45 protein-coding genes and 4 tRNA genes are annotated in these 57,671 nt (G+C 42.4%); 26 read left to right on the top strand and 23 right to left on the bottom strand.

Features of this window, described 5'->3' with window-relative positions:
* Positions 1 to 22 precede the first annotated feature (22 nt).
* Positions 23 to 412: a hypothetical protein gene (locus KPY62_RS07465; RefSeq protein WP_216581444.1), complete on the bottom strand. Its 390-nt coding sequence runs from the start codon at positions 410 to 412 to the stop codon at positions 23 to 25.
* Positions 413 to 774: 362 nt separating this feature from the next.
* On the opposite strand from KPY62_RS07465, the gene hemL reads away from it, so the two are divergent.
* The 6 genes from hemL to KPY62_RS07435 all read left to right on the top strand — a co-directional run bounded on the left by hemL (position 775) and on the right by KPY62_RS07435 (position 8,866).
* On the top strand, positions 775 to 2,076 hold the full coding sequence (gene hemL, locus KPY62_RS07460; RefSeq protein ID WP_216581443.1) for a glutamate-1-semialdehyde 2,1-aminomutase: 1,302 nt from the start codon (positions 775 to 777) through the stop codon (positions 2,074 to 2,076).
* 407 nt (positions 2,077 to 2,483) lie between these two features.
* Positions 2,484 to 4,025, top strand: a complete 1,542-nt coding sequence (gene ppx / locus KPY62_RS07455) for an exopolyphosphatase (RefSeq protein WP_216581442.1) — start codon at positions 2,484 to 2,486, stop codon at positions 4,023 to 4,025.
* Between the two features lie 218 nt (positions 4,026 to 4,243).
* Positions 4,244 to 5,047 (top strand): acetyl-CoA carboxylase carboxyltransferase subunit alpha, encoded by an 804-nt coding sequence (locus tag KPY62_RS07450; RefSeq protein WP_216581441.1) that lies wholly within the window; start codon positions 4,244 to 4,246, stop codon positions 5,045 to 5,047.
* A gap of 136 nt (positions 5,048 to 5,183) precedes the next feature.
* Positions 5,184 to 6,767: a tRNA lysidine(34) synthetase TilS gene (gene tilS / locus KPY62_RS07445; protein ID WP_216581440.1), complete on the top strand. Its 1,584-nt coding sequence runs from the start codon at positions 5,184 to 5,186 to the stop codon at positions 6,765 to 6,767.
* 428 nt (positions 6,768 to 7,195) lie between these two features.
* Entirely contained in the window at positions 7,196 to 8,053 is an 858-nt protein-coding gene (proC, locus tag KPY62_RS07440; RefSeq protein WP_216581439.1) for a pyrroline-5-carboxylate reductase, read from the top strand.
* Positions 8,054 to 8,305: 252 nt separating this feature from the next.
* Positions 8,306 to 8,866, top strand: a complete 561-nt coding sequence (locus KPY62_RS07435; RefSeq protein ID WP_228730612.1) for a YggT family protein — start codon at positions 8,306 to 8,308, stop codon at positions 8,864 to 8,866.
* A 371-nt stretch (positions 8,867 to 9,237) separates the two neighbouring features.
* Here the strand turns inward: KPY62_RS07435 and KPY62_RS07430 are convergent, their stop codons facing one another.
* Positions 9,238 to 10,047, bottom strand: a complete 810-nt coding sequence (locus KPY62_RS07430; protein ID WP_216581437.1) for a hydroxymethylpyrimidine/phosphomethylpyrimidine kinase — start codon at positions 10,045 to 10,047, stop codon at positions 9,238 to 9,240.
* Between the two features lie 462 nt (positions 10,048 to 10,509).
* Here KPY62_RS07430 and KPY62_RS07425 point away from each other — a divergent pair.
* The 3 genes from KPY62_RS07425 to KPY62_RS07415 all read left to right on the top strand — a co-directional run bounded on the left by KPY62_RS07425 (position 10,510) and on the right by KPY62_RS07415 (position 11,772).
* Positions 10,510 to 10,599, top strand: a tRNA-Ser gene (locus tag KPY62_RS07425).
* Positions 10,600 to 10,782: 183 nt separating this feature from the next.
* Positions 10,783 to 10,859: transfer RNA gene (locus tag KPY62_RS07420), tRNA-Arg, on the top strand.
* Positions 10,860 to 11,130: 271 nt separating this feature from the next.
* Positions 11,131 to 11,772, top strand: coding sequence for an RDD family protein (locus tag KPY62_RS07415; RefSeq protein ID WP_216581436.1), 642 nt, complete (start codon positions 11,131 to 11,133; stop codon positions 11,770 to 11,772).
* A 322-nt stretch (positions 11,773 to 12,094) separates the two neighbouring features.
* On the opposite strand, the gene panD is transcribed toward KPY62_RS07415, so the two are convergent.
* The 10 genes from panD to KPY62_RS07365 all read right to left on the bottom strand — a co-directional run bounded on the left by panD (position 12,095) and on the right by KPY62_RS07365 (position 20,527).
* Positions 12,095 to 12,475, bottom strand: a complete 381-nt coding sequence (gene panD, locus KPY62_RS07410; RefSeq protein ID WP_216581435.1) for an aspartate 1-decarboxylase — start codon at positions 12,473 to 12,475, stop codon at positions 12,095 to 12,097.
* Between the two features lie 298 nt (positions 12,476 to 12,773).
* A complete protein-coding gene (pth, locus tag KPY62_RS07405; RefSeq protein ID WP_201621657.1) occupies positions 12,774 to 13,355 on the bottom strand; it encodes an aminoacyl-tRNA hydrolase in 582 nt (193 codons plus the stop codon).
* Between the two features lie 205 nt (positions 13,356 to 13,560).
* On the bottom strand, positions 13,561 to 14,250 hold the full coding sequence (locus KPY62_RS07400; RefSeq protein WP_216581434.1) for a 50S ribosomal protein L25/general stress protein Ctc: 690 nt from the start codon (positions 14,248 to 14,250) through the stop codon (positions 13,561 to 13,563).
* A gap of 285 nt (positions 14,251 to 14,535) precedes the next feature.
* Positions 14,536 to 15,483, bottom strand: coding sequence for a ribose-phosphate pyrophosphokinase (locus tag KPY62_RS07395; protein ID WP_201621659.1), 948 nt, complete (start codon positions 15,481 to 15,483; stop codon positions 14,536 to 14,538).
* Between the two features lie 108 nt (positions 15,484 to 15,591).
* Positions 15,592 to 15,666, bottom strand: a tRNA-Gln gene (locus KPY62_RS07390).
* 225 nt (positions 15,667 to 15,891) lie between these two features.
* Positions 15,892 to 15,966 (bottom strand) — tRNA-Gln (locus KPY62_RS07385).
* 292 nt (positions 15,967 to 16,258) lie between these two features.
* Entirely contained in the window at positions 16,259 to 16,714 is a 456-nt protein-coding gene (locus KPY62_RS07380) for a hypothetical protein (RefSeq protein WP_216581433.1), read from the bottom strand.
* 50 nt (positions 16,715 to 16,764) lie between these two features.
* Positions 16,765 to 17,718, bottom strand: a complete 954-nt coding sequence (ispE, locus tag KPY62_RS07375; RefSeq protein WP_228730611.1) for a 4-(cytidine 5'-diphospho)-2-C-methyl-D-erythritol kinase — start codon at positions 17,716 to 17,718, stop codon at positions 16,765 to 16,767.
* A gap of 24 nt (positions 17,719 to 17,742) precedes the next feature.
* Entirely contained in the window at positions 17,743 to 18,390 is a 648-nt protein-coding gene (gene lolB / locus KPY62_RS07370; RefSeq protein ID WP_416384031.1) for a lipoprotein insertase outer membrane protein LolB, read from the bottom strand.
* Between the two features lie 178 nt (positions 18,391 to 18,568).
* Entirely contained in the window at positions 18,569 to 20,527 is a 1,959-nt protein-coding gene (locus KPY62_RS07365; RefSeq protein WP_216581432.1) for a tetratricopeptide repeat protein, read from the bottom strand.
* Positions 20,528 to 21,141: 614 nt separating this feature from the next.
* Here KPY62_RS07365 and hemA point away from each other — a divergent pair.
* The 4 genes from hemA (at position 21,142) to KPY62_RS07345 (ending at position 25,522) form a co-directional block, all read left to right on the top strand.
* Positions 21,142 to 22,491: a glutamyl-tRNA reductase gene (gene hemA, locus KPY62_RS07360; RefSeq protein WP_216583220.1), complete on the top strand. Its 1,350-nt coding sequence runs from the start codon at positions 21,142 to 21,144 to the stop codon at positions 22,489 to 22,491.
* Between the two features lie 645 nt (positions 22,492 to 23,136).
* A complete protein-coding gene (locus KPY62_RS07355; RefSeq protein WP_216581431.1) occupies positions 23,137 to 24,276 on the top strand; it encodes an aminotransferase class V-fold PLP-dependent enzyme in 1,140 nt (379 codons plus the stop codon).
* A gap of 255 nt (positions 24,277 to 24,531) precedes the next feature.
* Positions 24,532 to 24,969 (top strand): YeeE/YedE family protein, encoded by a 438-nt coding sequence (locus KPY62_RS07350; RefSeq protein ID WP_216581430.1) that lies wholly within the window; start codon positions 24,532 to 24,534, stop codon positions 24,967 to 24,969.
* Between the two features lie 133 nt (positions 24,970 to 25,102).
* Positions 25,103 to 25,522 (top strand): DUF6691 family protein, encoded by a 420-nt coding sequence (locus KPY62_RS07345; RefSeq protein WP_216581429.1) that lies wholly within the window; start codon positions 25,103 to 25,105, stop codon positions 25,520 to 25,522.
* A gap of 120 nt (positions 25,523 to 25,642) precedes the next feature.
* Here KPY62_RS07345 and KPY62_RS07340 read toward each other — a convergent pair whose 3' ends face one another.
* A complete protein-coding gene (locus KPY62_RS07340) occupies positions 25,643 to 27,307 on the bottom strand; it encodes an AMP-binding protein (protein WP_216581428.1) in 1,665 nt (554 codons plus the stop codon).
* Between the two features lie 276 nt (positions 27,308 to 27,583).
* On the opposite strand from KPY62_RS07340, the gene KPY62_RS07335 reads away from it, so the two are divergent.
* The 4 genes from KPY62_RS07335 to KPY62_RS13765 all read left to right on the top strand — a co-directional run bounded on the left by KPY62_RS07335 (position 27,584) and on the right by KPY62_RS13765 (position 30,455).
* Positions 27,584 to 29,770, top strand: a complete 2,187-nt coding sequence (locus KPY62_RS07335; RefSeq protein WP_228730610.1) for an NADPH-dependent 2,4-dienoyl-CoA reductase — start codon at positions 27,584 to 27,586, stop codon at positions 29,768 to 29,770.
* Positions 29,771 to 29,858: 88 nt separating this feature from the next.
* A complete protein-coding gene (locus tag KPY62_RS13895) occupies positions 29,859 to 29,990 on the top strand; it encodes a hypothetical protein (RefSeq protein ID WP_267459608.1) in 132 nt (43 codons plus the stop codon).
* A gap of 24 nt (positions 29,991 to 30,014) precedes the next feature.
* Positions 30,015 to 30,230: a hypothetical protein gene (locus KPY62_RS13770; RefSeq protein WP_228730609.1), complete on the top strand. Its 216-nt coding sequence runs from the start codon at positions 30,015 to 30,017 to the stop codon at positions 30,228 to 30,230.
* A gap of 21 nt (positions 30,231 to 30,251) precedes the next feature.
* A complete protein-coding gene (locus tag KPY62_RS13765) occupies positions 30,252 to 30,455 on the top strand; it encodes a hypothetical protein (RefSeq protein ID WP_228730608.1) in 204 nt (67 codons plus the stop codon).
* Between the two features lie 54 nt (positions 30,456 to 30,509).
* On the opposite strand, the gene KPY62_RS07325 is transcribed toward KPY62_RS13765, so the two are convergent.
* Together KPY62_RS07325 and KPY62_RS07320 are read right to left on the bottom strand one after the other, a co-directional pair.
* The gene (locus tag KPY62_RS07325; protein ID WP_216581427.1) at positions 30,510 to 30,926 is read right to left on the bottom strand and encodes a VOC family protein; all 417 of its coding nucleotides are present in this window, start codon (positions 30,924 to 30,926) and stop codon (positions 30,510 to 30,512) included.
* A gap of 197 nt (positions 30,927 to 31,123) precedes the next feature.
* Positions 31,124 to 32,128, bottom strand: a complete 1,005-nt coding sequence (locus KPY62_RS07320) for a lipoate--protein ligase (protein ID WP_216581426.1) — start codon at positions 32,126 to 32,128, stop codon at positions 31,124 to 31,126.
* Between the two features lie 530 nt (positions 32,129 to 32,658).
* Between KPY62_RS07320 and KPY62_RS07315 the strand changes: the two genes are divergently transcribed.
* A complete protein-coding gene (locus KPY62_RS07315) occupies positions 32,659 to 33,504 on the top strand; it encodes a hypothetical protein (RefSeq protein ID WP_216581425.1) in 846 nt (281 codons plus the stop codon).
* Between the two features lie 105 nt (positions 33,505 to 33,609).
* On the opposite strand, the gene KPY62_RS07310 is transcribed toward KPY62_RS07315, so the two are convergent.
* Together KPY62_RS07310 and KPY62_RS07305 are read right to left on the bottom strand one after the other, a co-directional pair.
* Positions 33,610 to 35,211, bottom strand: coding sequence for a GMC oxidoreductase (locus KPY62_RS07310; RefSeq protein ID WP_216581424.1), 1,602 nt, complete (start codon positions 35,209 to 35,211; stop codon positions 33,610 to 33,612).
* 117 nt (positions 35,212 to 35,328) lie between these two features.
* Entirely contained in the window at positions 35,329 to 35,622 is a 294-nt protein-coding gene (locus KPY62_RS07305; RefSeq protein ID WP_216581423.1) for a Trp family transcriptional regulator, read from the bottom strand.
* Positions 35,623 to 35,902: 280 nt separating this feature from the next.
* Here KPY62_RS07305 and trpB point away from each other — a divergent pair, with 280 nt between their 5' ends.
* Positions 35,903 to 37,138, top strand: coding sequence for a tryptophan synthase subunit beta (gene trpB / locus KPY62_RS07300; protein WP_216581422.1), 1,236 nt, complete (start codon positions 35,903 to 35,905; stop codon positions 37,136 to 37,138).
* A 55-nt stretch (positions 37,139 to 37,193) separates the two neighbouring features.
* On the opposite strand, the gene KPY62_RS07295 is transcribed toward trpB, so the two are convergent.
* The 3 genes from KPY62_RS07295 to KPY62_RS07285 all read right to left on the bottom strand — a co-directional run bounded on the left by KPY62_RS07295 (position 37,194) and on the right by KPY62_RS07285 (position 41,344).
* Positions 37,194 to 38,318, bottom strand: a complete 1,125-nt coding sequence (locus KPY62_RS07295; RefSeq protein WP_216581421.1) for a hypothetical protein — start codon at positions 38,316 to 38,318, stop codon at positions 37,194 to 37,196.
* A 73-nt stretch (positions 38,319 to 38,391) separates the two neighbouring features.
* A complete protein-coding gene (locus KPY62_RS07290; protein ID WP_216581420.1) occupies positions 38,392 to 39,927 on the bottom strand; it encodes an alpha/beta hydrolase in 1,536 nt (511 codons plus the stop codon).
* A gap of 229 nt (positions 39,928 to 40,156) precedes the next feature.
* The gene (locus tag KPY62_RS07285) at positions 40,157 to 41,344 is read right to left on the bottom strand and encodes a hypothetical protein (protein ID WP_216581419.1); all 1,188 of its coding nucleotides are present in this window, start codon (positions 41,342 to 41,344) and stop codon (positions 40,157 to 40,159) included.
* 340 nt (positions 41,345 to 41,684) lie between these two features.
* On the opposite strand from KPY62_RS07285, the gene KPY62_RS07280 reads away from it, so the two are divergent.
* A complete protein-coding gene (locus KPY62_RS07280; protein ID WP_216581418.1) occupies positions 41,685 to 42,791 on the top strand; it encodes an alkene reductase in 1,107 nt (368 codons plus the stop codon).
* A gap of 318 nt (positions 42,792 to 43,109) precedes the next feature.
* On the opposite strand, the gene KPY62_RS07275 is transcribed toward KPY62_RS07280, so the two are convergent.
* Positions 43,110 to 44,420: an NAD(P)/FAD-dependent oxidoreductase gene (locus tag KPY62_RS07275; RefSeq protein WP_216581417.1), complete on the bottom strand. Its 1,311-nt coding sequence runs from the start codon at positions 44,418 to 44,420 to the stop codon at positions 43,110 to 43,112.
* Between the two features lie 405 nt (positions 44,421 to 44,825).
* Between KPY62_RS07275 and acs the strand changes: the two genes are divergently transcribed.
* The 5 genes from acs to KPY62_RS07250 all read left to right on the top strand — a co-directional run bounded on the left by acs (position 44,826) and on the right by KPY62_RS07250 (position 51,710).
* Entirely contained in the window at positions 44,826 to 46,796 is a 1,971-nt protein-coding gene (acs, locus tag KPY62_RS07270; RefSeq protein ID WP_216581416.1) for an acetate--CoA ligase, read from the top strand.
* A 172-nt stretch (positions 46,797 to 46,968) separates the two neighbouring features.
* On the top strand, positions 46,969 to 48,216 hold the full coding sequence (locus tag KPY62_RS07265) for an NAD(P)/FAD-dependent oxidoreductase (protein WP_216581415.1): 1,248 nt from the start codon (positions 46,969 to 46,971) through the stop codon (positions 48,214 to 48,216).
* A 782-nt stretch (positions 48,217 to 48,998) separates the two neighbouring features.
* Positions 48,999 to 49,679 (top strand): CDP-diacylglycerol--glycerol-3-phosphate 3-phosphatidyltransferase, encoded by a 681-nt coding sequence (pgsA, locus tag KPY62_RS07260; protein ID WP_201621682.1) that lies wholly within the window; start codon positions 48,999 to 49,001, stop codon positions 49,677 to 49,679.
* 359 nt (positions 49,680 to 50,038) lie between these two features.
* A complete protein-coding gene (locus tag KPY62_RS07255; protein WP_216581414.1) occupies positions 50,039 to 50,755 on the top strand; it encodes a hypothetical protein in 717 nt (238 codons plus the stop codon).
* A 136-nt stretch (positions 50,756 to 50,891) separates the two neighbouring features.
* A complete protein-coding gene (locus KPY62_RS07250) occupies positions 50,892 to 51,710 on the top strand; it encodes a hypothetical protein (RefSeq protein ID WP_216581413.1) in 819 nt (272 codons plus the stop codon).
* 211 nt (positions 51,711 to 51,921) lie between these two features.
* Here KPY62_RS07250 and KPY62_RS07245 read toward each other — a convergent pair whose 3' ends face one another.
* Both KPY62_RS07245 and KPY62_RS07240 read right to left on the bottom strand, forming a co-directional pair.
* Positions 51,922 to 52,416, bottom strand: coding sequence for a pyridoxamine 5'-phosphate oxidase family protein (locus KPY62_RS07245; protein WP_216581412.1), 495 nt, complete (start codon positions 52,414 to 52,416; stop codon positions 51,922 to 51,924).
* A 262-nt stretch (positions 52,417 to 52,678) separates the two neighbouring features.
* The gene (locus KPY62_RS07240) at positions 52,679 to 53,173 is read right to left on the bottom strand and encodes a pyridoxamine 5'-phosphate oxidase family protein (RefSeq protein ID WP_216581411.1); all 495 of its coding nucleotides are present in this window, start codon (positions 53,171 to 53,173) and stop codon (positions 52,679 to 52,681) included.
* Between the two features lie 475 nt (positions 53,174 to 53,648).
* Here KPY62_RS07240 and purL point away from each other — a divergent pair, with 475 nt between their 5' ends.
* Positions 53,649 to 57,650 (top strand): phosphoribosylformylglycinamidine synthase, encoded by a 4,002-nt coding sequence (gene purL, locus KPY62_RS07235; RefSeq protein ID WP_216583216.1) that lies wholly within the window; start codon positions 53,649 to 53,651, stop codon positions 57,648 to 57,650.
* The last annotated feature ends 21 nt before the right edge of the window (positions 57,651 to 57,671 follow it).

Here is a 57,671-nt window from a genome sequence, read left to right as displayed (position 1 = left end):
TTAGATAATTTTTGCTAAGCGCTTAAGGGGTGATTTTGCCTAGCTTGATAAGCCTTGAGTTGATCGAACCTCTAGTACGTTGATGTTGTGCTTCTAAGGTAGTAATAGCATCACCGTTGTCAAAAGCGTCTGCCAGCTGCTGATCTTGTTCTTCAGTCCAAGGCTGACCGGCGTTAACAGGCAGATTGGCTCTACGTATATCGGCTTTGATCATATTCTCAAGCGCCGGAATAGCAGCGTGTAAAGCGCGTTGTATATCGCTATTTAAGCATAAGCTATTAGTAGCTAAAGGCTCATCAGACAGGGGGTTGATGCCGTCGATAAGCGCTTTAATCATCTTGATAGCTTCTTGATTATTCATCGGTGCAGGGCTTGCTGTGTCTGTAGCTTGGTTAGTGGTAGTGTCTATCATCTCTTGACTCCATTATAAACAAAAGTTTATTACGTCAATTCACTATAGACTACCTTGCTATCTATTAGCAAAAAAACTTAGCAAAAACAACCGAGAAGAAATAAAGTCAATGTCAAATAAACATCAACAACTCACTGCGATATTGATAAAAAATGGCCCATTGATAGGACGTTTTTTAAAGCTTATCGATGACGAGATTTTAGAGTTGATAGTTTACAATGGTAAACATATAGCACAATCTCTAGATTTTATATGACCAACGTAAGTCGTATTGAATAACTGGAGATGAGCTTTTAAAATGCACAGTAATTTACCGCTATAAACCGTTAAAACCATAATTAAAGGCAATAAGGATAATAGTCATGAGTACTAAAAACGAACAGCTTTTCGCCCAAGCCCGCAAACATATTCCTGGTGGTGTAAACTCGCCAGTGCGAGCCTTTGCTGGTGTCGGTGGCACTCCAGTATTTATGCATCGCGCTAGTGGTAGCAAGATATATGACACTGAAGATAATGCTTACATTGATTATATCGGCTCTTGGGGACCAATGATCTTAGGCCATGCGCATCCAAAAGTTATCGATGCGGTAAAAAAAGCCGCCGAAGATGGTCTAAGTTTCGGTACGCCAACGCCATTTGAGACTACCGTTGCCGATAAGATTTGTGAGATCGTGCCTAGTGTCGAGATGATAAGAATGACTAGCTCTGGCACTGAAGCGACTATGAGTGCGATTCGCCTAGCACGTGGCTTTACTGGTCGTGACAATATCGTCAAGTTTGAGGGCTGTTATCATGGTCATTCGGACAGTTTGTTAGTTAAAGCTGGTTCAGGCATGCTTGATATTGGTGAGCCAACCTCAAAAGGGGTACCAGCAGACTTTGCCAAGCATACTATTACCTTGCCATACAATAATCCACAAGCGATCAAAGATTGTTTTGAGAAGTGGGGTGATACTATTGCTTGTGTGATCGTTGAGCCTATCGCTGGCAATATGAACATGATCATCCCTGATCAACAGTTTCATGACACTTTGCGTGAGCAGTGTACTGAACATGGTGCGGTACTAGTATTCGATGAAGTAATGACCGGCTTCCGAGTAGGTCTTGGTGGTGCGCAAGCCCACTATAATATCCAGCCTGACCTAACTTGTTTCGGTAAAATCATTGGCGCAGGCTTGCCAGTTGGCGCTTTTGGCGGTAAGCGTGAAATTATGGAATGCATCGCGCCAATGGGCGGCGTCTATCAAGCCGGTACCTTATCAGGTAATCCACTAGCGATGCGTGCTGGTATTGCGATGTTTGAAGACTTAACAGTAGCTGGCTTCTACGATGAGCTGTCAGCGAAAGTGGCACACTTAGTAGACGGTATGCAAGCTGCTGCTGATAAACATGGTATCCATCTGCGTACTAACAAGCTCGGCGGTATGTTTGGCATGTTCTTTGTCAAAGACAGCGCTACCGCAACGCCGCTTAATTTTGATGAAGTGACTGAGTGTAATATGGAGCATTTTAATACGTTCTTCCACGGTATGCTGGAGCGTGGTATCTACTTAGCGCCTTCTGCCTATGAAGCAGGCTTTATGTCGATCAAACATAGCACTGAAGACTTAGAGGCTTCTATCAGAGCGGCCGATGAGATATTTGCAGAAATGGCTAAAAGCTAGTTTTTGACTTGAGCGTTAATCATTAAAAAAGGCCAACATAGCGACTGATTATTAGTGCTACGTTGGTTTTTTTACTCAGATCAGGCTAATGCTAAAATCACTCTATTCGTTGTAAATATCTCTATAAGATCAGCTAGCTAAGTCATTGTTATTTATGTCATATTAATCTATTAAAAGGGACTAAAGGTTTTAGGGCAATAGCAGTAAATAGTAGCGACTGCCTAGGCCATTTTTATTAGTCTGTCGGTAAGCAAATAATAACTAGCGCCTGTTACTTGTCAGGGTTTAGCATAAATGCTTTAATGGCAAAATCTATCCGTATTTGTAGCTATGTAAAATATGTAAAAGCTACTATGCTCAAACCTCAGCGATTACCTCACCCATAATACAGGGCCACAACCTCTCCTATGCTCAATATATCTGTTGCAAACCAACCACTTGCCGACAATGAACTGATGGCCGCTATTGATATTGGCTCGAATAGTTTTCATTTGGCGATAGCTCGCTTAGATCATGGCGAAGTACGCAAAGTAACTTCTATGTCTGAAAAGGTGCAGTTGGCTGCCGGTTTGGATGAGAACAATATCTTAAACGCAGCAGCTGAACGCCGTGGTCTTGAGTGTCTGAGCCGTTTTGTCGCGCGCTTGGACTCAGTACCGCCAGAGCGTATTCGTATTGTCGCTACTAACGCCTTGCGCCAAGCCAAAAATGCTGAGGACTTTATCAAGCGTGCTAATGCGATCTTGCCAAAACCTATCGAGATTATCGCTGGACGTGAAGAGGCACGACTCATTCATTTAGGGGTCTCACACACTAATGCTAGTAGCGACAAGCGCTTAGTAATGGATATCGGTGGTGGCTCTACAGAGTTTATTATCGGTAAAGGCTTTGAGCCGCTATTGACTGAAAGTTTACAAATGGGTTGTGTGGCTTTTACCAAAAAGTTCTTCGCTGATGGTCAAATCACTGAAAAAGCTTTTGCTAATGCCATTGCCGCCGCGCGTAAAGAGATGCTGGCTATCAACGGTCAATATCAGAAGACCGGTTGGAATAGTGTTATTGGTTCTAGTGGTACCATAAAAGCAGTGCGTAATGTGTTGGTATCTAAAGGCTGGTCTGATGAACAAGAGCGTATCACTTATAAAGGCGTCAGAAAGCTGGAAAAGCTACTAATCACTATCGGTGATGTCAATGACATTGAACTAGAAGGGGTTAAAGAGCATCGAAAAGCAGTCTTTCCAGCAGGCGTAGCAGTATTGCGTGCGGCTATGAAAGTACTAGGTATCGATACTATCGCTTACTCTGATGGGGCGTTACGTGAAGGGGTGATGTATGACATGCTCGGGCGTTTTGCTAGCGAGGATGTACGTGATCGCAGTGTGCTGGCTCTCAATAAACGCTATTCAGTAGATAAAAAGCAAGCTCGGCAAGTGGTCAGAACCAGCCGTCATCTATTTAAACAAGTCAAAGATGAGTTGCAGTTGACGAGTGATGATGCTGATTTGTTAAGACGAGCGGCCTATCTGCATGAAATTGGTTTGGCGATCAGTCATAACAACTATCATCGGCACAGCGCTTATCTACTCGAAAACTCAGACATTCCTGGATTCTCACAAGTCGATCAAAAACGTATGGCGCAGTTAATGCTCAGCCATAGACGCAAGCTAAAAAGTGATATGCTTGAGCAAATTTGTCTTATTGGCGGCAATCAACTGATCTATTTGTGTTTATTGCTCAGGCTTGCAGTATTGGCTCATCATAGTCGTAGTGAATATGAGCTCCCTAACATGCGTTTAGTAATTACTGATACTAATTGCTGGCAAATCACCGTTAGCACTGATAAAAAACACTATGCGTTTTTATTCTCTGATCTCGAAGCTGAGATTGAGCAATTTGCTAAGTGGGGCATCAAACTTACGGTGATCGAAGCGCAAGCGCAAGCTGAATAAATACTGAGTACTAAAGATTCACTAGCCAATGTTAAGCTAGTGGTTGTTAGTCGCAATAAGATAATTATTATTTAATTATTTGTAAATTTTATACTTAGTGCAACTGTGCTAATATAGTTTTGTTGAGTTTACAGATGTACTTTGGATATACTCAAATACACAATAACTGAGAACTTGTATAAAACAATACACTATAAAATGACTAAAAGGATAAGTCTATGAGTACCGTCTGGGATAGCGTTCAGATAGCACGACATGCCAAGCGTCCATTATTTATGGACTATGTTAATCAGCTATTTACTGAGTTTGACACATTGCACGGTGATCGTGCCTTTGCTGATGATAAAGCTATTATTGGTGGCTTAGCACGCTTGGATGGCAAGCCAGTAATGGTCATCGGTCAGCATCGTGGTCGTAGTACTCGTGAGCGTATCGCCCACAATTTTGGTATGGCTAATCCTGAAGGCTATCGCAAAGTTATTCGCTTAGTCAAAATGGCCGAGCGCTTTAACTTGCCGGTTATGACCTTTGTTGATACACAAGGAGCTTATCCTGGCATTGGTGCTGAAGAGCGTGGACAAGCCCAAGCAATTGCTGAAAGCATCGCTGTATTCTCCAGTTTAAAAGTACCAATTATCGTTACTATCATTGGTGAAGGGGGTTCAGGTGGTGCGCTAGCTATAGGTGTTGGTGATAAAGTGAATATGCTGCAAAACAGCATCTATTCAGTTATCTCTCCTGAAGGCTGTGCAGCTATTCTGTGGAAAACCGCTGAAAAAGCGCAAGATGCTAGTGAGGCACTAAAATTAAACGCCATTAACTTGTATCAAATGGGCTTGATTGATGCCGTCATCGATGAGGGGGAAGGCGCACATTTACAACCACAGCCCGTGATGAAAGCCCTTAAATCATTGCTACTTGAGCAGTTAGAAGAACTGCAAGCAATGGATGCTGATACTCGTACTGAACTGCGTTATGAAAAGCTAAAAACCTTTAACTCAGAAGTTATGCTACCAGCTTAAAGTGCTTTAGAGGTTAACTATCGAACAATCATTAACGTGCTCATTAGTAGCACGTTTTTTTGTAGCTGATTTTTAGCTTATAATTAGACTCGTTGAACATTCATCAATAGACACTTTTAACTAGACATGACTAACTATGACCAATAGCGCCATTAAGCCTTATCCTATCAAGCCAATAGTAGCAGAGTCGCCAGTAGGTTCAGCGCTGGCACATGCTTTATTGGCGAGTGTTGATGAACACCGTGAACAGTTACGTGGTCGGCGTATTTGGCTGGCTTGTAGTGGTGGTCGTGATTCTTTGGTTTTAGCCGCGCTATGTTTGCAGCTCTATCAGAAAGGTAAGTTAGCATTTTTGCCGCAGCTGCTGCATGTCGACCACAATCTACAGTCAGCTAGTAGTCATTGGGCTAAGCATGTTGCTAAATGGGCGCATGTCCAACAGCTGCCTTGTACTATTTTATTAGCGCAAGTAACTGGTAGCGATGAGCAAGCAGCACGGCAAGCCCGTTATCAAGTGATGCTTGAGCATATCAATCAAGGCGACGTTTTATTGTTAGGTCATCATGCTGATGATCAAGCTGAGACCGTATTGATGCGCTTGATGCAGGGCGCTGGGGTAAAAGGTCTAGCTGCTATGCAAGCTTGGCGTGAGCAGTCACAAGGCGCGCGACATAATGTCTTATGGCGGCCTTGGTTGTCGGTGCGTCGTGCCAACATCAGTAGCTATGCTGAGCGCTTGCAGCTGCCTTATATTGATGATCCAACTAATGATAATGGTGATAATGTGCGTAGTAGTTTGCGCCGAGATATCATGCCACTTCTGGCAACTTATAACCCTAATGTCATTGAAAACATGGTTCGTAGTGCGCAATTGCTTAGCGATGCGCAGGCAACAGTCAACACGCAAGCGGTGCAAGATTGGCAACAGACTACTATCGACGAGCTTGATTATCCTTTAGCTCAGAGGGTAGTTGATATTGATCAATTACAAGCATTACCACTCTACCGGCAACGGCAATTACTGCATTACTGGCTGGCGCAAGATGAGCCGTTACCGCCGAGTAAGCAACTAATAGATGAAGTGTCTAGGCTAGTGCAACGTGATGATAATGACCACCAAACTCAGCTGGATTGGTACGCACACCGCCAACATTACAGGGTACGTCGTTACCGTCAGCAGTTATATCGACTCAGTCACTCATGGCTTGATTGGCTAGCGTTACCAGTGCTGGTACAACAGCAAGTTATTATTAAAGATAGGCTACAGCCATTCACGGTAGCCTTGCGGGAAAATGCTGCTTACCGTTGGCAATTAAAGATTATAGCTAGTGAGTTGGCACCTTTAATGAGCAACGATACTGATCAGTTAACCTTAAAAGTAACACCGTTAGGTCGACAACAAAAGTTAAAAACGTCAAGGGCTACGCGAGCACAGTCTGGCAAAAAACTTTATCAAACGCTAGCTATTCCAGTTTGGTTGCGAGACAGTTTACTAGTAGTGAGCACTATAGGTCTAAATTCAGAAGTCACAGATTTAAAAGCTGTTAACTCTGAGCCTAAAACTGATGACAACGAGCTGCCGCTATTACTAATCTCCCCCTTTGAGCAGTGGCCGTTGACCGCAGATAATGCAAAACTTAATTTAAGCAATAATGACCCTCAATGGATTGCCAAGATAGTCAATGGCGCATTTAGCAGTGCTCTATTTGCTATAAAATAATGCGTCTTGCTCTAGGTTGCCGTTACTGACGCTATAAATGCTGCCGTCAATGAGCTTGTCTATGCCTCAATTACTAGTGTGCTTGCCTGTACTGTTAACTATATGGCTACTACTAGTCTGTTATTAGCCCGTATCTAGGGTTAATGGTGAGACTTTTGAGCCACAATTTGTTCTCTAGTCACCCTATCGATGTTCCGCCTTTAGGATGAACTGATAGTCACTGCGCTAACCACCAATTTTTCAAACGCCAATAATGGCAGTATGGTAGACTAGACCTCATTTTAGACCGCCTGCTTGCTAAAAACGCTCTATCAAACCGTGCTGTTTAAACGATACTATTTAGCGCTTATTATAAAAAGTAGTCTATGAAAAAAGCAATGCTAACAGGCAGTTAGGGTTTTAATAGAGCAGAATTATTAGGAGGTTTTATGTCATCAATTAATAATAAGTTAATTAATAAGAAAATAAGCTTTATCGGTGGCGGCAATATGGCGCAGGCCCTAATCAGTGGTCTTATTGGCTGCGGTATGAATCCTGAACTTATTACGGTATCGGCACCGAGTGCTGAGACTCGTGAGCAATACGCTAAGCAGCAAATGAATACTGTTGATGCTAGCCTAGATGCAAAAGCAGCAGTTATCGATGCTGACGTAGTGGTACTAGCAGTCAAACCACAAATGATGCAGCATGTGGTTAGCGAGTTTTCTGACGCTTTAGAGCATCAATTAGTTATTTCAGTAGCAGCAGGCTTATCGACTGAGCTTTTATCTGAGATGTTAGGTGGCTATAGTAATATCGTCCGCGCTATGCCCAACACCCCATCGAAGATACAAATGGGCGCAACTGGTCTCTATGCTACAAGCGATATTACTGACCAACAAAAGCAGCTAGCAACGGCAGTGATGGAAGCTTCAGGGTTAGTAATGTGGGTTGATTCTGAGGAACAGATGCATGCCGTTACTGCAGTAGCAGGGTCAGCACCAGCTTATGTGTTTTACTTTATTGAATCGATGATCGATGGCGCAGTGGCTTTAGGTCTAGATAGAGAGCAAGCCTCAGCGTTAGCCATGCAAACCGTGTTAGGGGCAGCAACTATGGCTATCGGTAGTGACGACAGTCCTGCTGCGTTACGTCGTAAAGTAATGTCACCGAAGGGCACTACACAAGCGGCGATTGAGTCAATGCAACACAATGACATTAGTCGCCAAATAGGCGAGGCTATGCAAGCGTGCTACGATCGCAGCAAAGCACTTAGCGAAGAGATGAAGAGCGACGATAAAAAGTAAAAGTAGTTTATAACTGCTAGAGGTTTTCGCAATTTATGCCTTAGCATAACTGCTCAGCAAGTTAGAAAGCTTTTTAAGTCAGTGATATAAATTAGCAGTCATAGCAGCACATAATCTCTGCTATATTTAAAACTGACTACATTAGTACGGACTATAGTAGCCTTTACTATTGGTAAATGTTTAACATACCCTAACTCTTATTAGTCCAAATTCTATTACTATAGGCAAATCGAGTAGCACTTAATGAACGATATGTTATTACAAATTTTTGATTTGATTACCACCTTTGCGATGCTATTGGTGTTTATTCGCTTTATGCTGCAGTTTGCTGGAATGGATGCTAGCGAGCCGATGATTAGCCCCGCCTATAAAGCTACGCATATCGTCGATGTGTTTGGACGGATTTTTCCAACTGTAGGTCAAGGGCGTATTAGTATTGCCGCTATAGTGTTGATGTTTCTTATTCGCTTAATTGACATCGCTGGCAAGGCGGCGCTCGCTAATAAAGGCATTGCACCTATACCGCTATTTTTCCAAGGCTCGTTAAGTCTAATTTTAGACTTTTTGCGCATGTGTCGCTACGTAGTTATAGGCTCTATTATCGTCAGCTGGATTGTAGTGTTTACTCAGTCAGCCCACCCGATTATCGGTATTATCATGCGCTTAGCAGAGCCAATCTTGGCGCCGTTTCGTCGTATTACTCCCAACTTAGGGATGCTCGACTTATCACCAATCATGGCATTTTTTGCCTTCTATTTGATTGAGATTATGGTTGGCGCTATAGCTAACAGCTTGCTACCGATGCTAGGTTAAGCTGGCGAAGAGCAACTCATAAAATCAGCTAGTATCAGTCAATAAAAAGACGCTCTATTCATTAGTAGGGCGTCTTTTTTTAATGCTAAATACTAATACTAGCTAAATCCCAACTAAACACGAGTTAAATAATAAACAAACAGCCGCATTATCTTTGATCTGCATTTTTAGAGTGACGCTTTGATCCACTAGCCGCAATGTCTACTATTGTAGGTTCAACAAGCTGTAATACTAGCGCTAGCTGTTATAGTGAGTTTATTATAAAAACCATACAGCGAGATTGAGATCAGTTTTTGCAGCCTTTGGCGGCATACGCACAATAAACTAGAAAAACTTATCACAGTCTCACCTCATAAAGTGAGGCAGTTCTTTTATTTGGTATCGAATATATTAGTTACAAAGCGATTAGGTATCAGCTGAGCACTAGCATCATCAGGGTGTGGAGCGTCTGCCTGACTCAAGGTTTGACTGATCCATTGGTCAGCCGCCTTAACCGCATCAATCAGCTCGTCACCCTTAGCTAGGCGTCCAGCGATAAAGCTGGCTAGTGAGCAACCAGAGCCATGAAACTCACCTGGTAGGCGTGCTAAGGTGCTTTTATATACCATTTCACCTTGCAGATACAGATACTGCTCAATATCACCGCTATCGAAGTCGTGCGAGGTTTTTACTAGTACCGCCTGAGTACCTTGAGCGCACAGCTTTTGCGCACCAGTATGCAAGTCTTGTTCTCCGCTCAAAGCACGCAGTTCATGAGTGTTTGGGGTCAGCAAAGTAGCATAAGGTAGCAGTTTTCTGAATGCAGCTACCAAAGTGCGCTCATCGCCTAAGCTACCGCCACTATTAGCAACTAATACTGGATCTAAGACAAAAGGCGTGCCTTGATCAATAAGCCCTTGAGCAAACATATCAGTTAACATAGCGATATTGTCTGTAGTACCAAGCATACCTGACTTGATAACGCTAACAGGCAGGTCATCGAGCACGGCTATAGCTTGGGCTTTTACTAAATCTGCGGCACAAGCCTGAAAGCTAAATACTCGTTGCGAGCTTTGCACAGTGATTGCCGTACAAGCAATGGAAGCATGAGCACCTGCTTGACCAATGGCTTCGATGTCTGCTTGTAATCCTGCCCCACCTGAAGGATCTAATCCTGAAAAGCACAATACTACCGGACGCATAGCTTATCCTTATAAGTTATTATTAGTAATGATAGTTTATTTTTCGCTAAAAGCTTCTATTTCCATTAAAAGCTTCTGTTTTTGATTAAAGACCTGTGTTTTCGCTAAAGGTCTCTATGGCCACTAAAGACTTCTGTTTTTCTTCAATGATTTTTAATTTCTGCTAGTGACTATAGCTAGCTTGCTGCTAAAAAGCCATAGTAGGCAATTGCTGTTATTTCACTAAGGGTTCAAAGTTAGGATTATTAACTGGCTAATATGACATTTCGATGGTATTAACACCATTTTAGCGGCGCTAAAAGCCTTAAATTCGGTAATAAACCGTTATTATGCAAAAAGGTTGATTAAAGTGGCATCCAAGGCTTGCATTTCGTTTCGGCTTTGTTATAATACTCGCCCACGACTAGGACGTATCATTAGCATCGATACTGTATTCTATCTCATAGAAGTCTTATCTCGTTCGGTGAAGTGGGTGAGTGGCTGAAACCAGTTCCCTGCTAAGGAACCATACGTGTAAGCGTATCGAGGGTTCGAATCCCTCCTTCACCGCCATTTATTCGGTTATAATTAGATTTAAAATATAGTTTATCGATGTTAGCTTTTATGATAACCGCTAGATTAAAATAATTTAGCATATATCTTATAATTAGATTGACATCCGCTGTATTATCTATATAATGACCAACCTAATTTACTGCAAAAGTTAATCACTGCGCAGTAGATGATGTGCAATACGCGCCTGTAGCTCAGTTGGATAGAGCACTTGGCTACGAACTAAGGGGTCGGGAGTTCGAATCTCTCCAGGCGCACCATTTGCATTATCACTGCTTTAAAAGCAATACCTAAATCAATCGCCTGTCTTCTGACATTTTGGCGGTTTTTTTATGTCTGTCGATTTCATAGGTTATTGAACAGCGACTTGTCTTATATCAGTTTTATGCTCGCAGTAAGATAATGACTGAGATACTTAGCGGTTTGCTAAGCTCTGTTAAAGTACGCTAAACCGTGCAATTGCGGTACAATAGTCAATAGATAATCAAGCGTTAAGTCATCATCTACTCAGACCTTATAGAGTGCCAAAAAATGTCAAAAGCGACTGCAAAACCTAAGCTGAAGCGCAAAATGCAAGCTAACCGTCCTGCGGAAATTGAAGAGCCGAGCATCGCCAAACCTTCTGAGCGGGTCATAGCTATTGTCTATGATGGTATGTTGATATTGGCGCTGCTGTTCTTGGTTGGCACGGTGTTAACAGTTATTGGTACTTTACTGACTATGCAAACAGGTACCGACTCAGCGCAAGCGCAGTCATTGCCAACTTGGTATCAGAACTTTATTATGACTCCCTCATTTATTCTAACGCTAGTAGGGTTCTACGGCCTGTTTTGGCGTCGTGGTGGTCAAACCCTAGGGATGCAGACTTGGCGCCTTAAAACGGTTAATAACACCGGTCATCTATTGACTTGGGGACAGTCCTTTAAGCGTATTTTGGCAGCTTGTTTAATGCCTTTATTGTGCGGCATAATTGGTAGCTTAATAGGCGGATCGCGCCTGTTATTGTTACTCGGTGCGTTCTTTGGCTTAATGTTTAACTACATTTTTTGTCTATTCAACAGTCGTGGCTTAGCAGTACAAGATATGATATCTAATACTATTACCTTAAAAATGCCAAAAGTAGCACAAGAAGGCCTATGGAGCGGCTTTAGAAACCGTAAGAAAAATAAATAAAGGGTATAACAACTTTATTATAGGCTTAGCAACGGCTTAACTATCGCTAACCAGATCAAAATGTCCCATGGTTAACATTAAAAGTGCTAGAAAACATGATCAATAAAAAGGCATAAAAAAAGCTGAATCAAATGTAGATTCAGCTTTTTTATGCGCGCTCGTTAGGCACTCGCAAGTCATCATCTCTAATAAAAACTTAAGCAATTAATAAACTAAAAATATCATTTGGCTTATTAAATAAGTATTAAATTTAAACCTGCTTAACGCTCTCAAATAACTACTTAAATAATGATTCGAGAATTACCTAAAATAATAACCGCTGTTAAGCGACTTGTACCGGAATAATGTTAGCAGTATCTCTTACGGTATTATCTTCATTACAATAAACCAGTTTTGGCTGATAAATAGCTGCTTCAACTTCATCGAAATGAGCATAAGCGCAAATAATAACGATATCGCCTAAATCGGCCATATGGGCAGCAGCACCATTCAATGAGATGATACCTGAACCGGCTTCAGCACGAATAACATAAGTGCGAAAGCGTTTGCCATTAGTGACATTATAGATATCGATAGATTCGTTTTCGCGCAAACCGGCGAGATCTAATAAATCGCTATCAATACCACACGAGCCTTCATAATGTAACTCGGCATGGGTGACACGAGCGCGATGCAATTTGCATTTAAGCATGTTAAGTAGCATAAGTTGCTTCCTTAGTGTAACTGATATTAACTAACTGATATTAAATGGATTAACGACAGCTAATAAACGGATTAACTACAGCGTTAATGGGGACATGACTGATAAATTAAAGCTAAAGCTGCTATTAAAGCTTAAGCTGGCACTGTTAGCGGTGCAATAACCACTCACACTTAGCACTTAATAGTTGGCTATACTGACTGACCATAAATACTAGAGTAGATGGCAACATTGCATAACTTAGACAGTCAATGAAAGTCTAAAAAATAGCGGTTATTAAAACAGGGCATATCATACCGTGTCAAGCAGGTAGTTTAAAGCCATTAATTTGCTCGCGTGCGCGCTCAATTTTACCTTCTAATAATAATGGTAATGCTTCAAAGGCGGCTGTCAAAGCACTATCGATAGCGATCTGCTCATTAGGCGAAGCCTTTGAGAGTACATGACCACTGACTTTAGACTTATGTCCTGGATGACCTATACCTACACGTAGACGATGGAAATCACTGCCAATATGTGGGGTAATATCACGTAAACCATTATGACCACCATGACCACCATCCGTTTTTAACTTGATACTACCTGCAGGAATATCCAGCTCATCATGAGCGATTAGCAGCTGATCGTTATCAATATTATAAAAATTCACCATCGGTACTACTGACTGGCCAGACTTATTCATAAAGGTTAATGGTAACAACAGGCGCACATCAGAGCCGTGAATCTGACCACGACCAGTAACGCCATGGAATTTTTTGTCAGCAGATAAAGTGATATTGAACTGTTGTGCCAAATGTTGCACAAACCAGAAACCAGCATTATGACGAGTGAACATATACTCTTGACCGGGATTACCAAGACCAACGATAAGCTTTATAGACATAACAATACTCAGTGTAGCTATTAGTAGGAAAGGTGAGAATTACCTTATGCTTAGGACATACGTTTTGAAAAAGTAACGTTAAAATTAGTTTTTCAAAACGTAATTACAAAAACAGCAGGAGATAATTATCTCCTGCTGTTTTCTAACGCAACTAACTTCTGTCATAGGGTATTTAACAAAATACTATATGAGAAGATAAGTTCTATTATTCGCCGTCTTTATCTTCGCTAGCCGCTTTATCGCTTTGCTCAGTAGCTGGAACTTCAGCTGCATCAACGTCATCTGCGTCTTCATCAACTTCTTCAACTGTTGGTGGCTGCATGTTGACGATAGTACGGTCGTGTGCATCTTCCATGTCGAGATCAAAGATGATAACGCCTTCAGGCAATTTGATGTCTGATAAACGGAAAAGATCACCAATTTCCATAGCAGATACATCTATTTCTAGATATTCAGGTAGCTGTGATGGTAAGCAAACGATTTCGATATCAGTAACTAGCGTTGATAGAATACCACCAGCTTTAGTACCAGGCGCTTCTTCACGACCTGCAAAATGAACAGGGATGTTCATGTTGATTTTTTGACCTTTTACAATGCGCTGAAAGTCAGCATGCATTGGAAAGCCTTTAGCTGGATGACGCTGTAATGCTTTGATAACAACTTGATGCTCACTACCTGTATCAAGAGTAATAGTCAAAATCTGTGAAAAGAAGGCTTCATATTCAAGCGACTTTACTAGTTCATTGATTTTGATTGAAATGGTAGTTGGCTCTTCGCCACCGCCATAAATGATTGCAGGAACTAAATTCTGCTTACGTAGGCGGCGGCTCGCACCTTTACCTTGTTGTTCTGCAGAACGATCAACTGCGTTTATTGCAAAATGGTCAATGCTCATGGTTATAATCCTATAAAGAATAAGTGAAGTATCTGCTAGTAACTCTATGGATTTGCGACCAATCCACTATTGTACTAACAGCACTTTTTTGTGTTACCGGACTCATAAAGCCCAAATGGTTAACACAGGCGCGCATTATACGTGGTTTTGTAGTAATAATAAAGGCTTACAAAAAAATCCAGCGCTAAAGAATAACTTTTAGCGCTGGATTTATAACTAATTTGTCGTCTTTAACCGTAGATACTATCAATAGAGGCGCTAATGATCATAGGCAACTAGTCACTACTAAACATCAAACATAGCACTGATAGACTCTTCGTTATTGATACGACGTAAGCTCTCAGCTAGCATAGGAGCGATAGATATTTGACGTATTTTACTACAAGCAGCAGCAGCTGCAGAAAGTGGAATAGTATCGGTAACTACGATTTCATCCAATGCCGACTCGCTGATGTTCTTCAGCGCATCACCTGATAATACTGGGTGAGTGATATAAGCCATTACACGACGAGCGCCGCTATCTTTTAGGGCTTGAGCCGCTTTACAGAGCGTTCCCGCTGTATCGACCATATCATCAACAATCACACAATCACGGTCACGGACATCACCAATGATGTTCATTACTTGTGATTCGTTAGCACGCGCACGACGCTTATCGATGATAGCCAAATCACTATCGCCTAATTGCTTGGCCATAGCGCGAGCACGTACTACGCCACCAACATCAGGAGAAACTACCATGATGTTGTCATAATCTTGTTTTAATAGGTCATTGAGTAGTACAGGAGTAGCGTAGATGTTGTCTACTGGAATATCGAAAAAACCCTGAATTTGATCAGAATGTAGATCAACAGTCATCACTCGATCAATACTAACAATGTTGAGCATATCAGCAACAACTTTGGCAGAAATAGGCACTCGAGCAGAACGGGGACGACGGTCTTGACGAGCATAACCAAAGTAGGGCATCACTGCAGTGATACGACCAGCACTTGAGCGACGCAAAGCGTCAGCCATCATCATGATTTCCATGAGATTGTCATTAGTAGGGGAGCAAGTAGGTTGCATGATAAACACATCTTTTCCGCGCACGTGTTCTTTGATTTCTACCGCAATTTCGCCGTCAGAAAAACGTGTGATATCAGCTTTACCAAGAGGGATATGAAGGTGGTCGGCTACTGTTTTCGCTAATTCAGGGTGGGCATTACCCGTAAAAATCGCCAAATAAGGCATGACTGAAGTCCTATTGAGTGACTCAAGCAGCGACCGCTAAGCAGTGTCAAACTGCTCAAATTCAGAAAAGAGTGGAGAACGTAGTTAGTGATGTTGTGCACTAAAAAATGGTAGGGGTAGCTGGACTCGAACCAACGGTGTCAGGATCAAAACCTGATGCCTTACCAACTTGGCTATACCCCTGTATTGTACATACAGACACTTTAAATAATAGTTATTTAAAATGCTATTACTTAACAAGTCGTCTTATCGCTATTATATAGTAGCTGATAGTCAACTTTCATTAACGGTGTTCGTTGCGAACTATACCGAAAACAGGTGGGTGTTGTCAATTGCTATCATTCAGTTAATCGCTTAACGGATGTCAAAAACTTAGCAAGATAACCCATATAACATGAACTAATAATATGGTAGGGGTAGCTGGACTCGAACCAACGGTGTCAGGATCAAAACCTGATGCCTTACCAACTTGGCTATACCCCTATTGAGGCGACCTATTATAAGTAAATTTTCAGATTTTGCAAGCGCTTTGCGCCTTTTTCTGGCTTTTATTCGTAATAGGGTAAAAATAAAACGGATGTTGAGTTAATGAGAATTTATACACTGTCTTTATGATAATTTTATTTACACGCTATAGGCAGTGTTTGGTCGAAGTTTTAGCTTGTATAAGCTAAAGATTTGGCAAATCTCTGACATCCATGAACTGTGAACCCAAAAATTGGATATATCTATTTTCCAAACATTTAGGATCTGCTTGTTGCTCAAAATCGTAATCTTAGTTAGGATTGTATTTTCCGCCGTCTAAGGGTCCATTAGTAAATAGCTCAGTGTTCAAAGGTATATCAACGCCATTGGCTGTCAGAGTCTGTGTCTCTTCATTCCAAGTGGTTATACCATGAGGAAAAACAGGAACGTTAAGTCTATCAGCGTTTTGGATAAGCAAACATCCATCTTTCATAACTAAAGTACCGCCCATAGCGGGTTCTATTTCCGCACCATGCTCATATGGATAAGTAAAAAACTTAGCATATGGCTTATTTTCAGAGTCGCTAATGCTGACATCACTAGCCATGTTATCGATAGATACTTTTGGCTCAGGTAACGTGACGTTTTGAGTATCGGGATTGACTACCGAAGAGGGTGAAGGCGAATCGGTATTACTGGTACAGCCAGTCATTGATATTAAGAGAGTCAAGATAATTATAGAGCGTGTAGAACAACCTGTTTTCATTATAAATGACCTTTATATTAAGAACATTGCTTTATCACTACCGTCCAAACTCATAAACTCCCAACTATATATCCAGTACAAGGTGCCTCTTCAAGCCACTTTGCCAAAAGCTTTTCATCACTGCCAACACTCGCATCCAATGGTAAAAACACCGCGCTGCCAGAGCCAGTCATGCGTGCTGTGCCTAATGCTACTTTCTGTAATCTTTGCAAATACTTTAGTGCCTCATCAACCTCAGGAGCGAGGTTCGTCACCACTGGGGTAAATACATTTTGATAAGGCGCTATCAGATTTTGTGTATAGGCAGTAAATTGATGTTTAATAGTGGCAACCGATATTGACGCCATATCACGCTGCAATTTTGCATGAGCAAATAGTTTAGCGGTATCGATATGAGCGTCAGGTGTCAGTAGTAAATAGTGTTGATCTGGCAAATCAATGGCAGTCAGCTGCTCGCCAATACCCGTAGCGATAGCATCTTGACCAAAGATAAATATTGGCACATCTGCGCCAATCGTAGCACCGATTTTTATCCGTTCATTTTTATCAAAGTTAAGCTGCCAAATCTCATTTAATGCTAATAAGGTAGTCGCGGCATTAGATGAGCCACCGCCTAAACCTGCGCCCATTGGGAGACGCTTGTCTAAAGTGACTTGTACTTGGGGTAGCTGCTTAGGTAGTTTGTTTGACTGTATGGCAGACGCTACTAGTGCGCGTGCCGCCTTAAAGATTAGATTGTCTTCTATGCTAGTAGTTATCGCATCTGCACCTGTTAACACCAACAACTGACTACATAGCTTATTAATGTCTAAAGAGCCATCAATATTTACTACTTTGTCTGTTAATAAAAAGTGCAGATAATCACCCCAATCAAGCAGCCGGAAAACCGTTTGCAAGTTGTGATAGCCATCAGCACGTTTGCCCGTAATGTGCAAAAACAAATTAATCTTGGCCGGTGACAAACGAGTAATCGAGCTGTTTGAAATGTTATGGTCTGAAATCATAAATAAATATACTAGTAAAAAAGCTTATTGATTTTGATGATTGATAGTCATCACTACTTTATGACCGGCTGGTTGCATGGCACTGATCTTATTAGGCAGCTTGTCATTACCTTTATAGCTGAAGCTAGCCGTCCAATCACCATTGATTGAGCTGATTAATCGGCCTTGACTATCCAGCTGCGGAGCACTATCTGAGGGTGCAGAACGACCAGAGATCCAATACGGCATTTGCGAGATAGGGGCTTGCCAGCCCGTAGCTTTTTGTAGCAAGGTTTCAGGGTTATCAGCGCTCAAAGTGCCCGTCTTTTCACTGACTAAGGTTGCGGTCTTACCATCATACTGTATGTTGGTCTTGCCGATACCTAGCGCACCAATCAGTTCAATAGCGAAACGATCATTTTGCTGACCCCAAGCATAAAAGGCGCTGCCACCTTGTGCGGTAGTATTATTAGCACTGTCGGCCGGGGTAGTCACGCCGATTTTACCATTGATATTAAAGTCACTTAGCTTTTGCACTGGCATAGTAGTAGGAGTAGTGGCTACTTGGTTCTTGGGTAGCGACTGACAACCGGAAATCATTAATAATGTGGCACTTGCTACAGCAATAGCCATTAATTTTACTGGTTTATGTTGAGTTATATTTGGCTGAGCTAGCTTTAATAGTAATGACATCATTATTCCTCAAAAGTGATAGTTCAAGTTCTGCAAAATTAAAAACACAGCGAATTAGTAGAGTCTGCACAACAGAAAGCTAGCTTAAGCTACCTATGTTACTTATTTATGGATGGTTGTTAGCTTGTTATTACCGACTTGTGCTATCCCTATTGAAAACCACGGTTATAACAACCTCTTAATAAAGTTGTACTCGGTCATTAACGTTGTGCTGACCGAACGAAAAACGTTGTTGTAAATCAGCTAATAAGGCTTCGACTTTATCATTAGCCCCTAAGCCTTGATAAGCACGTAACAGTAGCTCACCTGAGCGCAAGGTAGGTAGTACATCGTAAGGGGTTTGCAAATAATCGATAACTTGCGCGTAGTTTTCAGTGGCAAGAGCGTTGCTAGCAAGTAGATTAAGTGCTTGTAGTTGCAGCTCATTGTCATAACGTGAATCATCATAGCGTATTTGAATAATGTTCTTTGCCAGCTCTAAGCCTTGCTCTGAGCTACGATTATTGGCTAATAGTAGCTGGGCATAACTGAGCTGGTAAGACAAGTTGCTAGGGTCTAACGCTTGCAAATGATTGAGCAAAGTACGTTTTATTAAGTAATCTTTACTGTCATCGAGTAGTTGCGCACGGGCGAATAGAATTAGCTCATTGTCTGGATACTTACGACTGACACGAGTTAATAACTGCAGGGCTTTTTCGGCTTCGTTATGCTGCCATAAAATATCAGCTTGCATCACATAACTATCAGGCGCGAACACAGGATACTGTTGGCGCAACAGCTGTAGAGTATTGATCGCTCCTTCGATATTATCGTTAAGCAGCTCAAAGGAGACTACTTTTTCGCGTGCTGCTAATACTAGATCCTCACGCATCACCGCATTTAAGTAGTATTTAGCTTGCTCAAAGCGCTGTTGACGCTCAGCGCTTATCCCCAAATAATAATAGGCCTGATCAAGATATGCTGGACTCTTGACTAAAATATTTAACAGTTGATCGGCAGTACGATACTGCTCGACATCCAAACTTACTAAGGCCGCTAATAAAGTAATCTCATTGTCATCATCAAAACGATTTTGCGCTTTTAACAATAGCTCCCACGCTTGCTGACTTTGTTTCAGATCGAGTAGATATCTAATTTCGTACAAGTATAAGTTTTTGCTATCAGGGTTACGTAAGCGGGCTTGGTTGACGTAGCTGAGTACGGTTTCAGTAGGCTCTATCTTGCGCAAGATATCTGCTTTTAGAGTAATGAAGGGGACGTAATCAGGCTGCGTAAGCAAAGCGCGATTTATATGAATAAGCGCATTCTGCGGATCATTAAACTGATTAAGCAAACCAGCTTTCAGTACTGACAATGAAGCATTCTGCTGACTATCAATAGGCTGTAGAGCGGCAAGTAACTCGCGCTGATCGTCATTATTTTCAGGATAAATCCCTATTAAAATCTCGCTTAGATCTGCTCGTGGATCATAACGCAGGATACGATTAAGGGTTTCACCTGCTAAAGTGTAGTCATGCGCTTTTAGCGCTAAGTGTGCCACATAAAACCAAGCAGGAACATGATCAGGGTTTTGGTCTTGCCAGCTCTTAGCAAAATCTAATGAGTCATGCACATCTTCATTATTTAATGAAAAGCCAAGGGCACGTTCGAAGACAGCAGTAGCATCTTCTTTAAAGGATTGCTGCTTGTATAAAACCAAAGCGCGACGAGTGTTACCACGATTAGCTGCAAACTCAGCGTCCAGCAACGCATATAAGCTCGGCTCACTGAGTGGCGGCCGAGATTGCTTAGTTAAATCTAACCCTACAGGAACAGCTGTAGTAGCGGAAGAATTACTAAGGTCGGTATGCAGCGTAATTTTAGTATCGCTAGTTACCGTATTAGTAGTAGCGGTGCTGGCTTGTGGTTTTTCAGAACTACTACGCGGTAGTATAGCTTCGAGCAAAGGGCTAAATATATGAGCATGAGCGTAACAGGGCGTAGCTAAACACAGACAAGCTGCCAACAACAAGGTCAGCTTGCGGCGCTGCTGTAAACGCTTAATAATAGCGTTTAATAGAGTACTAATGCCAAACGGATTGTCGTCGGCATAGTCAAACGCTAATCTTGATCGATAAAGAAACTTAAAAAAGTCCATAGACAGTCATACTTATCCATAAAAACAGTCAATAATCAAATCTAAGTATAAAAGCAGATGACTTTGCTAAACAAGAGTACTCCTGTTACTTATAGTCTGTCTTTAGCAAGTTTATAAGGTTAAGATTACTAGTATCTTAGTTAACGCCCTAAGGCGATAGCCTTTGCCCTGATTGCCTTACTGCTGCTATGTGCATCTGTTAAGTAGAGCTTAGATTCAGTCCATGCGCTATTAAAGTCAATAGTAATAAAGTCTAATTTAGCATTAGCGGTAATGGGTACGGATAGTAAGAATTAAAAGTGTTGTGGCAGTTGATTTGTGCCCTGCTTGCCCAGATAAACACAATCAGTGCTGGCGCAGTAGGCTAAGTATTAAATAAAGCAGGTAACAATGATATAATAATCAGCTTTGTATTTGCTATAACACCTTTTCGAGCAGCGGCTATTTTAGTTAACGCTGCTGTCAACCTATTCAAATTAATAACGTCATAGCTGCTATTGCCGACTAATTGTCGTATCGTCAGTGGCTAGTTAGCGGATTACTGTTGTTAGCCAATAACTTGCTATAACTGGGCTAACAGGTAAAATGAGCGTTATATTTATGGTCTATAAATGATGAGATTAGTGGTCATCGGGGTCAATCACAAAACTGCACCAGTCGCTTTACGTGAGCGCTTGGCGTTTGTGGGTAACGATTTGAACACTGCTTTGACTGAGTTAAAGGTTTTTACCGATGGCAGCGTCATTGTGTCAACCTGCAACCGTACCGAAATCTATGTCCTAGTCCCACAATCAGTACCGCAATTGGCTAGTACAGAATCTAGCCCTAATAATAGCTCAGCTACTATGACTGCAGCAACGGATGAGCATATTATTACCATCAAAAAATGGCTAGCTAAATTCAAAAACATAGCTGTTTCTGAGATCGAGCCCTTTTTGTATGTGCACCGAGATACGCACGCCTTGACGCACTGGCTACGAGTTGCCGCTGGTCTAGACTCTATGATCTTAGGCGAGCCGCAGATATTGGGTCAGATCAAACAAGCGGTACACTTATCACAGACAGAGCACGCCGTCAGCTCTCAGTTAGGTTGGCTGATAGACCAAGTATTTGCGGCCGCCAAACGAGTACGTAATGAGACTAATGTCGGCGCACAAGCCGTATCGCTTGGCTTTGCTGCCGCCAAACTAGTTACTCAAATCTTCGATAACCTGCCCAGTCGGACGCTATTAGTCGTCGCTGCTGGCGAGATGAATCGTTTGGTGACTATGCACATTGCTGGGCTTGGGGTGGGGCGGATCATCATCTGTAACCGCAGTCCTGAGCGAGCAGAAGCACTAGCAGCTGAGCTACGTCAAGCCAACCGTAGCGTCGAAGTTCGCAGACTAGACGAGTTACCGCAACTGCTAGCAGAAGCAGATATTGTCAGTAGCTGTAGTGGTAGCATGGCGGTACTCATTGACAAAAATATGACCGCACAAGCACTAAAAAGTCGCCGTTATCAGCCAATGTTGATGATAGATTTGGCAGTGCCTCGCGACATTGACTCTACTATTAGTCGGATGGATGACGTTTATCTTTACTCTATAGATGATTTACAGCATGTGATTGCTGGTAATTTAGAACAGCGTAGACAGGCGGCAGTCGATGCTGAGCTACTAGTCAGTCAATTGGTAGTTGAAATGGAACGCCAGTTTCAAGTACGAAAAGTTGGAGCCCATATACAGCAGTATCGCACTAATACTCACGTACAAGTACAGCAGCTACTCACGGCTACTCTTAAGCAAGTTGAGAATGGAGAAGTCGACACCGAAGCGGCGATTATCGAATTGTCACGACAACTCACTCAGACTTTGACTCATGCTCCTTCGAAGCTAATGCGTAAAGCCGCTCGTGAAGGGGACAGTCAATTGCTTGATTTTGTGGTTTCCGGTCTACATGATTCTTATCGTAAGCGGCGATAACAACGGACCCTTGTTAACCCTAATTATCAATGCTAGGATAATAAGCTCAATATTGTTTTCAAAACGCTAATAGTTAATGACAACAGTCTGAAATTCTGTTAATTTAAAGCTTATTATTAAGCCAATATAGTTCTAATTATTTAAAAGACTTAGTTAATAGGTTAAGCGGATAGTGTTGACTTAGCCCGTCCTACTAAGAGCACCATATAAGAATTGATAGCATCAGTCAGCAGTATTGATAGCGGTTGTTACTGATGAGTAATTGCTAACTTTAACTATAAACAACCAGTATTCATTATCCTCTGTTTGCCACTGCGCAACAACTATAATGATGCTGATGCTAAACGCAGCCTTGTGTACAGCATAAATTGCCAACGGCAATAGCGCTAGGATAAAGTGCTATATCGTCAACTTCCTGTTGCACCCTCTTTTAATACTCCAGTAGTAACGTCATAAGTATTATCGATAAATAATCAGCATTACTCATTTTATGTATTTTATTTAATACATCTATGTCTGAAATTTATTGATAATTTAGTTTGAGTTACCACCAAATAGTAGCTAAACAACCACTATCTACAAAAATAGTATCAACACATTAATTGACTATCGGTAAATAACTTAACCACAAACAAGGAACGTCCTATGTCTGCATTACTTAAAGATATTGATCCAGAAGGTTTATTAGAATATTCAGTAGTTTATACTGACCGTGCCCTAAATCATATGTCAGGCTCATTCCAGCAAGTGATGAATGACTTGTCTCGTGATCTAAAAGCAGTTTATAAAGCTGAAGCCGTTGCTATCATTCCAGGTGCTGGTACTTTCGGTATGGAAGCCGTTGCTGCTCAGCTAGCTCGTGATCAAGATTGTTTAATCATTCGCAATGGTTGGTTCAGCTATCGTTGGACGCAAATTTTAGAAAAAAACAACCTTGGCAAAACGACTACTGTTTTGGCTGCTGAACGCACTGATGATAGTGAAGCTCCTAAGCCATTTGCTCCTATTGATATCGAAACTGCTGTTGCCCAAATTAAAGAGCATAAGCCTGGTATCGTTTTTGCCCCACACGTTGAAACTTCAGCTGGTATTATCTTACCGAATCATTATATCAAAGCCTTAGCAGAAGCTACGCACAGCGTTGGTGGCTTACTAGTTATCGATTGTATCGCCTCAGGTTGTATCTGGTTAGATATGAAAGATCTAGGTATTGACGTACTTATTAGTGCCCCGCAAAAAGGTTGGAGCAGTACTCCTTGTGCCGGTATAGTTATGATGAGTGAAGCGGCTGTCAAAAAAGTAGAAACTACTGAATCTAATAGCTTTAGCCTTGACTTAAAGCAGTGGTTGACGATCATGCGTGCCTTTGAAAATGGTGGCCATGCTTATCATGCTACTATGCCAACCGATAGCTTACGTCAGTTCCGTGACACAGTTAACGAAGCCAAAGAAATTGGCTTAGATAAATTATGTGATGCGCAGTGGGAACTTGGTAACCGTATCCGTCACGTATTAGAGTCTAACGGTTTTGAAAGTGTGGCTGCTGAAGGCTATAAAGCCCCAGGCGTAGTGGTTTCTTACACTGGCCGTGATGATATTCATAAAGGGAGTGTCTTCGCTGAACTTGGTATGCAAATCGCTGCTGGTGTACCGCTTAAATGTGGTGAGCCTGATAGCTTTAAGACTTTTCGTCTAGGTCTATTCGGTTTTGATAAGCTACAAGATATCGACGGTACTGTTGAGCGTTTTGAGTCAGTACTTAACCAAGTACTTTCTATGGCTTAATACCTTAGAAAGCACAGACAGCTTAAAAGTTAGCAACAAGCTCACTAGTTTGTTTTAACCCTTGTCTTAGCTGAACACCATACTGGGCCTTAATGACTTAAGGTTCAGTATTTTTTTACCTATTTATTATACTTTATTATATAATGTATAATTATAAATCAATGACTAGTGAATAGTTACTGTCAATTGACTGACAATCAGCAATTAAACGGTATGTGCAAACAATAATGTCAATAATAAAGTAGGTAGATGGCGATGAGTATCCAAGTAGACTGGCAAGCTTTTACCCCTATCTCATTAGTTGGCGGTGTAATAATAGGCGTGGCAACCGTCATCCTGTTATTAGGTATTGGTCGAGTGGCCGGTATTAGTGGTATTGCCTCCAGCTTGCTTAAGCCTAAACGAGTAGAGGCTTGGCAAGTATTATTTGTATTAGGGCTTATCGTATCGCCACTCCTATATCAGCTAGTCGCACCGCTAGCGGAGGTAAAAGTAACTAGCTCCTTGCCACTGTTAATTGGTGCCGGATTATTAGTTGGCTTTGGCACTCGCTTAGGCTCAGGTTGTACTAGTGGTCATGGTATCTGTGGTAATGCGCGCTTATCCCCACGCTCTATGGCGGCGACAGTGACCTTTATGCTGTTTGGCATTATTACGGTCTATGTAGGTCGGCAAATATTTGGGCTAATTTAGCTAATTTAATAGTTACTGGGCGCTAAATGTCGCCGAGCAATAGCTATTAACTTTTAACTTTTAACTTTTAACTTTTAACAGATAATCATAAACCATAAACCATGATAAGCGACGATAAGTAGAAGAGATGACCATGTTAAAAAATATAATTGGCTTACTGGTAGGATTACTATTTGGCTTTGGACTACTGATATCTGGGATGACTGACCCAGTAAAAGTGCAAGGGTTCTTAGATGTATTTGGCGCTTGGGATATCTCTCTAGCGCTAGTGATGGGTGGCGGCTTGATGATAGCTATCGTTGGAGTACAATTAGCTAAGCGTCAGGATAACAGTTGGATAGGCACGCTAATTGAGATGCCAACCAAAACTACAATTAATAAAAAACTGCTAATCGGAGCGATGTTGTTTGGTATCGGTTGGGGCTTAGTCGGTATCTGCCCTGGACCAGGGATCGTGTTGCTCGGTACGGGTCAGTGGCAAGCTTATGTGTTTATACCAGCGATGATTATAGGTATGTTGATGTATCAGTGGTTAGAGCCCAAGCTAGGCTGATATAAGTCTGCAACCGCTATGAGCATTTGTATGGCGACTAAAAAGCCAGCCTATAAGTTAACTCTAGGCTGGCTTTTTTATCGTCAAAAACCTTATATTATAAGATAAACCTTCAACAGCTTATTTCTTTGAAGGCGTCACCTTAGAGCTTTCATGCGCTAACGACTTAGCCGCTTGGCGCAGTTCAAATTTTTGTACTTTACCGGTGCTAGTTTTTGGAATTTCAGCGAAGATAATATGCTTAGGAACTTGAAAGCCAGCTAGATGCTGCTTGCAATGCTCAACAACTTTGTTACGTTGTAAAACGCTACCAGTATAGATTTCAATAAAAGCGATAGGTACTTCACCCCACTTATCATCTGGTGCGGCAACGACGGCACAGCTTAAAATTTCAGGCATTTTATATAAAACATTCTCAACCTCGATACTGGAGATATTCTCACCACCAGAGATGATAATATCTTTGAGCCTATCCATGATTTTAATATAGCCATCGGGGTATTTGACCCCTAAGTCTCCAGTACGAAACCAGCCATCAGCAAACGCCGCTTCAGTAGCTTTGCGGCTTTTTAGATAGCCTTTCATTATCATATTACCACGCAGTGCCAGCTCACCAATCTCTTCACCATCAGCTTTGACCAGCTCAGTGCTGCCTTGTTTGAACACTTCAAACCCATTCATTAGATGGGAGGGTACCCCTTGACGAGACTTCTTCTGTGCACGCTCAACGACATTCAAATTAGCCCATTCTGGCTGCTCAGCGCAAACAGTTACTGGCCCATAAGCTTCGGTCAGACCATAAACGTGAGTGATATCAAAGTCCATTTCTTCCATTTGAGCCAGCATAGTCTCAGACGGTGGTGCTCCTGCAACCCAGCCTTTAACGGCATGAGTAATGGCAGCTTTATATTCGGCTTTGCCATTAGCAATCATATTATGTACCACCGGCGCTGAACAATAATGGCTCACTTTATATTTAGCAATCAGCTGCAATATCAAGTCGGCATCCATCTTACGCAAGCAAACATTGACCCCAGCACGCTCAGCAATAGCCCACGGAAAACACCAGCCATTACAATGAAATAGCGGTAGCGTCCATAAATAGGTGGGATGTTTGGGCATATCCCAATCTAAGATATTGGAGACCGCATTCAGCGTAGCACCACGATGATGATAGACCACGCCTTTTGGGGTGCCAGTAGTACCAGAAGTATAATTAAGGGCAATAGCATCCCACTCATCGGCAGGCATCTCCCAATTATCTAAACAGTCTGAACTGGCTAGCAACTCCTCATAACTCAACTGTCCAAAGCGCTCTACGTCAACAGCACTATCGGTTGCATGAATAACTATTAGCTTAGGAAAGGTCTCATCGATGATCTCCGCCAAAGCTGAAAACTCACTATCCAAAATCAATACTTTGGCTTCAGAATGCTGGAGACAAAAGGTCAGCGCATTGATATCTAAACGCGTATTTAAGGTACACAAGACAGCACCTGACATTGGAACACCAAAGGCACTCTCAACCATCGCCGGAGTATTAGGCATCATCACCGCAACGGTATCGCTTTTATCGATCCCTAGTTTGCGCAGGCCATCTGCCAGTTGTCGACAACGAATGAAGGTCTGCTGCCAAGTTTGAGTCAGGTGATTAGTTTCGAGGTCATCATAAATAATGGCAGTCTGATTGGGATAAGTGTAGGCAGTACGAATGATAAAATCTATTGGGGTTAGCGGCTGATAGTTAGCTGGGTTCTTGCCAAGACCGGTGTGAAAGTCAGTCATGAGATAGTCCTTTATGTTGTTTTAATTTTAATCGCTGTTAACCGATAGCGAGTGATATCTAGTATAGACAATAGCTGTCAAAAAGTAAGAGTATTTCAGTATGCTCTATAGCGGTTCAGCAGAAGTTCATAGCTTTATTATTTTAATAATATAATAATCACTCACCAGTCGCTTGTGCTCGTAGCTGCTAATAATGGCATTATGTTACGATACAACAACTATTGACTGTCAAAGGTATTTGATAGCAGTCCTCTATTGATTGATAAGGATAATGACATGATCGCCAGCACCCATACTGCCAGCCAAGCCAAGCTAATAAAACAGAATAGCAAACAGGCAGACCATAGCGTAACTGTTAATGTCGCTAATGATTCAGAGCACTATCCTCATATATTTGAGCCACTAGATTTAGGCTTTACTACTCTTAAAAACCGTATTGTTATGGGCTCTATGCATACCGGCCTTGAAGATAGGTTTTATAACTATGGCAAGCTAGCTGCTTACTTCGCTGAACGTGCCAAAGGTGGCGTGGCGATGATGATAACTGGCGGTATCTCGCCCAACCGTGAAGGCTGGCTGCTACCTGCTGGCGGTACTATGAATAGCAAGATGGATGTCATCAACCATCAACGAGTGACGCGTGCTGTGCATAAATATGATAGCAAAATTATCATGCAAATCTTGCACAGTGGTCGCTACGGATATCATCCCTTTGTTGTATCATCAAGCGCAATCAAATCGCCTATTTCACCGTTTAAACCCCGTAAGATGAGCATCAAAAATATCGAGCAGACTGTCGAGGACTATGCACGCTCAGCACGTCTAGCTAAGCAAGCAGGCTATGACGGTGTAGAGATCATGGGCTCAGAAGGCTATCTGCTCAATCAGTTCCTATCGAGCCACGTTAATAAACGCAGCGACCAGTACGGTGGTGATATTTATGGGCGTATGAAGCTAGCTGTCGATATAGTTAAAGCGGTACGCAAGGCGGCTGGTGATGACTTTATCATCCTGTTTCGCTTGTCAGTCATCGATTTAGTCAAAGATGGCAACGTCATGGATGAGGTGATCATCGTCGCCAAAGCGCTAGAAAAAGCGGGCGTAACTATCATGAATACTGGTATCGGCTGGCATGAAGCACGTGTCCCTACTATCGTCACTAGCGTACCACGTGCCGCCTTTGTTGATTTTAGCGCTGAGATAAAAAAACATATCAGCATTCCTATGATGGCGGCTAACCGTATCAATATGCCGGATACTGCTGAAGATATCATCGCTAGCGGTAAAGCGGATTTGATTCAAATGGCGCGTCCGTTCTTAGCCGATCCGAACTGGGTCAATAAAGCCCAAGCGGGTCAAGCCGATCGTATTAATACTTGCATCGCTTGCAACCAAGCTTGTCTAGACCATACCTTTGAAAATAAGCGCTCAACCTGCTTAGTCAATCCACAAGCCTGCTATGAGACTGAGCTGGTCTATATCAAAACCAAAAAGCCTAAAAAGGTGGCAGTCATCGGTGGCGGGGTCGCTGGTATGTCAGCAGCACACGTAGCGGCGCTCCGAGGTCATGACGTTACATTATTTGAGGCAAAAGATATCTTAGGGGGCCAGTTTAACTACGCCAAGGTCATCCCGGGTAAAGAAGAGTTCTTTGAGACTATCCGCTACTATATTAATGAGCTTGAGCATTTAGGCGTTGAGATTAAGCTCAATACTAAAGTCGATAAAGTCATGTTAGAGGCGGCTAAATTTCATCACGTTATTGTCGCTACTGGGGTAGTGCCAAGAAGTCTAGCTGGCAAACTCGAAGGGGCAGATCTGCCACAAGTGATGACTTATGCTGAACTGCTCTCTGGTGAGAAGTCAGTGGGTAATACCGTTGCAGTCATCGGTGCTGGCGGCGTTGGCTTCGATGTTAGCGAATATCTAACCGCTCGCCATGGACAGTCATTAGATGAGTTAGCGCCTGAAACTCTAAAAGATCCAAGCTATCGTCCAGAGCCACAATCAATCAGTGAGTGGCGTGAGGAATGGGGCGTGACTGAGGATATGGCTTATAAAAGCGATGGTGGTTTGGTGCAGCCTGAAAGTATCACTCCTATACGCCAAGTGTATATGATTCAACGCAGCAAAGGTCGCTTAGGTAGTGGTCTAAACAAAACCTCTGGCTGGGTACATCGTGCTCATGTTAAGTCACATGGGGTGATTCAAGTATCTGGTGCGCAGTACGAAAAAATCACTGATGAAGGTATTTGGATCACTAATAACCAAGGCCAAAGCCAGCTCTTACGGGTCGATAGCGTAGTGGTCTGCGCCGGTCAAGAGTCAGTAGTGGATCTGATGCCGAACGTTGGCGATGCACCAGACGCGCAATATCACTTGATTGGTGGGGCAAAGCTGGCGGCTGAGCTGGATGCCAAACGTGCCATTCGCGATGGGGCTGAGGTTGCAGTTGGGATTTAAGATTTGATATTTCAAGTTAAATATAAAGGCGGCGAGATAGATTATCTTGCCGTTTTTTTTTGGTTGGAATTTAGCGGTTTAGGTTTTTATGGTTAATCGTGATTTTGTAGAGGAATGCGGTGGACCATTCGAATACTCATCCGGTGATACTCAACTACTTGGCATCGCTTTATCGCGAGCATTGGTAGCACATAGCTATACTATCTCTAGCTATTTGTAAGAGAAGTTTTGGCAACCTTCGGGTATGCAAGGTGATGCCTACTGGTCGCTTGATGGCTCAAAGAATATTGAGAAAGTGTATTGCTGCTTAAACGCTAGCGCTTTAGATTTTGCTAAGTCTGGGCAATTGTTATTGAATGGTGGGGAGTGGCAAGGTAAGCAACTGATTAGTAAAGAGCATGTTGATTATATGATTACTCCAAATGCAGCAGCTTTTACAGACGGTCAAGCCCAAGTTTAAGGGCATTCGGTATGAACCGATATGGACAGCCCGATACCCTTTTATGCCATGTTGGGACATTTAGGTCAGCGTGTCTTAGTGCTGGCTGAGGAGAACGCGATTATCGTAAGACTAGGTAAGCAGAAGGGACTGCCTACTGCTGTAGAGGGCTTTTATTTAGAGCCAGATTTGGGTCAGTACGTCACTGAAGTTAAGAAAATTTTGGATAACCTACCGGTAGAATGATAGATTGAGTTTACTGATTAGAGTGAGCTAGCAATCGTCAGTTCACTCTATAACTTACCAACTACCAACATTATCCATAGATAGCCAAGGCTCGCTGGGCGCTAAACGCTCGCCACTTTGCAACAGCTCAATTGAGATATTGTTAGGGTCTTTAACAAAGGCCATATAGCCATCTCTAGGTGGTCTCAATATATCAACACCTGCTGCCCTAAATATTTCGCACTGCTCATATACGTTATCGACTCTAAAGGCAAAGTGACCAAAGTTATTGCCGTTGCTATATTCTTCTTCATCCCAGTTGTGGGTGACCTCAATCTCTGGCGCTCCTTCATGAGTCGCTAAAAAATATAAACTAAACCTTCCTGATTCAGAATCCTTTTTTCTTAGCAGTTTAAGGCCCATTAGCTCGCAATAAAAAGCTAAAGTCTCCTCTAGTTTATTGGTGCGGATCATTGCATGTAAATATTGCATAAAATACCTCAAGGTTGACAAACGTTTAATATATCGAGTCGTAAAGTGGTCGGATTTGTTTTCTAGAACGGTTAAAACTTTGCAAAATTATAAGGCTAAGTTTACAACTAAGCCTAAGTCCATTTTTATTGCCTAGTTCAGTTTAATTCATACTAGAAACAGCAATTATAGCTATAGTGAGTCGCTAAACCTTAATCCTAATTCTCAATCTCACTAATCAGCCATCCGCAGAAGTCATCAATTTGATCTGCTAAATCAGGCTGCCTTTGCTTTAACTCATTAAGGTTGGCTTTGATATCATTCTTATTATATTTAATCCCTGTCAGGGTATCTTTTAAGCTATCAATCAACTCAACATTTAACGCATCAGAGAAGATCACTACTTGTTGCATCACCGCTTGTTTGACATCCATATGTAGATCAATCAGCCCCCAGTCAAAGCGGGTTTCGATACGATGCGAGAATTCAGGGGTCTTGCCAAAGCGCCATTGCCAATCTGACATCTGCTGATAGTATTTATTAAGAGCAGGTTGCTGAACGAGGCTGGCTTCATCTAGCTCTTCTACCGCAACGGTTTGACCATAATATTCGCAGAATGCTTCTATAAGCGCTTGCGAAAGGACTTCGTGATCAATGTCTGCATTGAATTCGACTAAGTTAGCCACTCGCGCACGGACTGACTTGATGCCTTTGGCTTGTAGTTTTAGCGGGTGCGGATTGAGATAATCACCCAGTTTTTGCATGTCAGCGTTGACTAATAAAGTGCCGTGATGAAAGCTGCGATCAAGCGCATGTTTGAAGGCACTGCCCGATATCTTACGGTCGCCAACTTGCATGTCGTTACGACCCGATAGGATGGCATCGATGCCTAAAGATTTTAGTGCATTAATAATGATAGTAAAGTTAGCGGCTTGATCATAATCGGCTTTTGGCGATAAGAAGGTGAAGTTGGTATTGCCTAAGTCATGAAATACCGCACCACCACCACTTTGACGCCGTGCTAAAAACACATTGTCTTCTTCCATCTTATCGGTTTTACATTCTACCCACGGATTTTGCGAACGTCCGATGACTACGGTTTCACTATTGCGCCATAAGAATAGGGTGTGCGAGTCGGGATTGAGCGTATTAAATATCCAATCCTCGGTCGCTAAGTTAAACCAAGGGTTAGTGACTTCTGATTTTAATATTCTTAGTTTCATTATTTATCCTTCTCTTGAATAGTTTTTTTAGAGTGAATATTATTAAATAGATACTGTCATTGTTGCTGATGCGAGATTGGAATTCAATGGGTGTGTGGTAGAGAGCAGGGTGGTTAAATTTGAGTCTTTGACTAGCTAACTTATTTCGAGTCTTTCTGTTATGATTACGATTGATATTAGGTAGCAAATATAATTAGTTGAAATAAGCTACCTAATTTACAAGAATATATTTGATTATGGATAGTAAAATGAAAAATTTAGATACTCCTAGGAATGGTAAAAAAACTCGTGCATCAAGAACTTGGCCCATGATTTAAAAATACGGAATAATTAATGCTGCCGGGCATGCAGTTGATCGTAAAGCTGAGACAAAAGGTTACACCGCATTATTAGAGATGGGTTTGGAGGCTTATGCTTTCGAAGCAGTAATACTTCGCTATCCTGAACTATTTTCTGACAGTGCTGTAGAAATATCTCAGCAACGAATGAAAGAATGGAAAAGTTCATAACAATCTTACATAGGAATGTACATGGAAACTTTAAGAGATGAGTATCAGGAAAAAATTAATATTGTACTTCTTGATGGCTTTGAAAAAGAATTATTGGATTCTGCTTTTATTAACCTTTTAACTCCTAACGCACTGAGGTTAAATAATTTTGCTTATGCACTGCGTGAACTCACAAGGCATGTTTTGCATAGACTAGCGCCAGATAATGAGCTTAGAAAATGTGAATGGTTTAAACCAGATGGGACGTCATCTAACGGAATTACTCGAAAGCATCGAATAAAATTTGCAATACAAGGTGGTCTTTCTGATTTTTACGTAATTGAGAAGCTTTATATTGACGAAGTTGATGACGTTTCTAACGAACTGAAAAATATTATAAATGACTTGAGTGAATTTACTCATATAGAAGAATCGAAGTTTAATAGTTCAACAGAAAAAACTAAAGAAACGGCAGAGCAGTATCTTTCCGTAACACTTAGTTTTGTTAAAAAGATTGATGAGCTTAGAAAAGAAATAGCAGATAAACTATTTGAGAATATTGATGAAATGCTGATTAAACGAATAAATAGTGAGTCGGTTGTCGAGTTGATGGAAATATCAACCCATCAGTATGTTGAACAAATAACACCAGAAAAAATTCATGTTATTGAAGTTGGTGCAAATTCACTGGTAATGAATGTTGAGGCACTTATAGATGTGATTTTGCTATATGGATCAGAATCTGATCGTCGTAAAGACAATGGAGCTGAAATTTCAATTTCATTTCCTGTTTACAGTGAAATGGAAGTGTTATTTAAGAAGCCATTAGGTAGTGTCATTAATCTCAATCAATTCAGTGTAGATATTTCTAGTTGGTATGATGGATAGTATTAATAAAAGTGTAACTAGAAATAGCTTTATCCAACCTAAATCAAAAAAACGCCCCTCAAGAGCATTTTTTTATCCAACCAGTTCTTATAAATCTTTCATCATCTAAACAAAATCTTCCCGCAAAATAGCAGACATATTACGCTCAGCCAACCCCGTAATAAACACATAAGGATTGACGCCAGCACTGCCGGGGATTAATGCGCCATCTTGCACATATATATTCTTATGCCCTTTGACCCGGCCAAATTCATCGGTCGCCAAACCTAATACGCAGCCGCCGAGTGGATGATAGCAAAAGTTATCACCAAAGCCTTTGGTAAACAGTAAGCTTGAGGTAGAGCCGCCATTGGCTTTGGCGAGTTTATCTAAGAGCTCTTTAGCAGCGTTTACCGAGTACTCGTTTTGCTCACGTTTCCAGTTTAGTTTAACGGTTTTGGTAGCTTTGTCATAGTAATAGTTGCCACGTTCTGGGTTATCCGTGATAGCGAGATATAGCGTCGTCCAAGTCTCAAGCCCTAGCGGTAATGGAGCAAGTTCAGCAAATATTTTGTATCTCGAGCCACCTCTATCACCGTCCCACATATTGATGCCTTTGACTGGGATAGTAGATTGGATAGTGCCAGCTGCATGGACGAAATTGCGTCCAGTCATAATGTTGCCGTTAGGTCCCCAATGCTGCCCGATATGTTCGTTTAGATGATTAAGATGACCCTCAGCCTGACTCTTTAGTAGCAGCTCTGAAGTACCGGTACTGCCTGCATTAAGAAATAGCTTATCGCAGGTGTAATGCTCAACTTCATCAATGCCGCCAAATTTATTGATGACATAAACTTCTAATCTGAGCTGGTTATTATCGAGCGCTTGGATAGTATTAACTTTGCGCAGAGTTTTGACCGTGACATTGCCGGTAGCTTCAGCGTCTTTTAGATAAGTTAAATCCAGTGAGAACTTGCCCGCGTTATTACCATAAATAACTTCACCGCCGAGTGCTGACTTATAGACCTCATCTTTGGCCTCGCGCTGCATATAGTCAAAGTCGTAGCTATTACCAAAAAATTCAGTTTTAAGGCCCGCTTTTTCGGCTTGTCGTTCAGCGGCACGAGTGAATTCATAATGCTTGGATTGATTAAAAAAAGCTTCGGGGATTTGACTGACTTTAAGTTCCTTCATAGCTCGGGGAAAATAGATGTCATACATCTCGTCCGCATTAATCCATGGAAAAATAGCTTCAAAATGCGTGCGTCTTGGCTCAATAGCAATCGCGCCATTGACGATAGAGCCGCCACCGTAAGCACGCCCAGCGAATACTTTCATCTCATCGTATTCGATTAAATCTAAGACCCCAGGGTATTTTTTGATAGGTATCGGAATAGGGATAGGCGCATTGGGCCAATTGCTAAACCAGCTTGAGCGTTTATCAGCGTTAATCATTTTGCAAAAGGTATCGTGCTCAGGGTTTCTATCCCAGCGCATGCCCATCTCTAAAATCAGTACCTCATGCCCCTGTTCGCTCAATCTGAGTGCTGATACTGCGCCGCCATAGCCACTGCCAACGATAATATTACTAAAGTGTCCGGCTTGAATAGCTTTGGTTGGTAGTTTTGACTGCTTGGCTGAGAGCGTTTGGCAGCCGCTCATTGCAGCAGAAGTACTAACAGCAGCTATGCCTAAGCCCATTGATTTAATAAGTTGTCGTCGTTGCATACGCTTCCTGTTTTTATCATATTTTGACAACCAACAGTCTAGCGAACATAACTGTCTTTATTATTGCACTGACAGCGCTTACTTAACACTTACTAGTCATTCAGTAGATTTTCATCCTTAAACCTCATCACCAATGCTTGGCAACAACGCCTCAATCTGATGCTGACCAAATGCCTTTGCACCGCGCGAAACAGTAGCAATACCTACGCCTAGCTGAGCACTGATCTCTCTTTGGGTCACGCCTTGATCTAATAATGCGAAAATCCTTATACGATTCACAAGCTCTTGCTGTTCATTTTCGGTCATCAACGCCGCTAATATTTCCGACAGTTGGGCTTTATCGTTGGTTGCCACGAGCAACTCTAATAGGTAGTTGTAGGCTTTACTGGATCGATAGTCTTCTTTTGTCATGCTAAATACTTCCTGAATATAAACAGTTAAAAAACGGCTAATAAAAATAAATGCTATCAAAGCATTTTAAGCTACTGCTGACGCTTGACCTAATATAAAACTTACTTTAGAATATGTATCAGTGTACTAGAACATGATAACATTTATTTATTATAGTACATAATCTTAAGTTTAAAAACACTTTAAAAGTGCTTAAAAGAATAGCTTTAGACATAGCTTTTAAAAGCTATTCGACAAACTAGTTTACTTATATAACCTCCAAAAGCATTAAGGTTCTAATATGACAATTAATAATAAAGTAGAGACCGCAAACGGCTATGGCTTACATCAGTTTCTGCTCCCTAGTGATGAGGGTTTATATGGTGAATTCGGTGGCAAGATTGGCCACCCTGAATTAGCCAAAGCCATGGAAGAGATAGAAGCAGGCTTTCGTGAACTCATCAAAGAGCAAGACTTTATCGATGAGATGAAGCGCTTGCGTGAGACTTACGTGGGTAGACCGAGTCCGCTATATCATGCAAAACGCTTAACTGAGCATTGCGGCGGCGCACAAATTTATTTTAAGCGCGAAGATCTGAATCATACTGGCGCTCACAAAATAAACCACTGCTTAGGTGAAGTACTACTAGCAAAAAAGCTAGGCAAGACTAAAGTCATTGCTGAAACAGGGGCAGGGCAACATGGTGTGGCGTTAGCAACGGCTGCAGCACTGATGGGCTTGGAGTGTGAAATACACATGGGGGTGGTAGACATTGAGAAGGAACACCCTAATGTGAGTCGAATGAAAATCTTAGGGGCTGATATCATCCCAGTATCTCGTGGCGCTGGCACCTTAAAAGAAGCCGTCGATAGTGCCTTTGATGCTTATCTTGGCGAGCTAGATACTAGTATGTTTGCCATTGGCTCGGCGCTTGGGCCTGCGCCTTATCCCGAGATAGTCAGCTATTTTCAATCTGTAGTTGGCCATGAAGCACGAGCGCAATTCTTAACCAGCACTGGCAAACTGCCTAACAAAGTGGTGGCTTGTATTGGAGGTGGCTCTAATGCTATTGGAATCTTTAGTGGGTTTTTTGATGATGAGAGCGTGCAGAAGATAGGTGTTGAACCAGCAGGCGAAGGCTTAGAAACAGGTAAGCATGCGGCTACTATGACCCTAGGAGTCAAGGGCGAGATTCATGGTTTTAAGTGCTATGTGCTGCTCGATGAACAGGGCGAACCCGCAGCAGTGCACTCGATTGCTTCCGGCTTAGATTACCCGGGAGTTGGGCCCCAACATTCGCACTTGCGAGACAATAAACTGGCGACTTATGAGTCGGCTACTGACAGTGAGTGTTTAGAGGCGTTTATGGCGTTGTCACGATTAGAAGGTATTATTCCTGCTTTAGAGACGGCGCACGCTATTGCTTATGCGATGAAGATTGCCAAAGATATGCCTGCTGATGAGACTATCTTAGTCAATTTATCAGGACGGGGCGATAAAGATATTGATTTTATTTTGGATAAAGTAAAATTGTAATTTAGCCTTGAGGCTAGAGAGTGGCTTACTAAATAGGTAATCCACTCCAAGTTTGTTATTCAATATTATAATCTACACAAATCACACCATTTGAGCAGTCTCTATTATCACCCTCTTCCCAAGGCAGGACTAAAGGTATAGGTAAGGCCATTTTTAGCTGGTGGCGTACTTTGGACCACTCCTGTATCTCATCACCCTCCTCATCAAATTCAGGTACTGGATAGGCTTGCTGGCGTTGTGAGTCAGACATCGCCATAAACTTAAGTAGACTACGAGCATCTTGCGCCAAAATACTAGTAGCACGTTTGGCCAGTTTTTGCATGGATTGCTCATATTCTGGACTTATGAATTCATGTACAGCATCATCTGTCCACTGAGTGTTATCTGAACCAAAAAACACGGCACGACGATAGAAGTCGAATAAACTATCGGCATCTTTGATAAAAGAGCTTTTTGGGTAATGTTGGATATAATCCTGCCAAAACTTAGCTCTAGTAATCACTTCATCGAACGAGATGTCAATCGCCGCATCATTGGAAAAAATCTCTTGGTTGTCTTTTGCCATCTGTTGAATAAAGGCTTGTTGATCCTCAGCTAAGTAGGGAGTAAAGATATCAGCCATAGCCTTTAAGTCATGATCAAACATAAACATCCCTTCGCCTATATACAATATGCTAACGTCAGCCTTAGCCTCTATCAGTTTGATCAGATACTGCATGCGTGGGGTGAGAGTTTGTAGCTGCTCTGCGGATATTTTTTTACCTGCCTCCATAGTTTCAACTAGAGTATAAAAATGCTCATAATCCATATAGCTATCAAAATATAAAAAACGTTGATACATTGCTTGATAGCTTTTTAGAAGAGCTAATACTTCGGCGTTATTTGCGGTGGGTAAGCAAGCCTCTAGTTGCTGTTGAATAGCATAAATCGCTTCGATCTTACTGGTGTTATCTATTTTTTGCATCGCTTTATTGAGCGCTATACAAGTTTGCGCATCGATAGCTGTGCTTGCAACAGTCGTTGGTTGTGCAACTTCTATAGGGGGTGATTTTTCTTTCTGCTTGATAGTATCAGTGGCAGTTGAGTCTGATTTTCCAGTGGAGTCAGACGAGGGCTTGCAAGCGCTAAGGGTTAACAGCAGGCTAGTAGCGAGCGTTAATGCTAAGGCAGTCTTTTGCATAATATATCCCCTGGATAGATAACCCGCTACCAGCTTTTAGATAACTAAGGGTAAATGACGACCAATCTCTTAACTATTTAGCACAATATATATTACCTTGCCTACTGTTATTTTTGCCATTAGCTAAACTGTTTGGGTCTATCAGATAGTCAACGACTTGGTTGTCGACACAGCTACTTAAATCAGATAAGGCTAAAGTATGGCCGTCACTGTTACGAGTTAATAATACTGAATTTAAATACTTTTGCATAGCTAAAGCGTTGATGTAAGGTGTCGCAGGGTCATCAGTTTGAGCTATTAATAACAGTGGCGGTGCAGAAGGCGATAGCTTAGGAACATGCGGTACATCACTGCCGGCAATAGGCCAGTAGTAGCAAGTGTCTAATATTTCTTTATCAGTAAATTTGCGAAAATCATCCCATGTTAATAGCGCATCAACACGTTTTATGTCATCGATGTAAACGGCTTTTTTCGTTAAAGTCGGCGCACCGTCAGCACATAAGATAGCAGCAAAAGTCGCAAAATCGGTATTGTCTTTCTGATCGGCGATAAGCTGTTTATAAAGTTCGAAATTCTCATTCTCAAGCTGATGGAATAAAGAGTCTAGCATCGGCCATTGTTCAGGCCACATCAAAGAGTCATAGATTATGCCAGACAAGCTCACTGGTAAAATACGCTGACCATCCAAATCATATAGCTGATGATTTTCGATATAGTAATAAAGCTTAGCGAGCTTAGCTTCAGCAGCTGCGACAGTATTAGTATCAGCAAAATAACAATCAGACTTTTGACGACAGGAAGTCAGAAAACGCTCAAAGGTTTTTTGTACGGCTACCGACTGATTTACCGCCATTTGTAGTTCAGTCTCATTCAGATTGACTACACCGTCGAGGACACCAGCTCGTAGGTATTGAGGAAACTTCTCTGCATATAGAGCAGCAATTTTAGTACCATAAGAATAACCAATTAAGCTAACCTTCGGCACTCCTAGCGCTTGTCGTATGGCCTCGATATCATTAACGGCATAATCTGCCCCTAGCTGCGTCAATAGATCATGGGGAGTGTGCTCCCAACAGCCTTGTGCAAAGCTCTCTGCATCTTCTGGAGTAAGCACCCGATCTACAGTGCTACATTTGACCGTAGGAGTACTAGGGTGCACGCCGCGTGGTGCATAACCAATAATATCGAAGTGCCTAGATAGTTTTTGGTAAGCAGCTGAATTGATAGGTGAGACATCCAGTCCGGATTGGCCTGGACCACCAGAGATACTTATCAAGGTGCCGAGCTTTTGCTGTTCGCTACCGCTAGCGGGTAAGCGTGATATAGCGAGCTTGATAACGGTAGGTGTCCCCGTATTCATTAGCGGTACTTTAATGGTGGCGCACTGTAAGGTGTCTACTTCTGCGTAGCTTGGAAACCAGTTGGCAAAACTGGGCTGGACACAAGGCTGCCAATTAATAGAGCTCTTATTAACGTCGTTATCAGGATTCACAGTGCTGTTGCTGGTAGTAACCTTTTGCTTAGTTAACGGAGCATAAGTTGGCGGGAAGCTGGCACAAACAACAGTAGTTAAAGCTAGCAAGGTGCCACGAAATATTTTGGGTAACATGAGTCGGATATACCTATAGAGAAAAGATGCTGTGCCAGCTTGATTAGTGATGTATTGACATCAATCATATAGCAGCATAAGTCGCCACTTCTGTGACTTAGCTTGAGAGTTTATATGACTGATGTTTTAAGCTTTTATAGTAGTGCTAGCATTACTAAAGGCTGCTGTTCATAACAAATACTGATAAGAAATATTGATAAGAAATATTTATATCAACTATTTATACAAACTAGCTAGGCGAGCTATCAACACAAACTATGCCAGTAAAGCAGTTCTTATAGTCACTTTTATGATCACTTTGCCAAGGTGACGCTATTTGTAAGGCTGTTGCTAGCTGATACTTTGCTTTTTGTCGTTTATCTAGTTTATCACCGTTATCATTTTTACTGGGTGCTGGATACTTTTTCTGACGCTGGCTAGCCGATAAAGCCATAAAATCAATCAAGCCTTGGGCGTCTTGAGCTAGTTGACTGTTTGCAGATTGCCCCAGTTGGTTAATGGCTTGCTGCTGTGCTGGATCACGGAATTCTCGTAATTCATCATCTGTCCACTGAGTATTTTCTGAACCGAAAAATAGCAAATAGCGATAGATAGCAAATAAGCTTTTGGCGTCTTCAATAGCATAGCCATTAGGATAACGCTGAATATAATCTTGCCAAAATATAGCGCGTTCAAGTACTTGATCAAAAGGGATGGCAATCGTCGCATCATGCCAAAAGACACTTTGGTTGTCTGTTGCTAGGCGCTGAATAAAGGCACTTTGGTCCTTAGGTAAGTAGGGAATGAATAAGTCAGCCATGGCCTTTAGGTCATGATGAAAGGTATAGTCGCCTTTGCCAAGATACAGCACGTTAACATCAGCATTACTCTCCACTAGTCCAAGAAGATATCGGATGCGAGGGGTGACTTTTTTTAGGGCGGCTAAAGGAAATTTTTCGCCGCGTTCAGCTAGGTTCATTAAAGTGTAAAAACTTTGTTCATTTACTGGCTGATTAATCGATAAAAAACGTCCGTACAGCGCTTGATACTCTGCTAGCCATTGCAGTATTCCGGAGTTACCAGCAGTAGGTAAACAAACCTCTAATTGGCGCTGAATAGTATGAATATCTTCAAATTTACTTTTATTATCAATCTCTTGCATAGTATCGTTAAGCTTAGTACAAATAAGCTCATTAGTTAGTTTGGTTTCAGACAATGCTACCAATGCCTTAGTGAGTGCTTTTGGGGTTTTGGCTTCTACAAGCGGTTCGGTTTTAGTCTCATCTGGAGTTTGGGTAGCCGCTGACGGTTTCGGTTTATCCGAGTTATTTGCAGCTTCTAATTTATCAGATGCAGGCTTAGCAGGCGGCGGTTGGCAAGCACTAGTAGCAAACAGTAGGCTGGCTACCATCATTAGTGCTAAAGGGGTCTTTGGCATTGATTACATCCTTGCTTAGATTAATACTCTAAGCTTATGACTTAATAGTGGTCTGAGTTGCGGTTTGAGCTAACGATTCGATTATCAAACAGAGCTGATTTTTTAAGCAGGATACAACAACGAGACGCATTGCTCAATGTAATTGTAAAAGCTATGAGCTTAGTTTTATATTGCTGAGATATTTTTGTACTGCCCAGTAGCGTTTTTGTTTGTAAGAGTCAGTTGAATAATGACTCACCTGCCTAATAAAGGATCCCACTCATCTAACTATTCTATTTACTGATGAGTTTTATACCCATAGATAGACAACAATCAATACCAAAGATAAATAGGATTTACCATGGCATACGATAACTTATTTGAACCAGTAAAAATGGGCAGCCAAACCCTTAAAAACCGTATTATTATGGCGCCATTGACTCGCCTGCGTTCTGTTGAACCAGGTGATGTTCCAACCGCATTAGCAGGTGAATACTATTCACAGCGTGCGGCAGGAGCAGGGCTAGTTATCGCTGAAGCAACCCAAGTATCTTTTCAAGCTAAAGGCTATGCTGGCGCGCCAGGATTACATACCTTAGACCAAACCACCGCTTGGAAAGTCATCGTCGATGATGTACATTCTAAAGGCGGCAAAATCGTAATACAGCTATGGCATACCGGTTTGGTTGCGCATAAGAGCGTACAACCAGATGGCGAAGCCCCTATTTCGGCTTCGGCTGTCAAAGTTAGTGCCCGTACTTCTCTGCGAGATAGTGACAATCAAGCGATTCGCGTTGACACCACCCCACCACGTCCAGCGACTGCTGAAGAGATTCAGCAAGTGATCGCTGACTTTGCTCATGCGACTAAGTGTGCGCAACAAGCAGGGTTTGATGGTGTTGAGGTTCACGGCGCTCATGGCTATCTGTTACATCAGTTTTGGGTCGAGCAAACCAACCAGCGTGATGACGAGTTCGGTGGTAGTCGTGAAAACCGCGGCCGCTTGACGTTAGCGGTTATCGATGCTTGTGTCGAGGCTTGGGATAGCGATCATATCGGTGTCCGTGTTTCTCCACAAGGCACTTTCAACAGTGTCGAAGCGGGCTATGATGAAGATGATAATATCTGGCTAATTGAGCAAATCAATAAGCGTGATTTGATGTATCTACATTTATCTGAACCTGATTGGGCAGGTGGCACACCCTATAACGATGGTTTCCGTCAGCGCATTCGTGATGCCTTTGACAATACGATTATTGCTGCTGGTGGTTATACTGCTGAAAAAGCCGTAAGAAATGTTAGCGCAGGCTATATTGATGCCGTCGCTTTTGGTCGTGATTACATTGCTAATCCTGATTTGGCTGAACGTATTCGCCAAGATGCCCCGCTCAATAAGCAGCATCCAGATAGCTTCTATGGTGGTGGTGCTCAAGGCTACACTGACTATCCATTCTTAGATCAAGCTTAATCTGCCTTTATATTTTAGATAAAGCTTTAAATAAACCGCTTTATCTGTAATAGCTAAAAAGCCCCAATAACTTGATGTTGTTGGGGCTTTTATAGTGTGGGCTGTTAAAACCTCTGACAATAAAAAGCAGCCTTGTTATTAATAGCAAAGCTGCTTTTTATCTAGTGAATGCTTATTATTTCTAATCGTTGTAGCTAGGGTGTAGCTATTGACGGTATGGCTATTTAAATGCGAGCTAACCGATGTTAGCAGTTTGCTACTGCTAAAGAGTCTGCTTTAGATCGATGTTTAAGCCGCGCAGCAAGTTCGTTTAAGCGCTTAAGCCACTTCGCCGCAGACAAAACCACTAGCCCAAGCCCATTGAAAGTTGTAACCGCCAAGCCAGCCGGTAACATCAAGCACTTCTCCGATAAAGTATAGTCCCTGTTGATAGTTACTTTGCATAGTCTTGGAGGAGACCTCATCAGTTTTGACCCCGCCACGAGTGACCTCAGCAGTACGATAGCCTTCGGTACCTGACGGCTTGAGCTGCCAACCATTGATTGCTGCGCCTATTGCCTCTAAACGCTCGTCTTTGATATTAGCCAGCTCAGTATCTTTTATATCTTCCCATAGGCTGCTCTGTAGGGCGGTCAGTAGCTTTTTCGGTAAAGCATTATCAGTGTTATCAGCTACCACTGTACGGATTAACTGTTTTGGATGCGATTTTTTATGAGCTATCAACAAGCTGCTAATGTCTATGTCTGGCAGTAGATTAATCGCAATAGGCTCACCGACTTGCCAATAATTTGATAGCTGTAAGATAGCAGGACCGGAGAGGCCTCGATGGGTAAATAACAATGGTAGCTTGAACGAAGTACGAGTGTTACTAGCTACTACTGGTAAGCTAATACCTGCCAGCGCGCGTAGTAACTCACCGGTCTTATCAGTAAAGGTAAATGGCACTAAACTAGCATCCGTAGTCATTAGCTGATGACCGAATTGCTGCGCCAGCTCATAGCCTAGACCACTAGCACCCATAGTAGGAATAGATAAGCCGCCAGTAGCCACTACTAGCGACTCACAGCTGTAGCTTGTCTGTACTAATAGCGCATGCTCTGCTAGTTCTTTTTTACTGAGCTTTTTATTGGTTAATAACTCGAAGCACACATTAGAGTTTTTTACTTTATTACTGTTTGTTTGCAGGCTGTTATCTACAGCTTTAACTTGCTCAACTTGAGTGTTCAGGCGCACTTGTACTCCCGCAGCATCACATTCATCAAGCAGCATAGTCAAGATATCCTGCGCTGAGTCGTCACAAAACAGCTGCCCATGTTCACGCTCATGATAAGCAATCTTATGCTGCTCAACTAGGCTAATGAACTCCCAACTAGGATAACGACTAAGGGCTGATTTACAAAAATGCTCGTTGGCACCAATGAAGTGCTCAGACTCTACAAAGTAGTTGGTAAAGTTACAGCGCCCACCTCCTGACATAAGGATCTTTTTACCCGCCTTGTTAGCATGATCCACTACTAGTACACGGCGACCGCGACGACCAGCGGTGAGTGCACAGTATAATCCTGAAGCGCCAGCACCAATAATAATGACATCGAAGTGATGCTGTGGGAGTGTATGGTTAGAGGTCATTGAACATCCAATTAAAAAACGATTATAGTAAAAAACTTAACCTTAGAGTAAGCATAAGACTGAAGCGCCTTTCATTACTTGCTAGTAGGTAAGTGTACAGATATGCAGGGATTATTCTTCATTAACGGTTGATGTCTTGCATCACTAGGGCTTATTTGTCAAACTAGAACTAAAGTATCCTGCATTATGGAAGTGGATACCGCATCGCCTGTCGTTATTCTACTGACGCCATCACTATAGAGTTAACAATAGTGATGGATCGCTATCACTAGTACTAGTTTATAAATAGAGTTGGTGTCTTTTGCGACTGACTAATTCGGCTATTATAACAAATAGCAACTACTATTAAGACGCTATTCTCAGGCATCGTTATACCAGTAATAATAATTAAAAAGGAGTAGGATCATGGCCCAGAAATTATTTCCCATTAGTACCGAATTTATGGCGGCTGCCAATACTAGTGCCGAGCAATACGCAAAGGATTATCAGCGCTCGATTGCGTCAACTCAAGCTACCGATGCTTTTTGGGCTGAGCGTGCTGAAGCTATCGATTGGATCAAAAAACCAACTATTATTAGTAACGTGAACTACGATTTAGACGACTTCCGTATTAAATGGTTCGAAGATGGTGAGTTGAATATTTCAGTAAACTGTCTCGATCGACATCTAGAGACTAACCCTTATAAGCCTGCTATCATTTGGGAAGGTGATCATCCTTCGCTTAACAAGATTATCTCTTTTAAAGAGCTGCACAGTGAAGTCTGCCGTTTAGGTAATGCTATGCGTAAGCTAGGTATCCAAAAAGGCGATCGCGTTACTTTATATATGCCGATGATACCTGAAGCTATGATCGGCATGCTGGCTTGTGCTCGTATCGGTGCTGTACATTCGGTCGTATTCGGCGGCTTCTCGGCTGACAGTCTTGGTAATCGTATTATAGATAGTCAATCCAAGCTAGTGATTACCGCAGATGAGGGCCTGCGTGGTAACAAGCGTAGCCCACTGAAAGTCAATGTCGATCATGCGTTAGATATGGAAGGCACGGAATGCGTCGAAAAGGTCATCGTGGTCTATCGTACTGGTAACTCAATCCCGATGAGCGGCCGTCGTGATGTCTGGTATCACACTCTAGTTGAGGCTGAGCAAGAGTACTGCGAACCTGAGGTGATGAATGCTGAAGATCCGCTGTTTTTATTGTACACTTCAGGATCGACAGGCAAGCCTAAAGGGGTGGTGCATACTACTGGCGGCTATATCACTTATGCGCTGTCGAGCTTTCGTGATGTGTTTGATATAAAAGAAGATGACATTTACTGGTGTACCGCTGATGTTGGCTGGGTTACTGGTCATACTTATGCCACTTATGCTCCACTTGCCAATGGCACCACGACGCTGATGTTCGAGGGCGTGCCGGATTACCCAACATGGGCACGAGTTGGCAATATTATTGATAAACACAAAGTTAGTATTTTATATACGGCGCCAACGGCCATCCGCTCAATGATGAAAGAGGGCGATGCGTTTGTCACTGAGTCTGATCGCTCAAGTCTGCGCTTGCTCGCCACTGTCGGTGAGCCCATCAATCCAGAAGCTTGGGACTGGTATTACAATGTGGTCGGTAATGGCAACTGCCCGGTGATTGATACTTGGTGGCAGACAGAAACGGGCGGTATATTATTGGCCCCTATTCCAGGTACAGTAGCGCTCAAGCCAGGTGCAGCAATGAATCCACTCTATGGCATCATACCTGATGTGGTAGATAGTGACGATACTATACTCGAAGGCCCAGCTCATGGTAATTTAGTGATTAGTAGTAGCTGGCCAGGACAGATGCGTGGTATTTATAACGATCATAAGCGTTTTTTAGAGACCTATTTTAGTGATTATCCGGGACATTATTTCACTGGTGATGGTGTACAACGTGATGAAGATGAGCATTACTGGATCACTGGTCGAGTTGATGATGTACTGAATGTATCTGGCCATAGGCTAGGTACTGCTGAGGTTGAGAGCTCGATCGATGCCCATCCCTCGATTGTGGAAGCGGCGGTAGTTGGCATGCCTCACGATATTAGAGGGGTAGGCATTGCCGCTTTTGTTATTCTAAATATAGGTGAAAAAGCTGATAATAATCTGAAGCTTGAGCTTAATCGCCATGTGCGTAACGAAATTGGTCCTATCGCTAACTTAGATGCTATCTATATCGTTGAAGCTTTGCCAAAAACCCGCTCTGGCAAAATCATGCGTCGTATTTTGCGTAATCTAGCTGCAGGTCAGTATATTGGCTTAGGAGATCTGTCTACTTTAGCGGACAGCTCAGTGATCAATCAGTTAATCGAGGTGGTAAAAGCGGAGCACAAGGCTAATAATAGCTAAGCTGTTAGCGCTGGTAAGTCGATGCTAATAGCTTAAGTATGATGCTTAATTAAATCAACAGCTTCATGTCAGTAGTATTTTTCTACTGCAACCTTCACCGGTGGCTTACCCATTTTCTCAAACACTGTTAAGTACTTTCAATCGTTGCCCTAACCAAAGGCCTACTGTCACTATGACTGATCACTCTGCTAATGCTAACAACTTGTCTTCTAATAATTTATCAACCAGCGTCGCCAGCACTAATAGCTCAGTAAAGATAGCTATCATCGGTGGTGGCCTAAGCGGTCTTTTTACGGCTACTTTATTAGAGCGTGCTATTGCTCAGCGCTCTACTCAAGCACACAATGAAGCAGAAGCTAGTAATAGTGTTAATACTCAGCATCCCCAAATCACCATCTTTGAAAAGTCTCGTAGTGTTGGTCGTCTAGCAACTCGCTATCGTACTGATCGCCTGACTAATCAGAACTGGCAGTGGGCGTTTGGTGCGCAGTTCTTCACTGCCAAGTCAGACAGTTTCGCCCAGTTTATCGCCCCTTGGTTACAGTCAGGGTTGTTGCAACCTTGGTGCGCACAAGTGGTTGAGTTAACACCAGCTGATGGCAATGCTGAGCCTATTATCAGTAAAAAAGAGCAGTGGGACACTACGCATGCTCGCTATATTAGCAGTCCCAAAATGACTAGTTGGGGTCGAGAGCTAGCCGATAATCTAACTAATAGCAGTCTTAAATTTAAAACCCGTGTGGCCCCATTAAGCACAGAGCATCATCAGTCTACAGACCAGCAAACGGAGCTGTTTGATGAGCTTGGTGCCAGTTTAGGCTACTTTGATTGGGTGATCTGTACAGCACCTAATTTGCAAGCTATTGAGCTGTTGGCAGATAGTGGCTTTTGTAAACAGGCGCAAATTAGCCAAGCCAAGATGCTGGCTTGCTATACCTTAATGTTAGGCTGGGACAAAGTCAGTATGCTACCGCAGACGTTGCAAAACAGCGTTGCAGCGACTACTACGCCAGTATGGGATGTGGCTTATCCCCAACAGTCAATACTCGCTAAGATATTTGTGGAACATCAAAAACCTAGCCATAGCGAGCTATTACCTAGTGTCACTATTCATGCTAATAACGACTGGTCAGAGGCGCACGTCAATGATGATCTTGAAATTATCCAAGCGCAATTATTAGTAGCAGCCAAGCAAGCATTAAACTGGAATAACGATACAGCACCAAGCCAAGTAGATTGCCATCGCTGGCGTTACGCCGCTACTGTGATCAATAAGGGCGAGGAAGGGTTAGGAGTTTTAGTCGATAACGATCGCCACTGGATCGTCAGTGGTGATTGGTGTGGACAAGGTAATATTGAGAGTTGCTACTTGATGGCGGAACAAGTCGTTGAAGTAGTAGCCGCTGCTTTAAGTCTGTAATTGCCTTTATTTATCTGCTATTACAAAGACCATATATGAGCTTATGCCAGCATAACGCACCACATTCGCACGTATAAACATCACCTCAGTCAAGTGCGTGCCGTCATTAGCAAAGCAACCCTAGGCAAATCAAGCGCAAGATCATTATAGTATTGATTAAGTAGTAACTGAATATGCTGGTCAAATTGGTAGTCAATCTAATACACATGAACATAAGATTCATATCAATAAAGAAATTAGCAGACAAAAAAAGGCCCACAGAGGAGTAACTGTGGGCTGAGGAAAACTGGCCAAATAGCTGGATAGTTAGCTATAGAATCAGTGAGTACTACTTATTATTGTTGGTTTCTTAGTAAAATTATACTTTATACAAAGTAATCAGCTTTGATGGAATTTACATGAGGTTAATCATGATGATTTCAATGTTTATACATATTCACTTACAACTACCAGTGCACAACTGTAGCTCGGCTATTCGTCTATAATAGCCGAGGTATGGCCAATTTTATAGTTCCAGTTACATGCTATTACGTTCGTACAGGTTTTAATACAATGTCTTATTTTGAAACATTTGACCTCTAGTCAAAAGAATACTACCTAATGTCGGATAAATATTGCTATTAAAGGATTTTGAACTACTTTTTTACGAATTTTTATCTGGGTAAAGTGAATAGATACAACTACACATAAATAGATGGCATGACGTCATAGATGAAAAATGCTAAGCTAGCAGCCATAATCGCATCTCCTATTATTTATTTTCTTATTAGACTGGTTCTGTCATGACCAAAAGTACAGATATACCTACGCCGCAGTCACAGCCAGTACCGAACGATAAAAGCATTTTTAATCTGCCGAATAACCTGACTATTGCGCGTATTTTGATGATTCCGTTGTTCGTAGCGATCGCTTATTGGCCGCCGGCAATGGGCATCAATATGCCTGCGATAACAGATAACGTTATTGGACGAGTAGGGATGAGTGAGTTTAGCGATAGTTTGCTACGTCACTTGTTGCTGACTGGCGTGTTTATCATCGCCGCTATTACTGATTGGCTCGATGGTTATTTTGCCCGTAAGCTCAATGTGATGTCGGCTTTTGGACGCTTTTTGGACCCTGTCGCTGACAAACTAATGGTAGCGGCGGCGCTGATTATTTTAGTACAGTGGCATCCTAATATTATTATGGCAATAGCGGCTATTGTAATTATTTCGCGCGAGATTGCAGTATCAGCGCTACGTGAATGGATGGCCGAGCTGGGCAATCGTACTAGTGTAGCGGTGTCTTATGTGGGCAAGCTCAAGACCACTTTTCAGATGATCGCTATTACGGTACTGCTACTGAACTGGGAGTCACTGGAATTGGTTGGTTATGGTCTGATGGTGGCAGCAGTGATCTTAACCCTCTGGTCGATGTTTATTTATCTTAAAGCGGCTTGGCCTTATCTTAAGCAAAGCGGCTAACTATAAAAGCTTGGATTGAAGCATTATTGAGTTGGTTTTCGCTAGATATTTATATTAATACTTTAAGTAATGATCTCAGTAATGACCTAAGTAATGACCCAAGTAATGAACCGATTTTTTAGCTAGTAGTCATTTAGCTAGTAATAACGTCAGTAGCCTAAGGCTATTGGCGTTTTTTTGGTTTTAGCTAGCACTATAATTTTGGCTATTTTTTAAGTTATTTTAAACTTTGATTGTTATAGTGATTAAGATATACTCAAAAATAATCTACCGAACATTAGTAAGGCTAGTAAAGTGGCGCACGCTATAAGATAGTATCCACACAGCCGACTTTGACTGGTTTATAGGAGTAAAGCGTTATGAAATTATATAAAGGGCAGTGTTTTACTGGCGTTGTATTATTAGCGCTGCTGGCCGGTTGTTCTTCCACGGCTCCTATAAGCGAAAGCTCAATGCAGACGGCTTCAAAATCGGAACGTTTGGGCACTCAATGGGGTGATGAAGTTAATTCGCCAGTGACTAGCGTTAATTTGCGTCGTACTAGTGAGAGACCTATCGAGCAAATGCAGCTTTATTATGCCGATAAAAACTACAGTGGTCGGGCTATAAATAGTATGTCACTAGTGGCTGGAAAAATCGACTTTTCAGTAGCTACTGATAGAGGTGATTTATCGCTTTATCGAGATAATGGTCATTATTACGTTCAAGGTCATGCCGGCCAAGCCTACCGTTTAGTGTATAAAAATAATAGCCCTAATACTTATGAAGTAGTGGCTAGTGTCGATGGCTTAAATGTCATTGACGGTAGTGCAGCCAGTCGTTATGCCACTGGTTATGTGCTAGCTCCCAATAAACAGCTAGTGATTGAAGGGTTTCGAAAAAATAAAAGTGCGGTAGCCTCGTTTATTTTTAGCAAGCCAGAGAATGCTTATGTGGCGAATACTGATAGTGGCTCTATAAATAATACCGGCGTTATTGGTGCTGTTATTTACCAGCTTTATGATCCTTCTCGTCCTAGAGCGCAAAACTTACAAGCCTTTCCAGCAGATAATGGCTATGCCAAGCCACCAAAATAAGCGCTACTGTTATTTGATTATGATCAAATCAATGAGTGCTCGGCTGCTAACCGTTATACAGTAATTAAAGCCCCCTAATAGCGTAGCTAATCTAGCAACATTCCTAGCTACCAATTACTTACAAGAGGAAATAAGCATGAAACTAGTCAAAAAACAATCATTGCTTGCCGTCGGTTTAGTAGCGCTATTAACCGGGTGTTCATCGAATACCAGCATAAAAGAGGACTCTGCTCAACCCTCGTCTGAGCCCGTGCAAAATGAGTCTACGCAAGATGCAGCAGGGCAAGATGAGACCGTGCAGAATAATGCTGATTCTATGCAAGAAAAGTCAACGCAAGATACCAGTGAGTCAGAGCGTTTGGGTACTCAATGGGGCGATGAAGTTGACTCACGAGTGACTGTGGTTGATCTGCGTCGTGTCAGTGACCAACCTATTGAGGAGATGCAGGTAAGTTATGCCGATAAGACTTATAAGGGCCGCGCCTTAAATAGCATGTCGTTGGTTGCTGGTAAGATTGACTTTTCAGTAACCACTGATGACGGTAATTTATCAATTTATCGTGATGCTAGTAATTACTATTTGCAAGGTAAAGCAGGTCAGGCATACCGTCTGGTTTATCAAAACAATAGCAGCAATACTTATGAGATCGTCGCTAGCGTCGATGGTATCAACGTTCTTGATGGTAGCGAAGCCAGTCGCTATGACGATGGCTATGTGTTAAACCCTAATGAACAACTGGTTATTGAAGGTTTCCGTAAGAGTGAAGATGCAGTAGCTTCTTTTATCTTTAGCAAACCTGAGAACGCTTATGCCGCCAATACCGATAGTGGTTCTATAGATAATACCGGCATCATCGGTTCAGTCATCTATGAGCTTTATGATCCATCTGAGAGCAAGCCAAAAACGCAACAAGCTTTTCCAGCAGATAATGGCTATGCCAAAGCACCAAAATAGTTATTAAAATAGCCGTTAATAAAAGGCTGTGTTGACTAAACCAGTTACAATCTACACTTTATAATAGATAAAAAATGCCAGCGATACGGTTATCGCTGGCATTTTTAATTACTGACTGTTTGCTAACTAAAAAGTACTGATTAACTAAATAGTACTAATTAACCAAAAACTAATGATCCATTAAAAAGCTTTTTCATTCGAATCCATAGCCTTATAACTCGATAGAGAAGTTTTCACCTAAGCTCTTATCGATAGCAGTATCAGTCACTGCTGCAGCAGTAATTTTAAACACATTAGCGAATGAATTACCATTAGCCCAGTATTCAGCCCCATGAGGCGTTACTTTTATTAGCTGTACTCTAGGATCATCAATACCTTGCTCAAAATAAGCGTTATATATCGGTGACCATAACTCTTTTAGCTTTTCTTCATCAGTAACTAGCTCAGCTTTACCAGTAATAGATAGATAGTTGTTATCATCTTGGCTAGCATAAGCGAGGTTAACTTCTGGATTGTACTTAATATTGTCAGCCGTGTCAGAAGGACTATGACCAATAAACCAAATTTCTTTAGCGCCAATACTAGTCTCAATAGTATTCATCGGGCAAGAGTGCAAATGATCATCGCTAGTACGAGTGGTCAGCATGGTATATTTAATATCATTGACCATCGCTTGAATCTTATCCATTTGCTGTTGTCTGCTCATAAGAGGCTTCCTTGTCATTTGTAGGGGGTGGTTAGAGCGATGTTTATAGCTTACCGTAACTAATATAGCCAAATAGCCTAATCCAACAATAGAGGTAGTCTGTAATAGGCTGTGAAGGTTTGTAAGCTAGTATTGGCTTTATCAAAAGTAAAATTTGCAGCATAAAAAGCGTCAGTAAAGAGACCCCTACTGACGCTGGTATTCATACTCTATTTGTATCTATCGTTTGCTACTATTTAAAATTTTAGAACTATAGTTAGAACTATAGAGAGATATTGAACTGTTCGCCGACACCTTCAGCAGTTTTACCATCTTGCATAGCTGCTGCTGCCATTTTGAACATGTTCACAGTAGAGCTGCCACTGATCCAGCATTCTATACCATGGGGAACCACTTTGATCAACTGCACGTTTTCGTCTTCTTTACCATGTTCAAAGAATGCGCTGTCCATTGGTGACCATAGTTCATCTAATTTATCTTTGTCTACCGGTAACTCAGCATTACCACTAACTGAAACATAATTTTTGGCATCTTGAGTGGCGTAAGTTAAGCCTACTTTTTTACTATCTTGCAGGTCTTTTACCACGTCTGAAGTCTTATCACCGATGAACCAAATTTCTTTAGCACCGATACTGCTTTCAGTAGTAGTCATTGGCCAAGCATGTAGATCCCCTTTTTTATTCACTGTAGTCATCATAGCGAATTTAACATCTTTGATAACTTCTTGAATCTTATCAATCTGTTGTTGCTTGCTCATAGTGTTTCCCTTTTGATTTTTAATTATTTCCGATGCTAGTAACCGATACTAGTAAATGGCATGCTAATTGAGTTCTAACCGTTGTTTTATTAACTGACCCTAGAATAGCGAAGTGCATGGCGGTATTTATATAGTTTGCCAGTAATGCGATGTGAGCGTTTGTAAGGACTACAATAGTTGCGTAAAAAGTGTGAGTGTTTGCCGAGGTAAATAACTCGCTAACTAATCTTGCTAACTAAGCTTGCTAACTAACAGAGGAGGGTAAATCTGCACTAAACCTAACGATAAAATAGGCAAAAATCAGCCACTCAATAGCGAGCAAATAATAATGGCTTAGTGATATTTGCCACAAACAAGCTGAATTTATCGTGCTTTGCCCCTGCTTATTTCAGGTCTTCTTGTTATAATGCAACGACCAATTACCTCGCATGACCATAATGCCACATCTACCTTATACTCTATGGAACAAGCCTTTATGATGACCATTGCCGGACAACCGTTTTTGACCGACTTCCAGACCCAGCAACTCATTAGTCAGTTTCAACAAAAGACTGCACTCAATGTGACTCAAATTAGTACCCAACAGGTCTATGTGCTCTCAAGAGAATTAGATGGTGATGAGCATAAAAAAGCCTTAGATCTACTGGCAGTCACTAACACAACCGACTTTACCGCAGCGCAAGCGAATCAGCTGCAAGTCATCGTCGGCCCACGTTTTGGCACTATATCGCCATGGGCAAGTAAAGCGACAGATATCTTTAACAACTGTGAAATCAGTATCAAGCGTGTTGAACGAGTGATCGTCTATACTTTAACCGTCAGTGACTATGAGCAGGCTAAGCTGCCTGCCGCTGCTGAGCAATTACTGTTTGACCGCATGACCCAAAGCTTAGTTTATGACTTAGCCGATACTAGTAAGTTATTCGATGATCAGCAACCGGCTTCATTGAACCATGTTGATATCATTGGCGCAGGGCGCAGCGCTTTAGAGTCTGCTAATACACAATTCGGTTTTGCCTTATCTAGTGAAGATATCGACTATTTAATGAACGCTTATGTTGATGAGCTGCAACGCAATCCGACTGACGTTGAGCTAATGATGTTTGCGCAGGCCAACTCTGAGCATTGCCGTCATAAAATATTTAATGCGGAATGGACAATCGACGGTGAAGTACAAGCCAAATCATTGTTTCAGATGATCAAGAATACTTATAAACAAAATCCACAAGGTATTTTGTCTGCTTATAAAGATAACGCTGCGGTAATGGCTGGCGCTGAAGGCTGGCGCTTTTATCCGGTGCCTGAAAATGCCACTGATATCAATTCAACGCATCCCTATGACTTTCATCAAGAAGATATCGATATTTTAATGAAAGTCGAGACCCATAATCATCCAACCGCTATCGCTCCTTATGCTGGGGCCGCTACAGGCGCTGGTGGTGAGATTCGTGATGAAGGCGCAACTGGTCGTGGTGGTAAGCCTAAAGCAGGTTTAACGGGCTTTCATGTCTCGCATTTGCACATTCCTGAGTTGGCCGAGAAGTGGGAACAATCCGGTACGCTTAGTACCCAAGATTATGGTACACCGGATCGTATGGCCACTAGTCTTGAGATTATGACCCAAGCCCCTTTAGGTAGTGCCAACTTCTCTAATGAGTTTGGTCGTCCTAATCTATGCGGTTATTTCCGTAGCTTTCAGCTAGATACTTCAGCCGCCAAAGACGGTAGCCAAATGCGTGGCTATCATAAGCCAATCATGCTGGCTGGTGGTTATGGCAATATCAAACGCAACTTAATCGAAAAAAATACTATCCAACAAGGTGATTTGTTGATCGTCCTTGGTGGCCCAGCAATGCAGATTGGCTTAGGGGGCGGTGCCGCCTCTTCGGTCGATAGCGGATCATTAGATGAAGGCTTAGACTTTGCTTCAGTACAGCGTGATAACGCCGAAATGGAGCGTCGCTGTCAAGAGGTGATGGATCGCTGCTGGGCACTAGCGGGCAATGATGTCGACGTTAGTAATGGCGGCAAAGACGGTAACCCAATCGTCTCCTTGCATGATGTCGGGGCCGGTGGTTTATCTAATGCTATGCCAGAGCTAGTCAATGATCATGAAATGGGCGCGCATCTCAATCTACGCCGCATTCCTTCATTAGAAGCTGGCATGTCGCCAATGGCGATTTGGTCAAACGAAGCGCAAGAGCGTTATGTACTGGCGATTCATCCTGAGAGCGAAGCTCAGTTCGATGCAATATGCGAGCGTGAGCGCTGCCCGTATGCGATTTTAGGTACCGCCACTGATATCCGTCAGCTCATCGTTGATGATGAGTTATTAGCTGAGCAGCCGGTCGATATGCCGATGCAAGTATTGCTAGGCGGTACGCCAAAAATGAAGCGCAGCTTTAGCCGTCAACAGGCGACTTTGCCAGCATTACAACTTGATGAGGTGAATTTAGCCGACTCTATCACTGACGTATTACGTCATCCTACTGTCGCTAGTAAGTCATTCTTGATTAGCATTGGTGATCGCTCTATCACTGGGATGGTGGTCCGTGATCAGTATGTCGGTCGCTATCAAGTACCAGTGGCAGATTGTGCAGTAACGGCCACGGGCTTGCGCAGTCTTGCAGGTCAGCCGATGACTGGTGAAGCGATGAGCGTCGGCGAGCGCACGCCAGTGGCTTTAATTAGTCCTACAGCTTCGGCACGTTTAGCGGTTGGCGAAGCGATCACTAACATCGCTGGCGCGTGCATTGCGCAGTTATCCGATATTACTATGTCAGCGAACTGGATGGCAGCTTGTGGTGATGATAGCGAGGATGCAGCGTTGTTCGACGCCGTTTATGCGGTAGGTGAAGAGCTATGCCCAGCCTTGGGTATCGCCATTCCAGTCGGTAAAGATTCGCTGTCTATGCGTGCTAACTGGACAGATGAAGATGCCGAGACAGGCGCACAAGATAAGTCAGTAGTCTCTCCAATGAGCTTAGTGATTACCGCTTTTGCTCCTGTTGTTGATGTGGCAAAAACCTTAACGCCTGAGTTGTTGAATGGTGATAGTGCGTTCTATCGCATTGATTTATCCAAAGGTAAGTTACGTTTAGGCGGTTCTATCTTAGCGCAAACCCTTAGCCAATTAGGTAATGACTGCCCAGATCTTACCCAGCCAAGTGATCTAGTAGATTTCTTTAACTTTATCCAAGCGGGTAATGCCCAAAATGTCATCAGTGCTTATCACGATATCGGTGATGGTGGCCTGTTAGCAACCATTGCTGAGATGCAATTCACTAGTCGCCAAGGTATCAAGCTGTCATTGACTGATGATAATCTATTGGGTCAGTTATTCAGTGAAGAGTTAGGCGCAGTGATTCAGGTATTACCTGAAAATGTACCTGCATTGATGCAAATGGCCGAAGAATTCAATGTCGGTGATATGTTGAGCTTAGTGGGTCACAGCACTGAGGAGGACAGCTTAATTATCCAAACGCCTAAGTTAATCGGTGAGGATACGCTAAGCTTTAGCCGTGGTGAGTTACAACAGCAGTGGAGTCAGGTCAGTTATCAAATCGCTCGTCGCCGTGATAATCCAGCGTGTGTACAGCAAGAATACGACTTGATTACTGATAGTAGCCATAAAGGTCTAATCGCTGCGCCAAACTTTGATCTCAATCAAAAAGTTGAAGCGCCTTATCTTAATAGCCGTGAAACTAAGCCTAGAGTCGCCATCTTGCGTGAGCAAGGAGTTAATGGCCAGTTAGAAATGGCAGCAGGCTTCACTCAAGCGGGCTTTGAGGCGGTAGACGTGCACATGAGCGACTTACTAAAAGGTCGTATCAACTTGCGTGACTTCGATGGTCTAGTGGCTTGCGGTGGCTTTAGTTACGGTGATGTGTTGGGAGCTGGCTCAGGTTGGGCCAATTCTATCTTGTTCCATGATGATTTGCGTATGCAGTTCGTGCGCTTCTTCGCTCGTCCAGACACCTTCTCACTGGGCGTCTGTAACGGCTGTCAGATGATGGCGCAGCTAAAAGATCTTATCCCTGGTGCTGAGAATTTCCCACGCTTTATCGCTAATAAATCCGCTCGCTTTGAAGGGCGTACGGTCAACGTAAAAATTGAGCGCACTAAGTCTATCCTGTTCAAAGGCATGCAAGACAGTATCTTACCTATCGCTGTGGCACATGGTGAAGGCTTGGCAACTTTGAACTCTACCGAGATCGATGGCATGGCCAAACACGGTCAGCTCGCTATGCGTTATGTCGATAGCCAAGGTCATCCTACTGAGACTTATCCGCTCAATCCAAACGGTTCGCTCGGCGGGGTCACGGGTCTGTGTAGCACTGACGGTCGTGTCACTATTATGATGCCGCATCCTGAACGTACGCTGAGCGCTTATAATCATAGCTGGAAACCAGAAGCGTGGGATGAGGACGGTGCGTGGATGCGTATGTTCCGTAATGCGCGGGCTTGGGTTCGTTAATTAGTAGATTTTAGATGTGAA

Source organism: Psychrobacter sp. TAE2020 (genome assembly GCF_018919485.1).
Classification (GTDB): Bacteria; Pseudomonadota; Gammaproteobacteria; order Pseudomonadales; family Moraxellaceae; genus Psychrobacter.
This window is presented reverse-complemented; position numbering and strand designations above follow the sequence as displayed.

Bases quoted from the DNA above. Each gene is read 5' to 3' on its own strand.
- KPY62_RS07285 (WP_216581419.1), bottom strand. From the start codon at position 41,344: ATGCCAAAGACCCCTTTAGCACTAATGATGGTAGCCAGCCTACTGTTT.
- KPY62_RS07320 (WP_216581426.1), bottom strand. From the start codon at position 32,128: ATGAAACTAAGAATATTAAAATCAGAAGTCACTAACCCTTGGTTTAAC.
- KPY62_RS07265 (WP_216581415.1), top strand. From the start codon at position 46,969: ATGACTGATCACTCTGCTAATGCTAACAACTTGTCTTCTAATAATTTA.
- acs (WP_216581416.1), top strand. From the start codon at position 44,826: ATGGCCCAGAAATTATTTCCCATTAGTACCGAATTTATGGCGGCTGCC.
- KPY62_RS07400 (WP_216581434.1), bottom strand. From the start codon at position 14,250: ATGAGCATTGACCATTTTGCAATAAACGCAGTTGATCGTTCTGCAGAA.
- KPY62_RS07295 (WP_216581421.1), bottom strand. From the start codon at position 38,318: ATGCAAAAGACTGCCTTAGCATTAACGCTCGCTACTAGCCTGCTGTTA.
- KPY62_RS07355 (WP_216581431.1), top strand. From the start codon at position 23,137: ATGTCTGCATTACTTAAAGATATTGATCCAGAAGGTTTATTAGAATAT.
- KPY62_RS07240 (WP_216581411.1), bottom strand. From the start codon at position 53,173: ATGAGCAAGCAACAACAGATTGATAAGATTCAAGAAGTTATCAAAGAT.
- KPY62_RS07280 (WP_216581418.1), top strand. From the start codon at position 41,685: ATGGCATACGATAACTTATTTGAACCAGTAAAAATGGGCAGCCAAACC.
- KPY62_RS07325 (WP_216581427.1), bottom strand. From the start codon at position 30,926: ATGCAATATTTACATGCAATGATCCGCACCAATAAACTAGAGGAGACT.
- KPY62_RS07335 (WP_228730610.1), top strand. From the start codon at position 27,584: ATGATCGCCAGCACCCATACTGCCAGCCAAGCCAAGCTAATAAAACAG.
- KPY62_RS13895 (WP_267459608.1), top strand. From the start codon at position 29,859: ATGGTTAATCGTGATTTTGTAGAGGAATGCGGTGGACCATTCGAATAC.
- KPY62_RS07350 (WP_216581430.1), top strand. From the start codon at position 24,532: ATGAGTATCCAAGTAGACTGGCAAGCTTTTACCCCTATCTCATTAGTT.
- lolB (WP_416384031.1), bottom strand. From the start codon at position 18,390: ATGTCATTACTATTAAAGCTAGCTCAGCCAAATATAACTCAACATAAA.
- ispE (WP_228730611.1), bottom strand. From the start codon at position 17,718: ATGATTTCAGACCATAACATTTCAAACAGCTCGATTACTCGTTTGTCA.
- KPY62_RS07365 (WP_216581432.1), bottom strand. From the start codon at position 20,527: ATGGACTTTTTTAAGTTTCTTTATCGATCAAGATTAGCGTTTGACTAT.
- KPY62_RS07345 (WP_216581429.1), top strand. From the start codon at position 25,103: ATGTTAAAAAATATAATTGGCTTACTGGTAGGATTACTATTTGGCTTT.
- hemL (WP_216581443.1), top strand. From the start codon at position 775: ATGAGTACTAAAAACGAACAGCTTTTCGCCCAAGCCCGCAAACATATT.
- KPY62_RS07395 (WP_201621659.1), bottom strand. From the start codon at position 15,483: ATGCCTTATTTGGCGATTTTTACGGGTAATGCCCACCCTGAATTAGCG.
- KPY62_RS07380 (WP_216581433.1), bottom strand. From the start codon at position 16,714: ATGAAAACAGGTTGTTCTACACGCTCTATAATTATCTTGACTCTCTTA.
- pth (WP_201621657.1), bottom strand. From the start codon at position 13,355: ATGTCTATAAAGCTTATCGTTGGTCTTGGTAATCCCGGTCAAGAGTAT.
- KPY62_RS07255 (WP_216581414.1), top strand. From the start codon at position 50,039: ATGAAATTATATAAAGGGCAGTGTTTTACTGGCGTTGTATTATTAGCG.
- purL (WP_216583216.1), top strand. From the start codon at position 53,649: ATGATGACCATTGCCGGACAACCGTTTTTGACCGACTTCCAGACCCAG.
- KPY62_RS07465 (WP_216581444.1), bottom strand. From the start codon at position 412: ATGATAGACACTACCACTAACCAAGCTACAGACACAGCAAGCCCTGCA.
- KPY62_RS07250 (WP_216581413.1), top strand. From the start codon at position 50,892: ATGAAACTAGTCAAAAAACAATCATTGCTTGCCGTCGGTTTAGTAGCG.
- KPY62_RS07275 (WP_216581417.1), bottom strand. From the start codon at position 44,420: ATGACCTCTAACCATACACTCCCACAGCATCACTTCGATGTCATTATT.
- KPY62_RS07450 (WP_216581441.1), top strand. From the start codon at position 4,244: ATGAGTACCGTCTGGGATAGCGTTCAGATAGCACGACATGCCAAGCGT.
- panD (WP_216581435.1), bottom strand. From the start codon at position 12,475: ATGCTACTTAACATGCTTAAATGCAAATTGCATCGCGCTCGTGTCACC.
- KPY62_RS07310 (WP_216581424.1), bottom strand. From the start codon at position 35,211: ATGCAACGACGACAACTTATTAAATCAATGGGCTTAGGCATAGCTGCT.
- KPY62_RS13770 (WP_228730609.1), top strand. From the start codon at position 30,015: ATGCAAGGTGATGCCTACTGGTCGCTTGATGGCTCAAAGAATATTGAG.
- KPY62_RS07340 (WP_216581428.1), bottom strand. From the start codon at position 27,307: ATGACTGACTTTCACACCGGTCTTGGCAAGAACCCAGCTAACTATCAG.
- KPY62_RS07290 (WP_216581420.1), bottom strand. From the start codon at position 39,927: ATGTTACCCAAAATATTTCGTGGCACCTTGCTAGCTTTAACTACTGTT.
- KPY62_RS07245 (WP_216581412.1), bottom strand. From the start codon at position 52,416: ATGAGCAGACAACAGCAAATGGATAAGATTCAAGCGATGGTCAATGAT.
- KPY62_RS07415 (WP_216581436.1), top strand. From the start codon at position 11,131: ATGTCAAAAGCGACTGCAAAACCTAAGCTGAAGCGCAAAATGCAAGCT.
- tilS (WP_216581440.1), top strand. From the start codon at position 5,184: ATGACCAATAGCGCCATTAAGCCTTATCCTATCAAGCCAATAGTAGCA.
- pgsA (WP_201621682.1), top strand. From the start codon at position 48,999: ATGACCAAAAGTACAGATATACCTACGCCGCAGTCACAGCCAGTACCG.
- ppx (WP_216581442.1), top strand. From the start codon at position 2,484: ATGCTCAATATATCTGTTGCAAACCAACCACTTGCCGACAATGAACTG.
- KPY62_RS07305 (WP_216581423.1), bottom strand. From the start codon at position 35,622: ATGACAAAAGAAGACTATCGATCCAGTAAAGCCTACAACTACCTATTA.
- KPY62_RS07435 (WP_228730612.1), top strand. From the start codon at position 8,306: ATGTTATTACAAATTTTTGATTTGATTACCACCTTTGCGATGCTATTG.
- trpB (WP_216581422.1), top strand. From the start codon at position 35,903: ATGACAATTAATAATAAAGTAGAGACCGCAAACGGCTATGGCTTACAT.
- KPY62_RS13765 (WP_228730608.1), top strand. From the start codon at position 30,252: ATGGACAGCCCGATACCCTTTTATGCCATGTTGGGACATTTAGGTCAG.
- hemA (WP_216583220.1), top strand. From the start codon at position 21,142: ATGAGATTAGTGGTCATCGGGGTCAATCACAAAACTGCACCAGTCGCT.
- proC (WP_216581439.1), top strand. From the start codon at position 7,196: ATGTCATCAATTAATAATAAGTTAATTAATAAGAAAATAAGCTTTATC.
- KPY62_RS07315 (WP_216581425.1), top strand. From the start codon at position 32,659: ATGGAAACTTTAAGAGATGAGTATCAGGAAAAAATTAATATTGTACTT.
- KPY62_RS07430 (WP_216581437.1), bottom strand. From the start codon at position 10,047: ATGCGTCCGGTAGTATTGTGCTTTTCAGGATTAGATCCTTCAGGTGGG.